The organism is Bradyrhizobium sp. UFLA05-125, from assembly GCF_059803515.1.
In genome coordinates this window covers 1-57,671 of record NZ_JBANBJ010000021.1, presented here as the reverse complement: position 1 = coordinate 57,671, position 57,671 = coordinate 1, and the positions used below count along the sequence as shown (strand labels likewise).

Here is a 57,671-nt window from a genome sequence, read left to right as displayed (position 1 = left end):
CGCCAGCATCTGGCGCGGATAGTTCCATTCGTAGAGCGCGGCGGACGCGTCGATGCCTTCGTAACATTGCAGGCGGATCAGCCGGCGCCCGAGCACGGCGGCGATCGCTTTCGCCGCCTCGGTCTTGCCGACACCCGGCGCGCCTTCGAGCAGCAACGGCTTGCCGAGCGCGAGGCCCAGATAGGCCGCGGTCGCGAGCCCTTCGTCGGCGAGGTAATAGGCCGCGCGCAGCGCCTTCTCCAGCGCCTCCGGGCCATCGATGCCGACGATGTTGCTGCGGACCGCCATGGCAAACCTCAGCGCCGCGCCTGCGGCCGCGCGCCGCCCTGGGCCTTGATCGCGCGCAGCACCTTTTCAGGCGTGATCGGCAAATCGTCGATACGCACACCGACGGCGTTGAAAATCGCGTTGGCGACGGCCGGCAGCACCGGATTGGCGCACATCTCGCCGGGGCCCTTGGCACCGAAGGGTCCGTCGGGAGCAGGGCGCTCCAGCACGGCGATGTCGTGCGGGCAAATATCGCCTGGTCCGGGCATCAGATATTCGACGAAGTCGCGCGGTCCATGCACGGGATCGGGATAATAGGGCTCCGGCGTCTCGTAGAGCGCGTGGCTGACGCCCATCCAGGCGCCGCCGACGAGCTGCTGCTCGACAAGCCGCGGGTTGAGTGCGCGGCCAAGCTCATAGGCCGAATCCATGCGCACCATGGCGACGTCGCCGGTTTCGTCATCGACCTCGACCTCGGCGACGAGGCAGGCATGGGCGTAGCAGGTCGCCGGCGACATCTCGCCGGTCTCCGGATTGACGTCTGACAGCGGCACCAGAAAGATACCGCGGCCGGAGATGGTCTTGCCCTGCTTGAACTGCGCGGCGATCGCGACGTCCTTCGTCGAGATCGAGCGGTGCGGCGCGCCCTTGACGTGGATGTTGCCGCGCCCGTCGGTTTCCAGGTCAGCCGCGTTGACCTCGAGTTCTTCGGCGGCCGCCTCCATCATCACGCCGCGTGCCTCGCGGGCAGCGGCCATCACGGCATTGCCGACGCGGTGCGTGCCGCGCGAGGCGAACGAGCCCATGCAATGCGGGCCAGTGTCGGAATCGGCCGTGTCGACATAGACGTCTTCGACGGGCACGCCGAGCGTCTCCGCGCAGATCTGCCGCGTGACCGACTTCATGCCCTGGCCGAGATCGATCGAAGACAGCGCCACCGTGAACTTGCCGCTCGGATTGGAATGAACCAGCGCCTGGCTTGGATCGCCGCCGAGGTTCATGCCGATCGGATAGTTGATCGACGCCATGCCGCGTCCGCGATGCCTGGTCATCTAGCGCCTCCTGGTGCCGAAGACGGAGGAGAAACGGGTTGCGCCATGCGAGGGCGCTGTGGGCCGTGGTGATGGCGGCGACGGTGATGGTGGCGGCGGCGGCTCACGCAGTGGCTCGCGGGTGACAGAAGGCGGCAGCCGGTCATAGCTCGTGCGCTGCTGCGCCGGGGCGGCTGGCCGCGCGCGAGAATCCGCCGGCGTCGGCGGAATGACAGCGCGACTGCCGCCACCGTCCCTGCGCGAGGAGGCTCGCCTGAACTCCTCGCGGATCGGCCATTTGGCCTTTTCGGCCGCGACCTGGACGCATTCGATCAGCGCGGTATTCTTCGCCTCGCGTCGATGCGCCTTCATGTCGCCGTCGCGATAGGCGTTGAGGATGCGGAACTCCATCGGGTCCATGCCGACGAGATTTGCGAGCTTGTCCATCTGGCATTCGATGGCAAAGTCCATCGCGGTGACGCCGAAGCCGCGCATCGCCGTCGCCGGGGTGCGGTTGGTGAAGACGCAGTAGACGTCGCCATAGACGTTGGGGATGGTGTAGGGCCCCGGCAAATGCGCGGCGCATTTGACCGCGGCGTAGCTCGACAGCCGCGTATAGGCGCCGCTGTCGAAATAGGCGCGGATTTTTCGCGCGACGATGCGGCCGTCGCGCATCACGCCATCCTTGATGTAGATGCGCTCGGCGCCGCGCGGCGGACCGTATTGCATCTCCTCCTCACGCCCGAACACGTAGCGCACGGGGCGCCCGGTCAGCATGGCGCCGAGGATGGCGAGCGGTTCAGTCAACGTATCCACCTTGCCGCCAAAGCCGCCGCCGACGGTGCCGCCGATGAAGTGGAAGGTGTTGGAGGGCACGTCCAAGATCTTGGCGCAGGTATCGACCGAGAAGAACAGCGCCTGGGTCGAGGTATAGACGACGTAGCGGCCGTTGGTGTCGGGCGCCGCGATCGCGCCGTTGGTCTCGGTCGGCGCATGCTCGATCGGTGACATCTGGTAGCGCTGTTCCAGCACGTGATCGGCGGTGGCAAGCGCCGCGTCCGCATCGCCGAAGCGCAGCTTCTGGTGGTCGTAGACATCGTGGTAGGTGAAAGTGTTCTTGGGATAAGTCTCGTTGACGACGGGCGCGCCTGGCTTCAGCGCGTCCTCGACGTCGAAGACGGCTGGCAGCGGCTCGTAGTCGATGCGCACCTTGGCGATCGCCTCAAAAGCCTCGCGCTCGCTGTCGGCAACGATGGCGAGGATCGGCTCGCCCTTGTAGCGGACCTTGTCGACCGCAAGCGACGGCTCGTCGTCCTTGCCGAAATTGATCAAGCTGAGCAGCGTATTGAGATTGCGCGGCACGTCGGCGCCGTGGATGATCCGGCGCACGCCCGGTGAGCGCTCGGCGTCGGCTGTATCGATACGGCGCAGCCGCGCATGGGAATGGGCCGAGCGGACGACCTTCAGATGCAGCATGCCTTGCAGCTTGTGATCGCCGAAATAGGTCGAGGTGCCCGTGACGTGGCCGAGCATGTCCTGGCGCTGCGTGCCCTTGCCGATCTCCTTGAGATTGTCGTCGCGCTCGTCGGCGAAGATGTCTTTGCGCAATTCCAGCATGGCAAATGTCCTCAGGCGCTGGCCCGGCCGCCTGAGGCGGCGAGGATGGCGTTGATGATCGGCTCGTAGCCGGTGCAGCGGCAGATGTTTCCGGAGATCGCTTCCACGATCTCGGCGCGGCTCGGCTGAGGATTGCGGTCGAGCAGAGCTTTTGCGGCCATGAGCATGCCCGGCGTGCAGTAGCCGCATTGGGCCGCGAAATTGTCGGCGAAGGCGCGCTGGAGCGGATGCAGGCTCGGGCCCTGCTTCAAGCTGTCGAGCGTCTCGACGGAGCGGCCGGCGACGGTCTCCGCAAGCGTCAGGCAGGAGAGATGAAGCTCGCCGTCCACAAGCACGCTGCACGTGCCGCAGCCGCCCTGGCCACAGCCGAATTTCGGCGTCATGTCGCCGATCAGTTCGCGCAGCGCGACCAGCAGATTGGTGCCGCCATCGACGAAAATGGCGACCTCGCGGCCGTTGTGACGAAATTGCAGGGGAGTCTTGGACATGCGGTCTATTCCTCACCCGAGAGAAGACGTCGCAGATGCACGCCGACGATCTCGCGGCGATACCAGGCGCCGCCGAGCGCATTGTCGGACGGTGATGTCCCTTCGCTTGCGGCGGAGGCCGCGGCTGCGATGGTGGCAGCGTCGAGCGAGCGCCCCTCCATCGCGCGCTCGGCGGCGCGCGCGCGGATCTGCGTCGGTGCCATCGATCCCAGCGCGATCCGCGCGCCGGCAACGCGGCCACCGCTGACCGGCAAATGCGCCGCGAGCGTGATGACCGAGCCACCCTTGGGCTTGATGCGGGCGATCTTGCGATAGCGGAAGGCCTCCGCGCTCGCGGGCCGCGTGCAGGAAACCGACAGCACCAGCGTGCCAGCCTGCCGCTCGCGCGATTGCAGGAATTCCTCGATCGGGATGTCGCGCGCGCCAAAACCACCTTGCACGGCGACGGTGGCATCGAGCGCGAGCAGGGCGACCGTGAAATCGCCATAGGGATTGGGCGCGAATAGATTGCCGCCGACCGTCCCCATGTTGCGCACCGCAGGCCCGCCGATCGAGCGGGCGGGAGCGTGCAGGAAGGCAAGGTCGCGCTCCGCCAGAATCCTCCCAAAGGTCACGCCGGCGCCGATCGTGATGCGCGGGCCAGATGCGTCGATCCGCGCCAGCGCCTGGTCCTTGGCGCGAACGACGGTGGAGATCGAGACGTCTCCCTCATTCAATGCGCGCATCACGAGCGTGCCGCCGCCAAGATAGCGCGCGCTGCGGTCCGACGAGAGGGCCGCGGCTGCTTCGCTGGAACTTGTAAATGTCTTCACCGTCACAGACATGATTACGCGGCCTCCTTCAAATGCCGGCGGATGGCCTCGAAGCCGGCCTGGTAAATGTCTTCCGCGACCATGTGCGTAATGCGGGCCGCGTCGTCGGGCTTCGTGGTGAAGCGGGATTCCCAATGCCAGAAGGTACGGTCGCCGTCGGTGACCGGCAGCAGACGGACATGGGCCACGTAGTTGAACATGGGAATGGGGGTATCGAGGAGGCAGTAACTAAAAGTCTGTTCGAGATCGGAGAGCGCCAGCAATTGCTCGCGCAGCTCCGAGCCGTCCTTCAGCTTGAACCGTCTGATGCAGCCGATCTTGTCGGAGGGATGCGCGCGCTCGATCGTGGAGGTCGCGACCGCTGGATGCCATCGGTCATGGCCGTTGAAATCGCGCAGCACGGCCCATGCGGCGCCTGTCGGCGCGTCGAGGATCGTGCTCTTGACGATGTGCGGCACGGTGCTCAGCCTCCGAACACGCGCTTGAGCGCATCGAAACCGCCCTGGAACACGCCGCCGCCAATGTTGTTGACGAGCTCTGTCTCCCGCTCCGGCGCGCAGTCGAATTCGGCGGTCCACTCCATAAAGGTCTGGTCGCCGTCGGTGACCGGCGTGAGCCGCAGCGTCGCGACATAGTTCTCTACGCCCATTGGGGATTCCAGGATCGAATAAGTGCAGAACATGTCGTAGTCGGAGAGGCCGAGCAGCTTTTCGCGGATGCGGTCGCCGTTGCGAAGGCGAAAATCCCGGACGCAGCCGATCTTGTCGGAGGGTTCACCGCCCTCGATGCGGCTCTCGGCGATGGCCGGGTGCCAGTTCGGCATGCCATTGAAGTCGCGCACCCGCGCCCAGACGCGATCGTTGCGTGCATTGACGACGGTTGAGACGTAGACGCGGGCCATGGTCTAGACCTCAGCTCTTCTTCCGCGGGCCGCGCTCGGCCGGCGGGCCAGTTTCGGCGGAAGGTGCAGAGGAGGTGGCCGGTTTGTCGCCGCCGCCTCCGCCACTCTTGCGGGCGGAATCCTTGATGCCCTGCATGTCGCGGGCTTCGCGGATCAGGCCCGGCATCTTTGCGAGGCTGCCGCCTTCGACGCCGATGTCGGACAGAATGGAGTCGATGAGAGGCGCCTGGACGCGGTAGCGCAGCGCCGAGTCGATCACCTCGTCGGTGGCGCTGCGACCGCCATTGCCGCCACCATGGCCGTTGCCATTGAGGCCGTCGACCTGGAGGATGCGGATGCCCTCGATCTTCTCCATCGGCTTGACGCTCTCGCGCACGATGCCTTCGATCCGATCGAGCAGTTTGCGACGGAACAGCGAGTAGCGGGCCTGATCCGTCAGCACGTTCTCGGCCTCGTTCAGCATCCGCTGTGCCTCGGCTTCGACGGCCGCGCGGACACGCTCGGCCTCGGCGGCAATGCGAGTCTCCTCGGCCTGCTTCTCGGCGAGCAGCACCTCGACGGTCTTGCGCCGCTTGGCGATCTCGCTCTCTCGGGCCGTGACGACGCGTTCCGCCGCTTCGGTCGCCCGCATGCGGGCCTCCTCGGCGGCGGCGCGCGCGGCCGACTCTTCCAGAGACTTCTGATGGATGGCGATCGCCTTCTCCATCAGGACCGTCTCGACTTCCTTCTCGCGGTTCACTTCGAGCTTCCGCAGCTCGCGCTCGCGGCCGATGCGCGCCTCATCCAGGCCGCGGTCGGACGCGATACGGGCACGCTCGACTTCCTCGCGGGAAGCGATCTCGGCTTCCTGCAGGGATTGGACGCGAGCGACCTCGAGCTGCTCGATCGCGCGGCGGCGCTCGATACGGGTGGCTTCCAGCGCCTGCTCGCGCGAGACATCCGTGGTCTCGACCTCCTTGCGCGCGACGATCTCGGCCTGCCTGACCTGGCGGTCGGCGTCGATGCGCTCGGACTTCTTGGTGGACAGCGCAATGACGCGATCCTCATCCGCAATCTCGATCGCCTTCTTCTGCTCGATGTTGAGCACCTCGCGCTTCTTCGAGGAGGTGATCCGCTCGGCTTCGAGCGCGAGGTCGACGCCGATGCGCTGGCGCTCTATGGCATCGCGCCGCTTCAGTTCGGCCGCCTCCAATATGCCGGTCCGCTCGATTTCGAGCGCGCGAGTCTCGCGCTCGGCCTGGATGCGCTCGGCGGCAACCGCTTTTTCCTGCGCGATGCGTGCGGCCTCGATCGCCTCGCGGGAGGCGATGTCGGCTTCCTCGACAGTGCGGTTGCGGGCGATCTCGAGAGACCGGACGCGCTCCTCCTGGGCGATGCGGGCCGCTTCCGTCGCCTCGCGCGCGGTGACGCCGGCGATATCCAAGGTCTGGTTACGATCGATCTCCAACTGCCTCGTGTTCTGCTCGGCCGCAATGCGCTCGGCGGCCAGCGTCCGTTCGCGGGCGATGCGAGCGGCTTCGACCGCGCGCTGCGCCTCGATCTCAGCCTCCTGGATGGTGCGCACCTGCTGGATCTCCAGCGCACGGGTGCGCTCGTCGGAGGAAATGCGCTCGACATTCACAATCATAGTCTGGGCGATACGGGCCTTTTCAGTGGCCTCACGTGCCGTGATCTCGGCCTCATCGACGGCGCGGGTACGCTCGATCTCGCGGCGCCTTGTCTCTTCCTCGTTGGCAATGCGGGCGTCGGTCACCACACGATCCTGCTGGATGCGGGCTTTCTCGATCGCCTCACGCGCGGCGATCTCGGCTTCCTCGACGGTACGCATCCGTTCGATCTCGCGTTGGCGCACCTCACGTTCGGAAGCGATGCGCGTCGTATCGATCGAGCGCTGGTTGGCGATCCGTGTCCTCTCGACCTCCTCGCGGGCGAGCAGCTCCTTCTCTTCGATGGTCCGGGTCCGCTCGATCTCCTTCTGACGGGTCTCGCGCTCGGAGGCGATGCGGGCCTCGGCGATGGCCTGATCGTTGGCGATGCGGGCCTTCTCTATGGCTTCGCGTGCTGAGATCTGGGCCTGCTCGGCCTCGGTCTCACGCAGCGCGCGCTCGCGGGCGACCTCGGTGCGCTGAAGCGCGCGGCGCATCTCGATGTCGCGCTCCTGCTCGAGGCGGGCCGTTTCACTCTCGCGCTCGATCTCGAGCGCCTGCCGCTCGGCTTCCAAATTGCGGGAGCGGATCTTGATCATCGAGTCCTGCTCGATGTCGTTGCGCAGCTTGCGCTTGGCCTCGATGTCCTCCATCAGCCGCGTCAGGCCCTCGGCGTCGAAGCGGTTCGAGGGGTTGAAGAATTCGAGGTCAGTCTGGTCGAGATCGGTGATCGCAACCGACTCGAGTTCGAGACCGTTCTGGGCGAGGGCTTCCGCGGCATTGGTCTTGACGCGCGCGACGTAGTCGCCGCGCCGCTCGTGCATCTCCTCCATGGTCATCTCGGAAGCAACCGAGCGGATCGCGGAGATGAACTTGCCGGCCAGCAGTGCGTGGAGCTGCTCCGGCTCCATGGTGCGGCGGCCGAGCGTAGCGGCCGCGATCGAGACGGCTTCGCGGGTCGGCTGCACGCGGACGTAGAAGTCGGCCTCGATGTCGACGCGCATGCGGTCACGGGTGATCACGGCGTCCTGCCGGGAACGCAGGATGCCCATCGGCAGCACGTTCATGTTGACCGGCGTGTAGTCGTGGATGAAAGGCAGCACGAATGCACCGCCATTTATGACCACGCGTTCACCGAGGAAGCCGGTCCGGACGAACGAGACCTCCTTGGACGAGCGATGGTACAGCCAGTTCACGATGTAGACGCCAACCACGATCACGATGACCGCGACGATCAGCCAGAGGATCAATTCACCGACTAAAATCCCCGACATCTTTCCCTCCCTCGAACGTGTCGGCGTTAGCGCGCGCCGATCGCCTTGAATTTGCGAACCTGGTCCGTCAGCGCCCGCTCCACGGGCAGGCGCTCCATCGAGGAGGCTCCGTAGAAGCCGTGGCAGTGGCGGGTATGCTTCATGATGAAATCCGCATCTGCGGGGTCCGCGATCGGACCGCCATGGGCGAGCACCAGAATGTCCGGGTTGACGCTGAGCGCGGCGGAGGCCCAGGTGTCGATACGCGCCGGGCAATCGGCAAGCTTCGGCGCGGTCTGCGCGCCGATCGTGCCGCCGGTCGTGAGTCCCAGGTGACAGACGATGATGTCGGCGCCAGCGATCGCCATCGCTGCGGCTTCCTTCTCGCTGAAGACGTAAGGCGTCGTCAGCATGTCCTTCTCGCGCGCCTTGGCGATCATGTCGATCTCCAGCGCGTAGGACATGCCGGTCTCCTCCAGATTGGCGCGGAAGACCCCGTCGATCAGCCCGACAGTCGGAAAGTTTTGCACGCCTGCAAAGCCGAGTGTCTTGAGCTGGTCGAGGAACGCATCCATGTCGCGGAACGGATCGGTGCCGTTGACACCGGCGAGCACCGGCGTCTTGCTGACCACGGGCAGCACTTCGCTCGCCATTTCCAACACGATGGCGTTGGCATCGCCGTAAGCCATGAGGCCGGCGAGCGAGCCGCGCCCGGCCATCCGATAGCGGCCGGAATTGTAGATGACGATGAGATCGACGCCGCCGGCCTCTTCGCACTTGGCGGAGAGACCCGTACCGGCGCCGCCGCCGACGATGGGCTCGCCGCGCTTTGCCATCTCGCGAAATCGCTTCAGCAGTGCAGCCCGTTCAAACCTGGCCATCGGTCACCTCACCATTCTCCGGCGCGCCCCGGTGCGTCCGAACAGGGTCTTGAATGCACTGACGACCGTGGAGGCGAACTCGGGATCGTTGATGTTGTTCTTGACGCGGACGAGCTGGCGATTGCTGGTCTGCCGCACCGTGCGTTCGAGCGCACGAAACAGCGCGGCATCGGCCTCGGGGTCCCAGAACGGCCGTCCATGCGCATCGAGGGCGGAGACGCCGCCGTCGGGGACATAGAACCGCACCGGCCCGTCCATCTGATTGAGCCGCTCGCCGATCCATCGTCCCATACGCTCGTTCTCGTCCACCGTGGTCCGCATCAAGGTGACCTGCGGATTGTGGACGTGGAATTTGCGGCCGCGATAGCGCTCGGGGATGGTGTCGGGCGCGCCGAAATTGACCATGTCGAGCGCGCCCACGGAGCCGACATAAGGTACGCGGCTGCGGATGATCGCGCCGAAGCGATCTTCGGTCGCCGGAAATACCCCGCCCATCAGGAGATCGCAGACCTCCGTCGTCGTCAGATCGATGACGCCGGCGAGCTGGCCAGACTCGACCAGCTTCTCCATCGAGCGTCCGCCGACGCCAGTAGCGTGGAACACGAGGCATTCGAAATCATCGCGCAGATCGGCCGCGATCTTTTGCACTGCCGGGGTGGTCACGCCGAACATGGTGATGCCGATCGCTGGCAGGCTTGCGCTCGCGGCGCGCTCGTTGGCCTCGCGCTGGTCGAGGCGCGCCTTGACCATGCCGGCAAGCGCGTTGGCCCCGTTGGCGAGCACGGCGCGCGAGATCGAGTTGAGGCCCTGCACGTCGGTGACCGAATACATCATGGTGATATCGGCCGGCCCGACATAGGGGCCGACGTCGCCGGAGGCGACCGAGGAGATGATCAGCTTCGGGACGCCGATGGGAAGGGCACGCATGCCGGGTGCAACGAGCGAGGCCGCGCCCGAGCCGCCGGCTGAGATGACGCCAGCGACGTTGCCTTGGCGGCGGAGCCAGTTGGCGAATGCATCGGCCATCGCGGTCACGGCAACACCGCGGTCGGGACCAAACACGGCCGACCCGCCGCGTCCGTGATTCAGGGCGATCTCCTGCGCGGAGACGTCGCAGCTCGTGTGTCTGCCACTGGTCGAGACGTCGACGAGCCGCGTGCGCAGGCCATTTTCCGCGATGATGTCACGGATGAAGCGCAGCTCGGTGCCTTTGGTGTCGAGCGTGCCGACGACGAGCACGACGGGCGGACCCGAGGTTTGCGCCGCGCCGGGTTCGCGCTTGCGTCGCGCCGACTCGTCCAGCCGTGCCACTTGCGTCGAGAGCGTGCGCGCCGCGGCCTCGATGCGCGCGATCGGCACCGGCTGCGACCAGCGCGTCGGCGGCGTCGGGTTGGAGATGTAGATGCGGATCGGGCCGCTCGGTCGCGTGGGCTGCGGCGCAACTTTTGTCTCAGAACCTGCCGCGGGGATATCGATCTCGGGCCCAAGCTCGGCATGAAGCCCAACACCGAGCAGGCGCTGCTGCAAATCGCGGTCGGCGGCAAGGCGAACCGAATCGATGATGCGATTGATCCGGCCGTTGACCATGATTGCGACGTTGCGCGAGATCGCGGTGGCAACGCCGATATTCTGCTCGATCACGAGCACCGACATGTCGCCGTCCTCGCCGAGCCGCAGCAGCATGTCCTCGACCTGGGCGACGATGACGGGCGCAAGGCCCTCGGTCGGCTCGTCCATGATGAGGAGCTGCGGGTTGGTGAGAAGGGCGCGCGAGATCGCAAGCATTTGCTGCTCGCCCCCGGAAAGCTGGCCGCCGCCGTGGCCCTTGCGCTCGGCGAGCCGCGGAAACGTGTCGTAGATGCGTTCGACGGTCCAGGCGCCACTGCGGATGCCGCCGGCAAGCCGCAGATGCTCGTCCACGCTGAGCGACCGCCAGAGCCGGCGTCCCTGCGGGACATAGCCGACGCCGAGACGCGCGATATGCGCCGGCGGGCGCCGCGTGATGTCTTCGCCGCGAATGCGAATCGAGCCGCTGCTCACCCGCACAAGCCCCATGATCGCCTTGCACAGCGTGGTCTTGCCCATGCCGTTCCGACCGACCACGGAGAAAACGCCCGCATCGAGCGCGAGGTCGACGCCTTGCAGCGCGTGCGAATGGCCGTAATAGACGTCGAGACCCTTCACCTCGAGCGCGGCCGCGGAGCGACGGACCTCATTCATGGCCGCCTCCGAGATAAAGCTCCTGGACCTCGGGGTCGGACTGGATCTCCTGCGGCAGGCCCTCCTTGAAGATGCGGCCGTTGTGCATCATCGTGACGCTCTCGACGACGCGCAGCGCCACGTCCATGTCGTGCTCAATGATGATGTAGCCGATATGAGCAGGTAGGGACGTCAGGATCTCGATCAGCTCCAGCCGCTCGGCGGGCGAAAGACCTGCGGCCGGCTCGTCGAACAGCACGAACCGCGGCGCGCCTGCGAGCGCCAGCGCGATCTCCAGCTGGCGCTGCTGGCCGTGCGCGAGCTCGGCGACACGCTGATCCCTGACGTTCGTCAGATGCACCGCCTGCACGAGATTGTCTGCGGCATGTATCAGCGCGTCGTTCTGCCCCGGCCGCAGGAGCGAAAAGCGCCCGCGCGAGACGCCGCGACAGGCGAGGTAGACATTGTCCTGCACGGTGAGGCCGGGGAACAGGGCTGAGATCTGGTAGGTCCGCCTCAGGCCGCGGCGGATACGCTCATAGGGCGGGAAGTGCGTGATGTCCTCGCCGAAGAAGCGGATGGTGCCGGAGGAGGGCGGGAAGTCGCCGGTGATGCAGTTGAACAGCGTCGTCTTGCCCGCGCCGTTGGAGCCGAGCACGGCGCGCCGCTCGCCGGGGCGAACGGTGATGGTGACATCGGTGAGTGCAGCCAGCGCGCCGAACAGCCGTGTCACGCCGCGCAGCTCGAGCGCGGCGCCGGCGCCGACGGCCGAGAGGCGATGGGCGACGCTATCCATGACCGGATCCTTGGGCAGATCCTTGGGCAGATCCTTGGACCGATCTTTGGCCGCTGCGCCCGATTGGGCGCGTCGGGGTGGTGCGCTGGCGCCAGCGCTGCCAGAGCCCGATGACGCCATCCGAAGACCAGAACACGATGGCGAGGAAGCCGAGCCCGATCAGCAGCCGGAAACGGTTGCCGTCGAGCCCGATCTTGACCAGGAAGTCGAGCGCGAAGGTGCGCAGCAGTACGAAAATCAGCGCGCCGATGTAGGGGCCGATAGGCCGCGTGATGCCGCCGACGATCGCAATAATGAGAATGTCGATGCAGGCGCCAACGCTGACCGAGCCGGGCGAGATCTGCCGGTAGTTCCAGACCTGCAACACGCCCGCGAGCGCCGCGACGAAGGACGCAAACGCGTAGGCCGCGACGCGATGGGCATTGACGTTGAAGCCGAGTGCGGCCATGCGGCGCGGATTGTCGCGCACGCCCTGCAAGGCAAGGCCGAACGGCGCGCGCGAGATGTATTCGACCGCGAAGTAGCAGAGCGCGGCGACACTGAGCACGACGTAGTAGAAGGGAATATCGGCGCGCCAGTTGACGCCCCAGAAGCGCGGTGTGCCGACGTTGTTGATGCCGGTGTGGCCGTTGAAGATAGCCCAGTTCTGGTTGGTGAAATAGTAGAAGGCCGCGCCGATCGCGAGCGTGATCATGATGGTGTAGATGCCCTCGGTCCTCACCGCGAGCGCACCGCCGAGCGTGCCGAAGGCCGTGGCGAGCGCGAGAGCCATGGGAACTGCGAGCCACCATGGCCAGCCCAGGCTGATATTGGCGTTGTCGCTGGTGCCGAACACGGCGACCATGTAGGCGGCAAAGCCGGCCACAGTGAGCTGCATCAGGCTGACCATGCCGCCATAGCCGGCGAGGAACATCAGGCTCAGCGCGATGGTGCCAAGGATCAGCGTCGTCGCAAAGATCTCGATCAGGAAGAAGCCGTTGGCGATCAGCGGCATGATCAAAAGGATGATCGCGACGATCCAGGCGGCGGGATTGTCGATCTCGGGCCATCCTCGCAGCGCGGGCCGCTGCGCGCCGGAGGCGGTGCGAACGGGGACGCGTGCGTCGTGGGTGACCGACATGTCAGCGCCTCGCCAGCAGGCCTTGCGGCCGGAGCGCCAGCACCAGCACCATGATCAGGAAGGTCACGACGATCGCATAGGTCGGGATGTAGACCGAGCCGAGCTGCTCGGCGAGGCCGATGATCAGCGCGCCGAGCGCCGCGCCGGGGATCGAGCCCATCCCGCCGACGATCACGACCACGAGCGAGGCGAGCAGGAAGCGGATGTCCTCACCGGGCGATAGCGATTGAAACGTGCCGCCGACGACGCCGGCAATGCCGGCGAGCCCGGCGCCGAGCGCAAAGACCAGCACGAACACGACCTGGATGCGTACACCGGTCGCGGCCAGGATGTCGCGGTCATCGACCCCGGCGCGGATGATCATCCCGATCCGCGTGCGGTTGAGCGCCAGCCACATCGCGATGCCGATCACCACGGACGCGGCGAAGATCACGAGCCGCACCAGGGGGTAGCGCAGATAGACCGGCTCGCCCGAGGATTTGAGTGCCGTGATCAGCGGCAGCTCGACGGGACCGATCAGCCAGCTCGGGGTCTGGATCTGGTAGAAGTCGCCACCGGCGGCCCATAGCATGAGATCGGCGAACACGATCGAGAGCCCGATCGTCACCATCGTCTGGCGCAGGTCCTGGCCCTCCATGCGGCGGAAGACGATCACCTGGAGCAGGATGCCGACCAGCGCTGTCAGGATGAAGGCGACGATGAAGCTGAGGATCCACGAGCCGGTCGAGGCGCTGATGGCGTAGCCGACATAGCCGCCGAACAGATAGAGCGAGCCGTGCGCGAGATTGACGTTGCGCATCAGGCCGAAGATTAGGGTGAAGCCGCTTGCGACCAGGAAGTAGAGACCGCCGAGCGTAATGCCGTTGAAGACGGCGTTGAGGAACACCCGCTTGCGGCCGATCGCCTCTTCCAGTCCCGGCGGCCAGACCGCGAAGATCAGCCACAGCGCAAGCGCAATCGCGATGATGACGATCAGCGCCCAGGCGGGATGGCGTTCGACGAAGCGGGTCATGGCAGCCGCTCCACCGCGGAGGCGCCGCGCCGACGATCATCCCGATGCAGGTCAGACAGCCCTGAGCAGGCTGCGTACCACGCCATGGACGTGCATCTCCCTGGGCTCGCGTTCCTCTTTCGGGATCGCGTTCCGCGTATCCTAGCGAGGACACAAGGAGAGTGTTTGATCGAGAGTATCTTTTCGCGCGCGGCTTTACGCGCGCAAAACCTTGGCGGCGCGGCGATAATCGGTCGGCGCCATGCCGACATTGGCAGCGAAGAAGCGGGTGAAACCGCTCTGCGAGGAGAAGCCGAGATCGAAGCCGATATCGGCGATCGGCGCTTCGCTCGCGACCAGCGCCTCCAGCGCCTGCTCCATGATCAGCGTGTTGAGATAGAGATGCGGGGTCACGCCGGTCTGGGTGCGGAACAGGCGGTAGAAATGCGGCCTCGACAGGCCGGATTCACGCGCGATGGTGTCGAGCTCCATCTCGGCGCCCGGGCTTTCCGACATCAGCCTGATGCATTTGCGCACGCGGAAGTCGGTGACGGCGCCGGCCGCGCGGGCGTCGCGCGTGATTTCGGCCTGCTGCCAGCTTTCGTCGTAGCAAATGTCGATCAGCCGCCTGAGTTCGGAGTCGAGGCTCGAGAGCGAGGGGGCGCCGCACACCAGCGCTGCGGTCCTTCGGATGTGCTTGTCGAGCGCCGGCGTGCGCTTGAATTGGGTGCGGCCAAAACGCAGCCGGTCCGCGCCGGGTGCATCGGGCGCGAACCACTCCGCGTTGACGTAGAGCACGAAGAAGATCGCGCCGGCGTCGAGATCGGAGGGCAGGAAGTTGTGCGGTTCCCAGGGATTGACGGCGACGACGGAAGTTTCATTGAGCTGGAAGCGTCCGTCGCAAACATCGATGCACGCGGGCATGCCGCCGACATGAAATATCAGATGACCCTCGCGATGCGCGTGGATGTTGAAAGGGCGGTTCAACTGATAGACCGTCGCCCGACCAAACCGGCCGTGGAAGACGGCGAGCGCCCGGCTCATGCCATCCCCTCCCGATGTTGTCTTGTTTTGCCGTTAGCGTTCAACAACCGGGGAGAGATTGCAAGGGCGGTGAGATCCGCGCCTCGCAAATCGCTCCCCGGTCGCCGCAGTTGCGAACGTGATTGCGTCAGTACTTCTTACATTCTGGCACTGTACGGCTCGGCAATCCGATCTTGGCAAATACCGCCGGATCGTAGCCGAGGGTCTGGTTCACGTTCGGGATCACCTTCACGACCTTCGAGAACAGCGCGCCCTTGCCGTCATCGACGACCTCGGTCACGAAGTTGGTGCCGATCGCCTGGCGGTTGGAGTCGAGCTTGATCTTGCCGTTCGGCGCATCGAGCTCGATCTTTGCCAGCGCAGCCTTGTACTTCGACTGATTGTCGCTGAGGTCGCCGTTGACCTGGCGCAGCGCGAGGATCAGCGCCATGGTCGAGCCGTAATAGTTGGTCGCGAGCAGCGACGGGCTCGGGAAGCGCTTGTTAGGCGGGAAGGCGTCCTGATAGTCCTTCACGAACTTCTGCCAGCCCGGATCCTCCCAGGTGTCGGCCTGGCCGCTCGCCGCCAGCGTTCCGATCAGCGCGTTCTTGGCGTTGCCCTTGGAGGACAGGATGGTCTGGTCGATCATGATCGAGCCGCCCATCAGGTGCGCCTTGCCGCCGGCCTGCTGGTACTGGTTGAGGAAGTTGACGGCGTCGGCGCCGCCCAGGCCCAGATAGATCGCGTCGACATCGTCAGGCAGCGCGGCGATCACCGAGGCAAAGTCCTTGGTACCGAGCGGCACCCACTGCCGATTGGTGACCTGTCCGCCCATGCCGCAGAATTCGAGCACGAGGCCGAACACCTGCGTGTAGATGAAGGAATAGTCTTCGCCGACCGTCGCGATCTTGCGATAGCCCTTGTTCTCATAGGCATATTTGCCGAGGCCCACCTGCCACTGTGCGCCGTCCATGTTGTAGCGGAAGAAATTCGGCGCGGGATCGACATAGGTCGTTTCCTGCGCGCCCGAGGCCGCGTTGATGAACGTCAGCTCGGGATGGGTTTTGGCGAAATTCTTCACCGCGATGCCTTCGTCGCCGGACAGCGGCGAGAGCAGGATCTGCACCTTGTCCTGCTCGATCAGCTTGCGCACCGCACGCACGGCGGAGTCGGGTGTTGCGTCGGTCGAGGCGATGACGAATTCGAGTTCCTTGTCGCCGACTTTCTTGCCGAGCACGTTGAGCGCCGTCTGGAAGCCGCGGATGCCGTCCTCGCCGAGCACAGTGTAGGTGCCTTCGAGGGTTGCGGTGACGCCGACCTTGATCTTCTCCTGAGCCATTGCTGCGCCCGAAAGCAACAGGCTGCTCAGCGCGATAAGTCCCACACTGCCTTTCAACATTGCTCTCCTCCCTGTGTCGTCATTATTCATCGTCATTATTCATTCGCCGGAAGCTCGTTGGCACGAGGCACACGGTTCTTGAGTGAAGGCTAACCGAACTCGGATGCAGCGCACGCGTCGGAGCCATGCGTGGCTTAACGGGCAGTCTCATTTTGAATGTTGCGTCGCAAATGGTTCCGCGGTGCAATAGGCGAGGGCGCCCGGCGCGGTTGCATCGTATGCTGCCAGTGGCGGAGCGGCCGCAAATGGTGTTTTTGGTGCTGGCGAGCGGCGCGCCTCTCGTGCCGTCTGCGCGTGACAACGAATGAGAAAAGGACCGATGCAATGAAGTCGGAAACGGCCAGGATGACACTGACGGCGAAGGATGTCTTGCCGGAGGACGGGACGCGCGGCACGCTGGTTGGCCGCGTCTGGTTGCCGCAGGTCAATGGTCCCGCCGTGGTCGCGGTGCGCAGCGACGGCGTGTTCGACGTCACTGCGCGGTTTGCAACCGTCAGCGCGCTGTGCGAGGAGGCCGATCCGGCAAAGGCGGTGCGCGAGACCAGGGGCGAGCGGATCGGCGATCTCGAAGCGATCGCAGCCAACACGCCGCCCGATCAACGCGACCGGCAAAAGCCCTGGCTGCTGGCGCCGGTCGATCTCCAAACCCTGAAGGCCGCCGGCGTGACCTTTGCCGTCTCCATGCTCGAGCGCGTGATCGAGGAGCGGGCAAAGGGCAATCCGGCATCGGCCGAAGCGATCCGGAAAGAGGTGACGCGGCTCATTGGCGACGATCTGTCGAAGCTCAAGCCCGGCTCGGACGGGGCGATGCGGCTGAAGCAGGTGCTGATCGAGCAGAACGCCTGGAGCCAGTATCTCGAAGTCGGCATCGGCCCCGATGCGGAAGTCTTCACCAAGGCGCCGGTGCTATCGTCGGTCGGCGCCGGCATGGATGCCGGGCTGCATCCGAAATCGACCTGGAACAATCCCGAGCCGGAGCTGGTGCTGTTCGTCTCGAGCCGCGGCAAGATCGTCGGCGGTGCGCTCGGCAATGACGTGAACCTGCGCGACTTCGAGGGACGCTCGGCGCTGCTGTTGTCGAAGGCCAAGGACAACAACGCCTCCTGCGCCATCGGCCCGCTGCTGCGGCTGTTCGACGACACCTTCTCCCTCGATGACGCACGCAAGCTGGACATCAGCCTCAACGTCAAGGGGCAGGATGGTTTTGTGCTCAACGGCCATTCCTCGATCAGCAAGATCAGCCGCGATCCCACCGATCTCGTCGCGCAGACGATCGGCACCGTGCATCAATATCCTGACGGCTTCGTGCTGTTCCTCGGCACGATGTTCGCGCCGGTCGAGGATCGCGATGCGCCGGGGCAGGGGTTCACCCACAAGCCCGACGACATCGTCACGATCGCAGCCCCCGAGCTCGGCAAGCTCACCAACCGCATGCGCGCAAGCGACGCGTGCGAGCCCTGGAGCTTCGGCATCGGTGCGCTCATGAAGAACCTTGCTCAGCGGAAGCTGCTGTAACGCCCCGGGTGCCAGCATCGGGTAAGATGACGTGCGAAGCCGGTGCTGGCCTTGCCTCCGCAAAAAATGTCGAAAACAACCCCATGCAAAGTAGGGCCGCGGGGTGCGAGGCAGCGTGCCAGCGTCAAAATCTCGGGATCAGTCATATAGTCAAATAATATGACTATACACGGTTGGGCTTCCGTGAAATGGTGCCTCCCGCCGCCCAGAGGGGCGGTCTAGCAGGTGCCATGATACCGATTGGCATCCGAGATAAACATTTTTGGGAGACACGCCTGATGACCCTCAAAGCCCTCTTTGCGGCCAGCGCCACCGCCGCACTGCTGCTTTCGCTGCCGGCCAATGCCGGCCAGCTCACCATCGGTTTTTCGCAGATCGGATCGGAATCCGGATGGCGCGCCGCGGAGACCTCGGTCTCCAAGCAGGAAGCGGCCAAGCGCCAGGTCAACCTGAAGATTGCCGACGCGCAGCAGAAGCAGGAGAACCAGATCAAGGCGATCCGGTCCTTCATCGCGCAGAACGTGGACGCGATCTTCCTCGCGCCGGTCGTCTCGACCGGATGGGACGCGGTGCTGAAGGAGGCCAAGGAAGCCAAGATCCCGGTCGTGCTGCTCGACCGCGACATCGATCCCTCGGGCAAGGACCTCTATCTCACCGCGGTCACCTCGGACAGCGTGCACGAAGGTGAGGTTGCCGGCGAGTGGCTCGCCAAGACGGTCGGCGAGAAGGCCTGCAACGTCGTCGAATTGCAGGGCACGGTCGGCGCCAGCGTCGCCACCAACCGCAAGAAGGGCTTTGACTCCGTCGTCGCCAAGCATCCGAACCTGAAGGTGGTGCGTAGCCAGACCGGCGACTTCACCCGCGCCAAGGGCAAGGAAGTGATGGAGAGCTTCATCAAGGCCGAAGGCGGCGGCAAGTCGATCTGCGCGGTCTATGCGCATAATGACGACATGATGGTCGGCGCGATCCAGGCCATGAAGGAAGCCGGCCTCAAGCCCGGCAAGGACGTCCTGACCGTCTCGATCGACGCGGTTCCCGACATCTTCAAGGCGATGGCCGCAGGCGAAGCCAATGCCACGGTGGAGCTGACGCCGAACATGGCCGGGCCGGCGCTCGACGTCATCGCCGCCTTCAAGGACAAGGGCACCGTTCCACCGAAGTGGATCCAGACGGAATCGAAGCTCTACACCGCCTCCGACGATCCGCAGAAGGTCTATGACAGCAAGAAGGGCCTCGGTTACTGAGCCCTATCGTGCGCCACTGTGGCGGGCGAGCATGATCCGGAAAAGTGTGTAGCGGTTTTCCGACAAGATCATGCTCAAACCAGTCGCTCCAGTGGCGCACCCCCCTTCGAAACTGCTAAGCGTGGTGAATTGGCTGGACGTCCGCAACCCCACAAGCGGACGCCGGCGGGAGTGACGTCGCAATGGAGACCGGCCCGGATTCTGCCCCTTGTCTGCTGGAGGTGCGCGGGATCAGCAAGAGTTTTGGCGCTGTGCATGCGTTGCAGGACGTTGATTTCACGCTTCGTGCCGGCGAGATCCATGCCCTGCTCGGTGAGAACGGCGCCGGCAAGTCCACGCTGATCAAGGTGGTCACCGGCGTATTCCCGCGCGATGCCGGAATCGTTCGGCTCGGTGGCGTCGAGGTCGCGCCACGATCGTCGAAGGCGGCGCTGCAAGCTGGTATTGCCACCGTCTACCAGGAAGTAAATCTGCTGCCCAATCTGTCGGTGGCGCAGAATCTTTTTCTCGACCGGCAACCGATGCGCTTCGGCATCGTCCGCGAAGGCGAGATGCGGCGGCGCGCAAAGGCGCTGCTCGCCGAGTTCGGCCTCGACATTGACGTGGCGGCGCCGCTCGGCAACTACTCCGTCGCGATCCAGCACGTCACCGCGATCGCACGCGCCGTCGACCTGTCGGCGCGGGTTCTCATTCTCGACGAGCCGACCGCGAGCCTCGACCGCCACGAGGTCGAGATTCTCTTCAAGATCATGCGACAGCTTGCCGGCCGCGGCATTGGCATCGTCTTCGTCAGCCACTTCCTCGACCAGGTCTACGAAATCTCCGACCGCATCACCGTCCTGCGCAACGGCCGCCTGGTCGGCGAGCGCGAGACCGCATCGCTGTCGCGCCTCGAACTCATCCGCATGATGCTCGGTCGCGAGCTTGCGGAGACCACTAGCGCACGCTCGGCTGCGAGCGAGCATCAGGCGCGTGAGATCTGCGCGAGCTTCGAAAACTACGGGAAGGCTGGCTACGTCGCGCCATTCAATCTCGAACTGCGCCATGGCGAGGTCGTAGGTCTTGCCGGTCTCCTGGGCTCGGGGAGGACCGAGACGGCGCGGCTGGTGTTCGGCGCCGAGCGTTCCGATCAGGGCCAGGTGAAAGTGGAGGGCGCGCCAGTGCGGCTGCAAACCCCGCGCGACGGCGTCCGCTACGGTTTTGGCTACTGCCCGGAGGAGCGCAAGACCGAAGGCATCGTCGCCGAGCTCACGGTGCGTGAGAACATCGTGCTCGCGCTCCAGGCCAAGCGCGGCCTTTACCTGCCACTGTCGCGCCGCGAGCAGGATGAGATCGCTGCGCGCTTCATAAAACTGCTCGACATCCGTCCGCCTGACCCCGAGCGCCCGGTCGGCCTTTTGTCCGGCGGCAATCAGCAGAAGGTGCTGCTGGCGCGCTGGCTCGCGACCTCGCCGCGGCTCCTCGTACTGGACGAGCCGACCCGTGGCATCGACGTCGGCGCGCATGCCGAGATCATCCGCCTGATCCGCGAGCTCTGCGACGACGGCCTCGCGCTGCTCGTGATCTCCTCCGAGCTCGACGAGATCGTCACCTATTCGGATCGTGTCGTCGTGCTGCGCGATCGCGTCCATGTCGAGGAGTTGCAGGGCGAGGCGATCGACGTCTCCAATATTTTGGCGGCGATCGCCGCCGACGGCAGCGCTGTCGCGCAGGAGGGCAGGCCATGACCGCTCTTCTGCCGCGCCGAGGCCTTGCCCAGATATTTGCGCTGATCGTCATCCTGGCGGTCGACCGCGCAGTCTCGCCACAATTTTTCGATCTGCGCCTTCAGGACGGGCGACTGTTCGGCAGCATGATCGACGTGCTCAATCGCGGCACGCCGGTGGCGCTGCTCTCGCTCGGCATGGTGCTTGTGATCGCCACGCGCGGCATCGATCTGTCGGTCGGTGCGGTCATGGCGATCTCGGGCGCGATCGCCGCGAGCCTAGCTGATAGCCACGGCCTGCCGGTGGTGCTGGCCGCTGCGCTCGGTGCGGGCCTTGTCTGCGGCCTCTGGAACGGCTTCCTCGTCAGCATCCTCGGCATGCAGCCGATCGTCGCGACGCTGATCCTGATGGTCGCCGGCCGTGGCATCGCCCAGCTCATCACCGAGGGGCGCATCGTGACCTTCACCTCGCCCGATCTGGTCTGGCTCGGCAACGGCGCCATCCTTGGCGTTCCCGTGCCGGTCGCGATTGCCGTGGGGATGCTGATCCTCACCGGCGCCGTGGTGCGCGGCTCTGCGCTCGGGCTCCTGATCGAGGCGACCGGCGGCAATGCGCGCGCGAGCGAGCTCGCCGGCGTCGGCACGCGCGCCATGATTTTGGCCGTCTATGTCTGGTGCGGCGTGTGCGCGGCGCTCGCCGGCGTGATCGCCGCAGCCGACATCATGGGGGCTGATGCCAACAATGCCGGCCTTTGGCTCGAGCTCGATGCGATCCTGGCCGTCGTCATTGGCGGAACCTCGTTGTTCGGCGGCCGCTTCAGCCTCTTGCTCGCCGTGCTCGGCGCGCTCATCATCCAGACGATGAACACGGGCATTCTCTTGTCGGGCTATCCCCCGGAATTCAACCTCCTGGTCAAGGCCGTGGTGGTGCTGGCGGTGCTGCTGTTGCAATCGCCGAAGCTGACCGGTATGGCCGGCATCGTGGCGCGTATCCGGGGGACGAAAGCATGAAAGGCCTGCCGCCCGTCCTCATTACGGCCATCGTGCTCGTCGCGGGCTTCGTGCTCTGCGCGCTGCAATTTTCCAACATTGCCTCGACCCGCGTGGTCTGCAATCTCCTCACCGACAACGCCTTCCTCGGCATCGTCGCGACCGGCATGACCTTCGTGATCATCTCGGGCGGAATCGACCTGTCGGTCGGCTCGGTGATCGGCTTTACCACCGTGTTCGTCGCGCTCGCGATCGAGCGCTGGGGCATGCCGCCGCTGGTCGCCTTCGTGGCGATCCTGGCGCTGTCCGCGGCCTTCGGCGCGGCGATTGGCGCCGTCATCCATCTGTTCGACCTGCCGCCGTTCATCGTCACGCTGGCCGGCATGTTCCTCGCGCGTGGCGCGAGCTTCCTGCTCTCGACGGAATCGGTGCCGATCACGGCGCCGATCTATTCGACGGTCTCGGACTTTGCGCTGCGACTGCCGGGAGGTGGACGACTGACGGCGGTTGCAATCATCATGCTGGTCATCGTGATCGGTGGCGCGCTGCTGCTGCAGCTCACCCGCTTCGGCGCCAACGTCTATGCGCTCGGTGGCAGCCGGGTCACGGCGAGCCTGATGGGTGTTGCCGTCGGCAAAATGACGATCCGCATCTACATGCTGTCGAGCCTGCTCGCAGGCATCGCCGGCATCGTCTTTTCCTTCTACACCGGCGCCGGCTATTCGCTCTCCGCCGTCGGCGTCGAGCTCGACACCATCGCTGCGGTGGTGATCGGCGGCACGCTGCTCACGGGCGGGCAGGGCTCGGTGGTCGGAACGTTCCTCGGCGTCCTCATTCAGGGCCTGATCCAGACCTACATCAATTTCGACGGGACACTGTCGAGCTGGTGGACCAAGATCGCGACCGGCGTTCTGCTGTTCGCCTTCATCGCTCTCCAGCAAGTCATGATCGCGATCGCGCGCCGGCCGACCGTGAGACCCGCGGGAGCCACGCCATGACCTCGCGCATCGTCGTCATCCCGACGCGGCGGGCCCATTCCAACCATGCGGAAGTGTCCCGCTCGATCGGCGTCGACATCATTGCCGGCCGCTATGCCGAAGGTACGCGGCTGCCTGGTGATGCCGAGCTGACCTCGATGTTCGGTGTCTCGCGGCCGGTGCTGCGCGAGAGCGTGAAGACGCTCGTGGCAAAAGGTCTGCTCACCACCAAGGCGCGGGTCGGCACCGTCGTGCGCGAGCGCGGCGCCTGGAACATGTTCGACGCCGACGTGCTGGCCTGGCATCTCGACGCCGGCATCGACAAACGCTTCCTCAACGACCTCGCCGAGATCCGTCTCGCGGTCGAGCCGCGCGCAGCGATGCTCGCGGCTGCGCGGCGCTCGGAGGAGGACCTCGCTGAGCTCAGGCGCAGCATGGATCGCATGCGGCGCGAAGCATCCGATTCCGCCGCCTTCGCCGATGCGGACCTCGCCTTGCACGTTGCGGTCGCGCGGGCGTCGGGCAATCTGTTCATGCGCTCGATCGGCCATGTCATTGAAGCTGCCTTGCGAGCGTCCTTCCTGCTCAGCGCGCCGGTCGAGGTCGAGGATCGCGACACGGTGCTGCTCTGGCACCAGAAGATCGTCGATTCGATCGCGGCAGGCGACGTCGAGGCCGCCTCGGCCGCCATGGTCTTCGTCATCCACAATGGCATGAGCCGTCATGAAGGCACGGTGATCGAGACGGCGCCGGCTCAGGCGACGTCATCGGCGCAATCTGGAGAATAAAAGTGACTGAACTTCGCATCGCCATCGTCGGCTTCGGCAAGATCGCGCGAGACCAGCACGTCGCCGCGATCGCGGCAACACCGGGCACAAGCCTTGTCGCCATCGCGAGCCGCAATGCCTCGCTGCCGGACCTGCCGCATTTCGCCAGCATCGAGGAGCTGCTGGCAAAGGGCCCGCCGATCGATGCGGTATCGCTGTGCACGCCACCGCAGGTGCGGCGCGCGCAGGCCGTCGCGGCGCTTGCCGCCGGAAAGCATGTCATGTTGGAGAAGCCACCGGGCCTCAGCCTCGGCGAGCTCGATCCGCTGGTCATGAAGGCTAAAGATGCGAAGCGGACGCTGTTTGCGACCTGGCATTCGCGCTTTGCCCCCGCCGTCGAGCCGGCGCGGCAATGGCTCGCCGCGCGCCGGATCAACTCCGTCCACATAAGCTGGAAGGAAGACGTCCGCGTCTGGCATCCGGGGCAGGGCTGGATCTGGGAGCCGGGCGGGCTCGGCGTATTCGATCCCGGCATCAATGCGCTCTCGATCCTGACCCGCATCCTGCCGCGCCAGGTGTTCGTGACGGCGGCGGACTTGTCGTTCCCAGCCAATCGCGACGCGCCGATTGCGGCGAATTTGGCACTCACCGACGCAGGCGGCCTGCCGATCACGGCCGAGTTCGACTTCCGACAGACCGGACCGCAGAGCTGGGACATCGTAGCCGAGACCGATCAGGGCCGGATGACGCTGTCGGGCGGCGGCGCCCGCATGGCGGTCGACGGCAAAGCCCTTGCGGAAGAGCCGGAAGCCGAATATCGCGGGCTCTACCGGCGTTTCGTCGAGCTTGCGGCGACGGGGGAGAGCGATGTCGACCTGACGCCGTTCCGTCTCGTCGCCGACGCCTTCATGCTCGGCAAACGCAACGTCGTCGAACCGTTCGTGGAATGATCATGGCAGTCAGCAGCATCACAAAGGACGTCTTCGGAACGCTGCCGGATGGCCGTGCCGTCGAGCGCGTGGTGCTGCGTGGGCAGGGCGGTTTCGAAGCGCGCATCATCACTCATGGTGCGGTAATTCAGGCGCTGATCGCCCCGGATGCCAAGGGCGCTACCGACGACGTCGTGCTCGGCTATGACGACTTCGCCGGTTATCTCGCTGAACGGAAGTTTTTCGGTGCAACCGTCGGCCGCTACGCCAACCGTATCGCGGACGCGCGCTTCGTGCTCGATGGCGAGACTGTGCAACTCGCCGCCAACAACGGCCCGAACGCGCTGCACGGGGGCCTGGACGGCTTTGACCGCAAGCTCTGGCAGATCGCCGACCTCTCTGACGGCGCGGAGCCTGCGCTCACGCTCACTTACACGAGCGAGCACGGTGAGGAAGGTTACCCCGGCCGGCTCGACGTTCGTCTCAGCTATCGCGTGACCGGACCTGCGGAGCTGTCGGTCAGCATGGAGGCGAGGAGCGATCGTCCGACGATCGTCAATCTCACCAATCACAGCTTCTTCAATCTGGAAGGGGCGACGTCGGGGACGCCGATCCTCGACCACAAGCTCATGGTCGCCGCTGATCATTTCCTGGCGATCGATCCGACCGCGATCCCGCTGGCGGGGCCGCCGCACGCGGTTGCCGGCACGCCATTCGACTTCCGGACGCCGACCGCGGTCGGTGCGCGGATCCGTCAGAGCGATCAGCAATTGCGCAACGGCAAGGGCTACGATCACACGTTCTGCCTTCCGCTTGACGGCAGCTTGCGTCTTGCTGCGCGTGTGGAGGCGCCGCGCTCGGGGCGCGTCATGGAGCTGTTCACGGACCAGCCGGGCTTGCAGGTCTATTCCGGCAACTACCTCGACGGCTCGGTGGCGGGCAAGGGCGGCCGGTTGTATAGGCAGTCCGACGCGCTGTGCCTCGAGCCGCACATCTGGCCGAATTCGCCGAACCGGCCGGATTTCCCGAGCCCGCGTCTTGCACCCGGCAGCGTTTACAAGCACCGCACCGTGTATCGCTTTGGGGTGAGCTCGCCATGACCGAGCAGGTGCCGACCTCTGTCCTGTGCGCCGAGCATTGCCATCTCGGCGAGGGGCCGACCTATGACGTCGCCACCGATACCGCCTGGTGGTTCGACATCCGGGAAGGCCGCCTTTACGAGGCTCATCTCGGGACTGGCAATATCCGCGTCCACGCCCTCGGCCGGATGGCGAGCGCGCTCGGCCGCATCGATGCCGAGCGGCAGCTGATCGTGGCCGAGGACGGCCTCTACATCCGCAGGCTAGCTGACGGCACGATGACGCTCTATCGCCCGCTGGAAGACAACAACCCGGCGACGCGGTCGAACGACGCGCGCGTGCATCAATCCGGAACGTTCTGGATCGGCACCATGGGCCGCAAGGCGGAAGCGGGCGCCGGCGCGATCTACGCGCTCCACCGCGGCAAGATCTCGATGCTGTTTCCCGGCATCAGCATTCCGAACTCGATCTGCTTCTCGCCGGACGGCGCCATCGGATATTTCGCCGACACTGCGCGGCACGTGCTCTATCGCGTTTCGCTCAATCCGGCGACGGGATTGCCGCGCGGCGAGCCGGAGGTGCTGGTGCGCCACACCGGCGTCGGCGGTCTCGACGGCTCGGTGGTCGATGCCGACGGATTGATCTGGAACGCACGCTGGGGCGGCGCCTGCGTCGACATCTATAGTCCGGAAGGCGAGCGCTTGCGCTCGCTGGCAGTGCCGGCGCTGCAGTCGAGCTGTCCCGCCTTCATCGGGCCCGATCTGTCACGCCTCCTTGTCACCTCGGCGTGGCAGGATATGGATACGGCGGCACGCGCCGCCGATCCGCAAGCCGGCTGCACCTTCATCCTCGAGGCTGCCGCGCGCGGTCGCGCGGAGCCCGACGTCAAGCTTGAATAGGAGATCCAAAGCATCACACAACACACCGAGTTCTCACTGCAACGACAACGTTCTTACACCTGAGGGAGTGAAGTATGCTGAAACTGAAGACGACCGTTCTCGCGCTCGCATTCGCGGGCGCCGCCGCGATGGCCTCATCGGCCCCGGCATTGGCCCAGGACAAGCCGACCGTTGGTATCTCGATGCCGACGAAATCATCGGCGCGCTGGATCGATGACGGCAACAACATGGTCAAGGTGCTGAAGGAGCGCGGTTACAACACCGACCTGCAATACGCCGAGGACGACATTCCGAACCAGCTCTCGCAGGTCGAGAACATGGTGACGAAGGGTGCCAAGGCGCTCGTGATCGCCGCAATCGACGGCACCACGCTCTCCGACGTGCTCAAGCAGGCCAAGGCCAAGGGCATCACCGTCATCGCTTATGACCGCCTGATCCGCGGCACGCCGAACGTCGACTACTACGCGACCTTCGACAACTTCCAGGTTGGCGTCTTGCAGGCGCAGTCGATCGAGAAGGGACTGGGCCTGAAGGAAGGCAAGGGTCCGTTCAACATCGAGCTGTTCGGCGGCTCGCCCGACGACAACAACGCCTACTTCTTCTACAACGGCGCGATGTCGGTGCTGCAGCCTTACATCGACAGCAAGAAGCTCGTCGTCGTGTCCGGCCAGATGGGCATGGACAAGGTCGCGACCTTGCGCTGGGACGGCGCTACCGCGCAGGCCCGCATGGACAACCTGCTCAGCGCCTACTACGGCAACAAGAAGGTCAACGCGGTGCTGTCGCCGTATGACGGTCTCTCGATCGGCATCATCTCGTCGCTGAAGGGCGTGGGCTACGGCAGTGCCGACCAGCCGATGCCGATCATCAGCGGCCAGGACGCCGAGGTGCCCTCGATCAAGGCGATGCTGCGCGGCGACCAGTACTCGACCATCTTCAAGGACACCCGCGACCTTGCCAAGGTGACCGCCGATATGGTCGACGCGGCGCTGGCCGGCAAGCAGGTCACGGTGAATGACACCAAGACCTATGAGAACGGCTCCAAGACCGTGCCGTCCTACCTGCTGAAGCCGGTCGTGGTCTACAAGGACAATTGGGAGAAGGTCCTGGTTGACAGCGGCTACTACAAGAAGGCGCAATTCCAGTAAGGTGCGCGCCTCCTCCCTCTCCCCGCTTGCGGGGAGAGGGTTGGGGTGAGGGGCAGTCTCCACGAGGGTGGGGATAGATGGTGTCGCGGAGACTCCCCCTCACCCGAAATCCGCGCTAAGCGCGCATTTCGACTTCTCCCCGCGAGCGGGGAGAGGTGAGCTAACGACGGGACACGAAGCCATGACGGCAATGTTGGAAATGCGCGGCGTCAGCAAGAGCTTTGCGGGCGTGCAGGCACTGCGCGACGTCAATTTCTCGGTTCAGGCCGGGGAGATCCATGCCCTGGTCGGCGAAAACGGCGCCGGAAAATCCACCCTGATGAAGGTGTTGAGCGGGGTCTACCCCCACGGCAGCTACGAAGGAACCATCGTATTCGAGGGCGAGGAGCGCCGCTTCCGCGACATCAATGATTCCGAGGCGCTCGGCATCATCATCATCCATCAGGAGTTGGCGCTGATCCCGCTGATGTCGATTGCGGAGAATATCTTTCTCTCGCATCCGCCTTCACAGCTCGGCGTCATCGACCGAGACGAGGTCTACCGCCGGACCCGGGAACTCCTGGCCCAGGTCGGTCTGAAGGAGTCGCCGGATACGCTGATCACCGATCTCGGCGTCGGCAAGCAGCAGCTGGTCGAGATCGCCAAGGCGCTCTCCAAGCGCGTGCGGATGCTGATCCTGGATGAGCCGACCGCCAGCCTCAACGAGGCCGACAGCGCCGCGCTGCTCGAGCGCCTGATGAAATTTCGTGAGCAGGGCATCGGCTCGGTCCTGATCTCCCACAAGCTGAACGAAGTCGCCAAGGTCGCCGACCACATCACGGTGCTGCGCGACGGACGCACCGTGGATGGCATCGACTGCCGGAGCGAGCAGGTCCAGGAGGACCGCATCATCCGCAGCATGGTCAACCGCGATCTCGCCCACCGATTCCCCGAGCGGAGCGCCAAGATCGGCGAGCCGGTCCTGAAGGTCGAGAACTGGTCGGTCTACCATCCGATCCATCCCGACCGGCAGGTCATCAAGAACATCAATTTCGGTGTGCGGCGCGGCGAGGTCGTCGGGATCGCCGGGCTGATGGGGGCAGGGCGCACCGAATTCGCCATGAGCCTGTTCGGCCGCTCCTGGGGCACCAATATCACCGGCCACATCCGGCTCGAGGGTAACGAGATCGTCCTGCCGAACGTGGCGGCGGCGATCGATGCCGGCCTCGCCTATGTCACCGAGGACCGCAAGCAGCTCGGCCTGATCCTGGCCGACGACGTCCGCAAGAATATTACGCTGGCCAGCCTCGACCAGGTCGCCCCCGGCAAGGTGATCGACGACATTGCCGAGCTGAAGGTGGCAAGCGACTACCGCAACCGGATGCGCATCCGCTGCTCCGACGTCTACCAGGAGACCGGCCAGCTCTCGGGCGGCAACCAGCAGAAGGTCGTGCTGTCGAAATGGCTGATGACCGACCCCAAGGTTTTGATCCTGGACGAGCCGACGAGGGGTATCGACGTCGGTGCCAAATATGAGATTTACTGTATCATCAACGAGCTGGCGGAGGCCGGTCGGGGCGTGGTGGTGATCTCGTCGGAAATGCCGGAACTGCTCGGCATCTGCGACCGCATCTGCGTCATGAACGACGGCGCTTTCGTCGGCGAGTTCGCCGGCCATGAGGCGACGCAAGAGAAGATCATGCGCGCCATCATGCGCAATGAGAGAAGCAACGGGAACGGCGTGCCTGAGGCCGCGGAGATGGGAGGAATGCAGCCATGACCGACAAGACGGTTTCGCTGCCCGAGGAGCGCCGGCACGCTGGCTTCATCAAGAACAATTTGCGCAACTACGGCATGCTGATGTCGCTGATTGCGATCATGCTGTTCTTCCAGATCATGACCGGCGGCACGCTGCTGCAGCCGCTCAATCTCACCAATCTGGTGCTGCAGAACAGCTACATCGTCATCATGGCGCTGGGCATGCTGCTCGTGATCGTCACCGGGCATATCGATCTCTCGGTCGGCTCGGTAGCCGGGTTCGTCGGCGCCGTGGCCGCGCTGCTGATGGTGAGCTATCATGTCGACTACACGGTCGCCTTCATCGCGTGCCTGCTGGTGGGCGCGGCGATCGGCGCCGCGCAGGGCTACTGGGTCGCCTATTTCAAGATTCCGTCCTTCATCGTGACGCTGGCCGGCATGCTCGTGTTCAAGGGCCTTGCGCTCGCGGTGTTGCAGGGCCAATCGCTCGGACCGTTCCCGTCGACCTTCCAGAAATTGTCCTCGGGCTTCATTCCGGAGTTCCTGCCTGAGGCCGGCACGCTGCATCCGACCTCGATGCTGATCGGCGCCGTGCTGGCCCTCGGACTGGTCTATGCTGGCGCGAAGAACCGTTCGCGCGAGCAGTCGCACGGCATCGAGGTCGAGCCCTACGCGTTCTTCCTCGGAAAGAACGTCGTGCTCGCCTGTGCGGTGCTCTATTTCACCTATCTGATTGCGACCTATCGCGGCCTGCCTAACGTGCTCGTGATCATGAGCGCCCTCATCGCGCTGTACGGCTTCGTCACCCGCCGAACCGTGATCGGCCGCCAGATCTATGCCGTCGGCGGTAACGCCAAGGCGGCCAGCCTGTCGGGCATCAAGACCGAGCGGCTGACCTTCTTCACCTTCGTCAACATGGGTGTGCTGGCTGCGCTCGCCGGTCTCGTCTTCGCCGCGCGGCTCAACACCGCAACGCCGAAGGCGGGCCTTGGCTTCGAGCTCGACGTCATCGCCGCGTGCTTCATCGGCGGCGCGTCGGCCTATGGCGGCGTGGGGCGCGTCGGCGGTGCCGTGGTCGGCGCCATGATCATGGGCGTGATGAACAACGGCATGTCCATCCTCGGCATCGGCATCGACTACCAGCAGGTCATCAAGGGCCTGGTGCTGCTCGGTGCGGTCTGCATCGACGTGTACAACCAGCGGCGGTAGCCAATTCGACGGTACCTTAGGGTAGGCAAAGGCGCGCGAGCGCCGTGCCCACCGTATTCTCTCTACATCGCGCAGAAGTGGTGGGCACGCTTCGCTTTGCCCACCCTACATTTTCGTCTATTTCGTGGGCACGTGCTCGTGCGACACTGTTGGCTATTTCAGGCTGATCGGATCGAGAACATGCTTCATCTTCTCTCTCGCGAAGCGGCTCTGGATTCAGGACCCGCTTCGTCGAAGGTGGCAATCGAGCTTTCCCGGACTGGGGCAAACGCGGGTTGCGGCGCCGACAATTCCTGGCAATACATCCGATCGATCTTCTGCTGCATGAGCGCATAGCAGTCGCATGCGGCCCTCTCCAGCCGCGCCCGGTGGATCTCTACGAAGCCGCGCCGGTCGGACGGGATGGCGCCCGCCTCGCGAAGCTTGCTCATCGTCAAAGTGACGGTCGTCCGCCGCACCCCGAGCAATTGTGCAAGCGCCTCCTGCGTCACGGGAAGAAGATCATCGGGAACGCGGTCGTGCAGTTGCAGCAGCCACCGCGCCATGCGGCCATCGACGCGATGCAGCGCGTTGCAGGCGGCGACGTGCTGGAGCTGTAACAACAGCGCGCGGGCGTGCACCTGCACGACATGCCTGATGGCCGCGCTCCGCGCGCAGGCAGCCCGGAACTTCGCGGCGGATATCAGCGATGCCGTGCCCGCCAGGCGTGCAGTCGCTGTGACGGATGAATGCGACGGACCGAGTACGGAGAACGAGGCCAAAGCACCTTCCCGTCCCATCAACGTGGTTGCGACCGTTTGCCCGTCCGGCATATCGAGCATGAAGGCGATCGCGCCGCTGTGGGGAAAATAAACCGGGTCGAGTTCGTCGCCCGACCGCACCAGGACGGCATCGGCTTCGAACGAGACCTTCTGGAAGTGGGGCGTGAGCAAGCCCAGATCCTCGGGCGGCAACGCCGCCAGAAGCCGATTCCCAATGCCGGTGCGGTGAACGGTCACGATGCCTCTCGGTGAACGAGCAACCCAGGAACGACGCTGGCTAGCATCCATGAAAGTGAGTTCGTGTCAACGCGGCGCGCGCCGGCAAGGTCGGTTTTACATGCGCGGCAGTCCGGAAGCGGAACACACGGAGTGGTCGAGGCAAAGCCAACCAACAACGCAGCGTGCAACATTTCGATTCCAAAAAATTAAATTATCCGAAATTGAAGCGACGAATGGAATCTATCGAAACAGAGCGATTGCCGGAGATCAAGCACGGGGAATTGCGGATGCGGAACCGGCATCCTACTGCGTCGTGAACAGCACCACCGCGATCGCGACCGAACAGACAGATCGCAGATACGGTCGCCGCCGTCGACAGCACGCCCATCCGCCGGAGCTCCGCGGCGAACAGGATGATGATGGGGGTTGCGGTCATCAGCCCGGCTACTACACCCGCATCGGTGCGGCGGTGCGCCATGCCACGGCCGGGCTCGCGCGCCAGCCGCACCGCAAGAAGCTGCTGCTCGTTCTCACCGACGGCAAGCCGAACGATGTCGATCACTACGAGGGACGCTTTGCGATCGAGGACACCCGCAAATCCCTGCAGGAGGCGCGCCGCCTCGGCACCGCGGTGTTTGGCGTCACGGTCGATGCGACGGCGCCATCCTATTTTCCGACCCTGTTCGGGCGCGGCGGTTACGCGATCGTCGGCAACATTCGCCGGCTGCCTGCGGTGCCGCCGGCAATCTACCGGCAGGTAGTCCAATAAGGACAGAAAGGCCGCAAGCAGCGGTGCGTCAGTGCTATTGGCCCTATGGAGGCAGGTAATCTCGTCAGGAAACGTTGATCTAGCGCAAGGCGCACGCCGATCGTGACGGCGCATCGTCTGCAATGGGCAGGAAAACCGTGGAGCCAATCCATGAACCAGATGAGTTTGAGAAAATTTGCAATAGCGACCTCGACCTTCGCGTGCGCGGCATTGCTCTCCTTCAGCTGGTCTGAGCAACGCGGCGTTTCGCTATCGATCGATAGTGCCCAGGCGCGAGTCGGTCGTCCGTTGACGCCGGTGAGCGTTGCGGGCGTTGCACGCCGGCAAAACCGGCGGGCTGCGTACCAGTACGACTCGGCCGGCATTGCGGGCCCGATGGCGGTTAACTACGCCGGCCTTGCAGGCGCGGCTGGCACGGCAACCGTCGCCGCCACCCAACCTTGGGGCTGGGGTGGTACTGGCTACTATGGCGGCCGGCCCTACGTCGGTAGCGGGGCTTTGGCAGCCAATGCCTATTATGCGGGGGGCGCCATCCAGACCAGTCCGTTCTACCTGCAAAGGGCTTATCCTGCGAATGGCCCTTGGTATGGCGTTGATGGATGGGCTGGCTACAAGGCGCGCTATGGAATCGTCTGTGATCCAGGCAGCCTGATCAAAGGCGATGACGGCCTGATGCATGTCTGTCAGTAGGCCATCCGCGAGGCGACACGGGGCGGCTTACGGGCCGCCCTTTCCGTGCCGCGCTGATGAGCGCCGGTCGCAAATAAAAAGCGGCGCCAGGGTGCTCAACCGGGAAAGAAAACTCCAATGCCGGATCCAGTAGAAGTCATTGAGGCAGCCATTCGCTCTGCTTTTGTCAGCTACCCGAAGGAAGACGATCCCGATTGGAGGAGCCCATCCTGGATCAAGCCGGCGGAATGTTCGCACTTGACCAAAGTGATCATGAGCGAACTGGACTCGAACGGCTTCAGGATCGAGAAGAAGGCGGGGTGAGTCGTACAAACGTGCCGGCCGACTCATCGACCGGGACTGCACGTCGGAGACAATGTCGTCGGTGTGGACCGTTGGTCTGCCGGCTTAAGACTTTTGCCAGAGGCTGCCGTATTAGCGGCGACGTAGGCGCATTGCGCTGCGAGCACCAACTAAAGATCAGCCAGATACGATAGAGCGACGATCAACACTGCTGTTCCCAGAAGGATTGCAAGGCCCGTCCATCTCTCGAAGGTCTTGGAGTGAATGGGACGCCTGGGTTCATCGTTAGGATCGAAAAGCACGACAAATTTTCGTCGCTGTTGGCGCGACGCAGGTATGGAGCGTTGCGCCGCTGCATCGCGTCCCGTTGATCTGGATCAACAGGGCTGGAGCGGAACCCCGCATGCCCGCTCATTCGGCGCGAACATGCGGTAGCCGGACGACGAGTTTTTCTCTTTCGCTCAAACTACTTTTGGGGAGCTGTGCTGCCCGTCGTCGGGGGAGTGTCACCCCTTCTTGCGTCGCGCCGGTCTTCGCGGTCGTCGCGCCGGTCCTGGCGGTCTTCGCGCCGGTCTTCGCGGCGCTCCATGCCCGGGGTTTGAGCCTCGGCTCTTGGCAGCCGCGGCTCCGGTCACAATTCTAGCGGGATCAGATGCGGCTACGTGCACACCCGTAGCTTCTCCTCCGAGCAATCCGATCATGATCGTCGCTGCAGCCATGACGACGAGTGCCGCAGGCACGGCGGGGGCCATGTGACGCAGGCGCTCGCGGCCATCGTCATTGCGGCAATGTTGCATCTGACGAAGCCGAGCTATCTGCGCGAATTGTTCGTCCGAAGCCGCTGGTCGTTTGCAAACACCCTGATTGTCATCGCCGGCGAACTGACGTTGGGGGTGCTCCAGGGCATCGCCCTGGGCGTCGTGCTTTCGTTGCTGACGTTGATCTATCTGACCAGTCATCCAAAGGGGGACGAGCTCGGTCAACTTCCAGGCGCTGAGGCCTATCGCAGTGTGCAGCGGCATCCCGAGGCCGCAACATTTCCGGGACTGCTGATTTGGCGAGTGGGCGGTGACCTCTTCTTCGCGAGCATCGGCCACATGAGTGCGGCTTTGAAGGTGTCACTGGCCGAGCGGCCAGACGTGAAGCGCGTGCTTCTGGACTTCGCTGCGGTCAATTTTATCGACGTCAGCGCAGGGGACGAGCTGTCAGGCCTGATCAAGGAGCTAAAGACGACGGGCGTCACCGTTGCTTTTGCCCGGGTGCGGGATGCCGTACGAGACGATATGAGGCGCGCTGGGATCGAAGCGGTCGTGGGACCGAACGCTTTTCATGAACGGACGACGGATGGCGTGCGCGCCTGGCAACAACAGCAAGGCGGCTCGTAAGTTGTTTGCCAGTCAGGACACTCATCACGTTCACGATCTCGCTGATCGTGCGGCCAGACATCGGACTTCTTGGGTATCCCTGAAAGACGCTGCGATAGCTCGACATGGAACACACAAGACAGATCTTCGATCTCGCGGCCCCCTTTGCCGGCCACGCGGTACACATCGTCTCGCCTGACGCGCGGATAGCTGCCGGCAAGGCGCTGCGCGACAAGATTCCACGCGAGCAGCACGGGCGATGGAACGGCGTCAAGGGACGAGCAAACCCGATCGACCTTCTGCACAGGTCGGATGCCGGCCGCGTGAAGAAGCTGATTCCGATTCGGTACGGCCGAATGCTGCAATCTCCTTTTGCTTTCTATCGCGGCGCCGCGGGTATCATGGCCGCCGACTTGGCGCGAACGCCGACCACCGGATTGAAAGTGCAAGCCTGTGGTGATTGCCATCTTCTGAATTTTGGCGGATTCGCCACCCCCGAACGCAACGTCATCTTCGACATCAATGACTTCGATGAGACCTCGCCCGGGTCCTGGGAGTGGGACGTCAAGCGGCTTGTCGCATCGATCGTGCTCGCTGCAAGATCGAACGGATTGTCTGATGCCAGAGCCCGCGACTGCGCCGTCAGTTGTGCGCGCATGTATCGCGAACACATGCGCAAGTTCTCCAGGATGGATCCGCTACAGGTCTGGTATGCGGAAATTAATGCCACGGACTTTATCGGCTCCCTGCCCAAGGCCCTGCAGAGAAACGTCAAGAAGCGAATCGCGAAAGCCGTGGCTCACACGGGTTCTGAATTTGATTTCCCGAAGCTTGCTGGTTCCGTGGGTGGACAAATCCGCATCACCGACCAGCCACCGCTCATCTTCCATCCGCAGAGCACCACGACCGACGGTGCAGCGACACCACTCGACGAACTTTTTCGTAGCTACCGGGACTCGTTGTCGCCCGACCGACGGGGGCTTCTCGATCGTTATCGGCTCGTCGACGTTGCGATCAAATTGTCGGCGTCGGCAGCGTCGGCCGGAGGTGCTGGATCGCCCTGATGATGTCGGAGGGAAACGATGCACTCTTTCTACAATTCAAAGAGGCGGTACAGTCGGTGCTCGAGCCTTACGCCGGGAGATGCCCATACGGTCATCACGGACAGCGTGTCGTAATGGGACAGCGCTTGATGCAGCCAGCATCGGACATTTTCCTTGGCTGGACGACTGCTCCCAATGGCCGCCATTTCTATGTGCGGCAGCTACACGATGCCAAGATCAAGCCTTTGGTCGAGACATTCGACGCCGGAATGTTGGACGTCTATGCGCAAGCTTGTGGTTGGGTGCTGGCCCGCGCCCATGCGAAGGCCAGCGAAATATCCGCGACGATCAGCGGATATCTCGGCTCTTCGAGCGACGCGTTCGATACTGCCATGGGAAAGTTTGCGTTGGCCTATGCGGATCAGGCCGAACAAGATCATGCCGCGCTCAAGGCTGCAGTACGAAAGGGGTTGATTGCCGCCAGTTCCGGATAGCCATGAACGGGCACCTGCAAACGACCCAGCTAAAAAGAAAACCAGGCTTTGGCAACGACCGTTGCACCGCACCAGTTCGATACCAAGCCACTCGGGTTGGTAATGGGGTCAATACGACCACCTGGCCGCGCGTTTGGATCCCCAGTATAGACGAAGCAGTTTTCCTTCGAGAGATTGGTATCGTAGTAGCGTAAATCGAGGTTGAAGGCCTTGCGGGTGAAGGTCACGCCTGCATGCCAATTGAGATAGGCAGGTAATGGGAAGCTCCCGAGTTGCGGAGCCTGGTTGCCGAACCAAAAGTAGCCGGCAGCAGTCGTGAACGATACGGTCAGGTCCTTTGGGAGCAGACGAGTTGGCACGTCGTAGCCCACCCCGGCAGCCACATACTGACTCCAGGCGCCCGTGTTCGAGACATTCGGAGAATAGGCGTAGCCGGCGGCGATACGGAACGACTCGCCGATGCTTCTATCGCCGCGGATAGCCGCCTCCCAATAATTGATGCCATTCGTCACGCCGGGAAACTTCTCTCCGGGATAGGCGAAGTAGGTCACGCCGAGATCAAAGTCGATATTTGCAATCTTCGGGCGGACGCCGGCTGACATGGTGAACTCGGCGACTGGTTCGGTCGGCAGCTTGACGGTAGCCATTGTAGCGCCGGCGTATACCGAGCTGAACCTTGCTTCAAAGGCGGCGCCGGCCGCAGGCTGGCGAGCGGTCATCGTCGTCCCGCGATAAATGTAGTCAGATGCAACCCCCGCGCGGGCGCTGACTTCGAGTTCGCTCGAAGGCTCGCTCACAGGCGCAGCGCCCTTCGTTTCGGCCGCTGACCAGCCGCGATTGCCGAGCCCGATCGCGCTGCCCGGGCTGCTCTCGGGGGCTTCGGCGCGCACCAAACCGCCGGTCATCGGCGCAAGCCACAAGCCAACGAATGCAGCAATCGAGGCTAGGCTTACCTGCCACAGTGCTATGGCGCCTCTCTTTCGCATTGTTAGCTATCCTCCAAGCACTATCGTGATGCCGACCAATGCACCACCAAAGGCTACCATCAGAAGGCCTGCCGCCCAGGGCCGAAGTCCGCTGCGATAGCCGAATACGTAACCACAGCAGAAAAGCATCGTGATGGCGACAGCGTAGGAGACGCGCAGTGCCAGTTTGGCGTCGCTCAGGAATATGAACGGGATGACAACCGGGAAGGTTGAAGCGAAGCTCAGCAAGCAAAGACCCAGTGCGCCGATCCAGTCCCGCTCCACGAGCTTCGGGCGCTCGCGCGGCTCAGGCAATTGCTGCAACCGTCGGCGCATCAATTCCAGTTCCTCCAGACGCAACAGCGACGCCAACTCGGGCGGCAGCGCGTCGGCGACGATGCGTCGCGCCGTTTCGGAATCCGGTGCGCGCTGTATTGCGCGCAGTGTCAGGATATTGCCGCCCCGGTCATTGATGCGAGCCAACAGATAAAGACCGCCGTCAACGATGCCCCAAGCCAGGTTGCAGCCGAGCGCACCGATCAGCATCGTTTGGATCTTGATGTTGCCCGACGTCGCGACACCGAGGCTGCAGATAAAGGTGAGAGCCATGATGAGGCCGAACAAGGTCTCGGAGATCCGCTCCATCGGATCCAGCACACGCCAAAATGGAAAATCTGAAATCGCTGACATCAAATCAAATGCCCCTTGGCCATTCTTTCCGTCGATCCGGCACGCTCAGCGTGTGACGGCTAGTGGTCGTCGGCCGCGTCTTGAAGCGAGCGCACGCCGAGTGCGGCAACGAGGCCCGTCAGCAATACGCCGGAGAAGGCGATCGCTATTGCAATCATCCGCGAGGCAATGCGCTTTGGGGCCACATCCCCGTAACCAACTGTTAGAGCGGTCACGAACGTGAAATAGATCGTCTCGCTCACCGACCAGCGCTCGAGGAAACCGATCACGGCGCCGAGTGCCAGTTGGAAACCGATCAGCCCTGACACGACCGGCCATATGACCTGCAAATGTTTCCAAAGATGCCGAAAGAAGCGCTGTCTCACCTCCGCATTTGTTGCCATGTTTTGCCTCAACACTCTTCGAAGTCCTGATGCATCGGTTGGACACGCGCCCGGAATTCCATATTCTCGTAAGGGGCTTGTCATCCGACGTCGAAAGTGGCTCCTGCATCGACACGAAGTTGCCGCCCTAGTCCTCTCCGGCCATCGTGGAGCCTTGCCCTTGGGTCTGATCGTGCTCGCAACGAACTGAACCAGGTGCGGCTAACCGCACCTTTGACATTGATCTGAATCAACGGCCCCGGACGCTGACCTGATTCGATATTGATCGATGTCAATCGATGGCAGGCGATCTGGCGCGGCATTTTCGCGCGGATAACCAGTCAGTGACGCTTACGCAACCGTTTTCCGGGCCGCACATGGAAGATCCTTTCCTCAACTACTTCGCGCTCGGCTTGCTGTTCTTCGTCATCATCGTGCTGGTCTACGGCATCATCGCGATCCACGATATTCCGGCACGCATCGCCAAGGCGCGCCATCACCCGCACGAAGATGCCATTCATGCTGCCGGTTGGATCAGCCTGTTCATGCTGCATGTGCTGTGGCCATTCCTCTGGATTTGGGCGATGGCCTACAAGCCGGACCGTGGCTGGGGCTTCAGTGACAAGCCGGGCGAGCCGTCGTCTCGCGTTGAGGCTGTGGCTGAGCTGGAGGCTTTGAAGCGCCGGGTCGGCGAGGTCGAGGCCAAGCTTGAGGCCAAAGAGCGCCTCGCTCGTTTCGAAGACCAGGCGCCCGCCCGATCGGACCTGGCGGAGCTCGCCGAAAGATTGGTCGAAAGCAGTACTGCCGCGGGCGCGCCGGTGGCAGGGAGCCAGGCCGCGCAGCGATAGACGCCATCCGCTCGGGACAGGAGGCCGCTGATGGAAATCTTGCTCACCCTGACCTACGTGGCACTTTGCTATGCCATCTTCAAGCTGTTCAGGATTCCAGTCAATCAGTGGACGCTTGCAACAGCAGCCCTCGGCGGCATTTTCGGCCTTTCGCTGCTGTTCATAACGATGGCCTACAACCATCCGTTTTCCACCAATGCGCGCATTTACTTCAGCGTTACGCCAATATTGCCGGGCGTTCGGGGCCGCGTGATCGAAGTGCCGGTGGAGAATAAGACCAATCAGCACCTCGAAGCCGGCGAAGTTCTCTTCAAAATCGATCCCAAGCCGTACGAGTACGCTGTCGCGGAAAAGCGGGCGGGACTCGCCGACGCGGAGGCCAGTGTTGCTGAGCTCAAGGCATCCGTCGATCAGGCGACGGCGTCGGCCGAGAAATCCAGGGCAGAAGCGGACCTTGCGCAGACCAACTACGAGCGACAGAAGGAGTTGTTCGACAAGAACGTCGTAGCCCAGGCGACCCTCGACACGGCGACGCGCAACCGTGATGCGGCAAACCAGGCACTGGCCGCGGCCGTTGCTGCACAAGATCGGGCACGACAGGCCTATGGCGCGACAGTCGACGGTGAACACTCGGCCGTTGTCCGTTTACGCAATGAACTGGCGGAGGCTGAGTACCATCTCAGCGAGACCACCGTGACGGCGCCCACCAGCGGATTTGTCACCGAAGTCTCGCTGCGGCCAGGCATGTTTGTCGGCGCGACGACAGTCCGTCCCGTCATGATCTTCGTGAACGATACCCAGGCAGACCGGGCTTTGGCTGCCGCGTTCCAACAGAACGCACTGCAGCGGGTCAAGGCGGGCGATGAAGCCGAAGTTCTGTTCAAGGGCATACCCGGCCGGGTCTTCAAGGCCAAGGTCCGCCTTGTGATCGATGCCATTGCGGCCGGGCAGCTTCAGGCCACAGGTGCGCTGCAGGAGATTCGCGGTGTGTTGCCCGGAGACCGGGCCTTGGCAGTCCTCGACATCACCGAAGACATGTCCAGCTACCAGGTCCCGCTTGGCTCATCAGGCGAAGCCGCCATCTACACCGAGCACGTCCACGAACTGTCCTTGCTGCGGAAGATCCTGCTGCGGATGCGAAGCTGGCAGAACTACGCTTTCTTCGAAGCCGAATAGAATTGGTGCTCGCGATGGGCATGAAGTCGTGCACAGACAATCTTTCAAAAATTGCAGGCCTCCGCAGGTGGAGATTGATGCCGCTTATGGCGTTAAATGACCGTCAAGGATGAGCATGGGTGCCGTCAAGCTGCCGATCTGGCTTCGTATCGTCGTGGTCCTGGCTCTGGTCCTGCTGGCAACCGGCGCAAGCTGGTTTGCATACCGCTGGTACGTAAAGCCGGTGACGCTGACGATCGCGGTCGGGTCGCTGGACGGCGACGCTCCAAAGATCGTATCGGCGCTGGCAAGCCGGCTTGTCGTTAACAACGCGCCGGTGCGGCTCAAGGTGGTGGAGACCACCGGACCGATCGAATCCGCGGCGGCGTTCTCCTCGGGCAAGACGGACCTTGCCGTCGTTCGCGGCGATGTTGGTGACTTGTCGCAGGCGCAGGCCATCGTCGTTCTGGCCCAGGCCGTGGCGGTGCTCGTTGCGCCTCCAGGCTCTGCCATCACGGACATGGCCGGCCTGAAACGCTCGACGGTGGGGGTGGTCGGTAGCGACACCAATCAGAAGCTCGTCGACGTGTTGAGAAGGACGTATGACCTTGACCGCGCCAACGTTGCATTCAAGGGCGTTACGCTCGATCAGGTCCGCCGGGCGCTCGAAACCAAGGAGATACGTGCCGTCCTGTTCGTGATGCCGCTGAGCGACAAATACCTGTCGCTGGTGCGCGGGCTATTCCCTCAGAACGCCAAGACCGCCCCGGTTCTGATTCCGATCGAGAGCGCAGGAGCGATTGCCGAGAAGGAGCGTGCTTACGAGAGCTTCGACATCCCCAAGGGCACGTTGCGCGGATCCCCTCCCGTTCCCGAAGATGACGTGACCACGCTCCAGACAGCCTTCTATCTCGTCGGCAAGAAGAGTCTCGACAACGATATGATTGCGGGTTTCACGCAAGCCATCACGACGGCTCGCAGGGACCTTCTGGCTGAATTGCCGATTCTGGCGCAGTTCAAGGCGCCCGATACCGATGCCGGCGCATTTCTTCCCGTTCATGCAGGTGCAGCGGAGTTCTACAACGGCAATCAGCTCACGTTCCTGGACAAGTGGAGCAACGCCATCTTCCTGGCACCGATGGCGCTTGGCGCGCTCGTCACGGTTCTCGCCGCGGCCTGGCGGTTTCTCCGATCCGGGGAGTTGAAGCCGAGGGAGCCGGCGCTCGATACGCTCTATGGATTGGGGCAACGGATAAGGCACGCTGGAAGTGCCTCCGAATTGCTGGAGATCGAAACTCAGATCGACGACGTCTTGCGCGCGCAACGCGCCAGGACGGACGACGACGAACAAGCCCTGGATGCTGCAACCCTGAATGTTGCGGCCCATCGTCTCGAGAATCTGATTCATGATCGCCGGGCGGCGCTTGCCGCCGCCGGTTCGGAGGCGGCGCACAAAACAGTACCGTGATGCGTCCGGGATTTGAGGGGCGGGGCTTGCCAAGCGTCCGTCGTCAGGCAGCCATGCCGCGAGCTATTGCCCAGCCCGTGAGTATATGATCGAATGCCTCGATGGACGCAACCAGGCCCGACCTGATCATCTTCGACTGCGATGGCGTGCTCGTCGACAGCGAGCTCTTGAGCTGCCGCTGCCTCTCCGAGGTGCTGTCGGAATTCGGGATCGCGCTCAGCGAGCAGCAGGCGCTCGAGCTGTTCCTCGGGCGTAGCACGAAGGCGATCGAGCAGCATTATCGAGATCTGGGACAGGTTGTGCCGGACGGCTTCCTGCCTCGCTTGAAGTCGAGGGTGCTGGCCACCTTCGCAGGCGCATTGCAGCCGATCCCCGGGATCGGCGCGGTGGTATCGGAGTTGAACAGGCCGTTTTGCGTCGCCTCGTCGAGCGACATCGACCGCGTCTCGCTTTCGCTCGATGTCACCGGCCTCAAGCCGCATTTCGGCGACCGGCTCTACACGGCGCAGATGGTGAGACACGGCAAGCCGGCGCCCGACCTCTTCCTCTATGCCGCTGAAAAGATGCGCACCGATCCGGCACGCACGCTCGTGATCGAGGATAGCGTCAGCGGCGTGCAGGCGGCCAAGGCCGCCGGTATGACGGTTTGGGGATTTGTCGGCGGCAGCCATTATCGCGCCCGCGACGGCCGCGCTATATTGGCCGCCGCCGGAGCCGATCGGGTCTTCGCGCAGATGACCGATTTCTGGAAGGACGCGTGACGCCGGCCATGGCGATGGAGAACGAAAAATCCAGGCTCGACGATGCCGCGCGCGCCGGCTGGCTCTACTTCATTGCCGGTCACACGCAGGACGAGATCGCCAAAATGCTCCAGGTTTCGCGTGCCTCGGCCCAGCGACTGGTCTCGCTGTGCCTCGCCGAACGCCTGATCACCTTTCGCCTCGAGCATCCCATTGCCGCCTGCATGGAACTGGCGGCGCGGCTGAAGCAGCGTTTTGAGCTTGCCCATTGCGAGGTCGTGCCGGCCGATCCCGCAGCGCCGCAGGCAACCGCTGGAATTGCCGAGCGTTGCGCCAATCTCCTGGACTCGACGCTGCGTTCCGAGACGCCGGTCATCGTCGCGCTCGGGACGGGGCGCGCGGTGCGAGCGGCGGTCGAGCGCGTCACCCCGATCGAGCGGCCGAATCACCAGATCGTCTCGCTGGTCGGCAACATCTCGGCCGACGGTTCGGCGAGCTTCTACGACACCGTCGGGCGCTTGGCCGACCGTACCGGGGCGCGACACTATCCGATGCCGCTGCCGTTCCTGATGTCCTCGGAGGACGAGCGCAACAAGATGGGTCGGATCGAGCCGATCGCGAAGGTGAAGGCGATCGCGACCAAGGCCGACCTGCGGCTCGTCGGCATCGGCCAGATGGACCAGAAGGCGCAGGTCCACGTCGACGGCTTCGTCACCCGCGACGAGTTGTTCGAGATGATGCGGCTCGGGGCCATCGGCGAGATCACCGGCTGGGCCTATGATGCCAAGGGCCGCCTGCTCAAGGGCGGTACCAACAAGCGCCTCACCAGTATCCCGCCCGAAGTGCCGGTCAAGACCACGACGATCGGGGCGGCGGTCGGCGCCGCGAAAGTGCCGGCGATCGCGGCCGCGCTGAATGGACACCTGATCAACGGCTTGATCACGGATGAGGCGACCGCGCGCGCGATCCTCGAACGCTGAACTCCGCGGCCGCAGCGCATCTCCACCAGCATCTCTCTTGCACTGCACCACCCTGAATTGAGGGGAGGGCGCACGCGCCTGCTTGACAAAGCTCCGGCCTTGAGTTGAACATACGCCCAACGCGTGGGCATATGCTCAAAACGCGAGTATAGGGAGGTCACCGTGAAAAAAGTCCTAGGCGCCGTCTGCGGCGTGTCTGCACTGCTGTTTTCCGTCCCCTCGATGGCCGAAACGACCCTGACGATCGCCACCGTCAACAACAGTGACATGATCCGCATGCAGGGACTGACCAGCGAATTCACCGCGAAGAACCCCGATATCAACGTGAAGTGGGTGACGCTCGAGGAGAACGTGCTGCGCCAGCGCGTCACCACCGACATCGCCACCAAGGGCGGGCAGTTCGACGTCCTCACCATCGGCACCTACGAGGTTCCGATCTGGGCCAAGAAGGGCTGGCTGGTGCCGCTCGCCAATCTCGGCGCCGACTACGACGTCGCCGACCTCTTGCCGAAAATCAAGGACGCGGTCTCCGTCGACGGCAAGCTCTACGCAGCGCCGTTCTACGGCGAGAGCTCGATGGTGATGTACCGCACCGATCTGTTCGAGAAGGCCGGCCTGAAGATGCCGGAAAGCCCGACCTGGGATTTCGTGATCGATGCGGCCAAGAAGCTCACCGACAAGAATGCCGGCGTGTACGGCATCTGCCTGCGCGGCAAGGCCGGCTGGGGCGAGAACATGGCATTCCTCACCGCCATGTCCAACTCCTACGGCGCGCGCTGGTTCGACGAGAAGTGGGAGCCGCAGTTCAACTCGCCGGAATGGAAGACGACGCTGACGACCTATGTCAATCTCATGAAGGAAGCCGGCCCTCCCGGCGCGAGCTCGAACGGCTTCAACGAGAACCTGGCGCTGTTCAACGCCGGCAAGTGCGCGATGTGGATCGACGCGACGGTTGCGGCATCCATGGTCTCCAATCCAAAGGAATCGAAGGTCGCCGACAAGGTCGGCTTTGCGCTGGCGCCGAACACCGGGCTCGGCAAGAACGCAAACTGGCTGTGGGCCTGGAGTCTCGCAATCCCCGCTGGTTCGAAGAAGACGGACGCGGCCGAGAAGTTCATCGCCTGGGCGACGAGCAAGGACTACACCAAGCTCGTGGCCTCCAAGGAGGGGTGGGCCAACGTGCCGCCGGGCACGCGGACCTCGCTCTACCAGAACCCTGAGTATCTGAAGGTCGCGCCGTTCGCGAAGCTGACGCTCGCCTCGATCGACGCGGCGGACCCGAACAAGCCGACCGTGAAGCCCGTGCCTTATGTCGGCGTGCAATATGCCGCGATCCCCGAGTTCCAGGGCCTCGGCACGCAGGTAGGGCAGCAATTCTCAGCCGCACTTTCTGGATCGACCACAGTCGATGCCGCGCTTTCGGCGGCCCAATCCTCGACCGAGCGCGAAATGAAGCGCGCCGGCTATATCAAGTAGGACCAAGGCTCACCCTCCTGAGAGCCTAAACTGCGGCCATCCGCCAGACGGGATGGATGGCCGCCTTCTTCCCCGAAGAGGAGAAGAGAGCATGGCAACCAAGCAGACGCAGTATCTTGCGCGGTCGCTCCTGGCCCCGGCCGTCGGGCTGCTGTTCATCTGGATGATCGTCCCGCTCGCGCTGACGCTCTATTTCTCGACGCTGCACTACAGCCTGCTCGATCCCGGCTCCGAAGCGTTCGTCGGTCTGGAAAACTTCCGCTACTTTCTCACCGATCCGGCCTTTCTCGCCTCGCTCCAGAACACGCTGGTGCTGGTCGGCTCGGTGCTGCTGCTGACTATACTGCTCGGCATTCCCCTGGCGCTCCTGCTCGACCAACCCGTGATTGGCCGCAACATCGTGCGGCTGATGGTGATCGCACCGTTCTTCGTGATGCCGACGGTGAGCGCGCTGGTCTGGAAGAACCTGTTGATGCATCCAGTTTCCGGGCTGTTTGCCTGGCTTGCAAAATTGTTCGGGCTGACGCCGATCGACTGGTTCAACGACGTGCCGATGTTCGCCATCATTCTGATCGTCGCGTGGCAATGGCTGCCGTTCGCGACCCTCATCCTCCTGACCGCGCTGCAATCGCTCGACGAGGAGCAGAAAGAGGCCGCCGAGATGGACGGCGCGAGCGGGGTTTCGACGTTCATCTACATCACGCTGCCGCATCTCGCACGTCCGATCACCGTGGTGGTCCTGATCGAGACCATCTTCCTGCTCACGGTGTTTGCGGAGATCTTCGTCACCACCGGCGGCGGACCGGGCCTGCAAACCACCAACATCGCCTTCCTGATCTATTCGCAGGCGCTGATCCAGTTCGACGTCGGCAGCGCATCCGCAGGCGGCCTCGTCGCGGTGGTGATCGCGAACATCGTCGCCTTCTTCCTCGTTCGCATCGTCGGCCGCAATCTGGAGGCTTGAGACCATGGCACGGATCGCAACGACGCAGCGGATCGCGGTCTCGACGGCAGCCGCCTGGCTTTGCGGTTTCCTGATCTTCTTTCCTATTCTCTGGATGGTCCTCGCCAGCTTCAAGACCGAGCTGGAGGCCTTCGCCATTCCGCCTTCATTCCTGTTCTTCCACTGGACTCTCGAAAATTACGTGACGGTGCAGGAGCGCAGCGACTACCTCCACCATGCACTGAACTCGATCATCATCGCCGGCGGCTCGACGCTGATCGCGCTGTTGATCGCCATTCCTGCCGCGTGGTCGATGGCGTTCTCGCCCACAAAGCGCACCAAGGACATCCTGCTCTGGATGCTTTCGACCAAGATGATGCCGCCGGTCGGCGTGCTCGTGCCGATTTACCTGATCTACAAGACTGTCGGCCTGCTCGATTCACGCATCGGCCTCATCTTCATCCTGTGCCTCGGCAATTTGCCGATCGTGATCTGGATGCTCTTCACCTATTTCAAGGAGATTCCGCGCGACATCCTGGAAGCGGCGCGCATGGACGGCGCCACCGTCGGCCGCGAGCTCGTCTATGTCCTGACGCCGATGGCAATCCCCGGCCTGGCGTCGACCTTGCTGCTCAACCTGATCCTCGCCTGGAACGAGGCGTTCTGGACGCTCAACCTGTCGACATCAGAGGCTGCGCCGCTGACGGTGTTCATCGCGTCCTATTCGAGTCCCGAAGGATTGTTTTGGGCAAAATTGTCGGCAGCCTCCACGCTGGCAATCGCTCCTATTCTCGTCCTCGGTTGGTTCAGCCAGAAGCAGCTCGTCCGCGGGCTCACCTTTGGCGCGGTCAAGTAGCGAAAGGGCTGTCGCATCATGGGTCAAATCACACTTCAAGGCGTGCAGAAAGCCTTCGGGCCCGTGCACATTATCAAGGGCGCCGATCTCGATATTGCGGACGGCTCCTTCGTGGTGTTCGTCGGTCCGTCCGGCTGCGGCAAGACCACGCTCTTGCGGTTGATCGCCGGGCTCGAAGACGTGACGGATGGACGGATCCTGATCGACGGCAAGAACGTGGTCGCCGTTCCGCCCGCCAAGCGCGGCCTGTCCATGGTGTTCCAATCCTACGCGCTGTACCCTCATATGAGCGTGCGCGGCAATATCGGCTTTGGGCTCAAGATGGCGGGCCTCGCAAAGGACGAGATCGACCGCAAGGTCGAGGCGGCGGCCGCGACCCTCAACCTCACGCCCTATCTCGAGCGCAAGCCGCGCGAGCTGTCCGGCGGCCAGCGCCAGCGCGTGGCGATCGGCCGCGCGATCGTCCGCGAACCCAAGGCGTTCCTGTTCGACGAGCCGCTGTCGAACCTTGACGCCGCGCTGCGGGTGCAGATGCGGATCGAGGTGACGCGCCTCCAGAAGCAGCTCGGCACCACCGCGATCTACGTCACCCATGACCAGGTCGAGGCCATGACGATGGCCGACAAGATCGTCGTGCTCAATGGCGGCAAGATCGAGCAATACGGCTCACCGCTCGAGCTCTATGAAAAGCCCGCCAACCTGTTCGTCGCGGGCTTCATCGGCTCGCCCAAGATGAATTTCGTCACCGGCGAGCCCGCTCTTCAGCGCGGTGCGATCACGATCGGCGTGCGGCCCGAGCATTTGAAGATCGAGCGCGATGGTGGAGGCGGCTGGCCGGGCACGATTGCGGTCGCCGAGCATCTGGGCAGCGACACTTTTCTTTATGTCGACGCCGGCCAGCTCGGCATGCTGACTGCACGCTATATCGGCGAGTTGAGCCTGCATGCCGGCGACCGTGTGTCGCTGGTGCCCGAACCTGCGCGCATTCACCGCTTCAACGAGGGCGGCAACGCGATCCGGGGCTGACAAGCTGGGCGAACAAGAAACGGGAAAAGCAACATGTACCTGGAAAAATTCAAGCTGAACGGCAAGAGCGCGATCATCACCGGCGGCGGGCAGGGAATCGGGCTCGCCTGTGCCGAGGCGCTGGCGGAGGCCGGCGCCAAGGTGATCATCGCCGACCGCGACGGCAAGGTTGCCCAGGCCGCCCAGGCTGGCCTCAAGGCCAAGGGCTACGATACCGAGACCGTCGTCATGGATGTGACCGACACCAGGCGCGTCGCCGACGTCGCGAACGAACTCGTCGCCCGTCACGGCAAGGTCGATATTCTCGTCAACAATGCCGGCATTGCCCGCAGCGAGACGCCGGCGGAGACCGTGACGGACGAGCACTGGCTCAACGTCATCGACGTCAATCTCAATGGGACGTTCTGGTGTTGCCGCGAATTCGGCAAGCACATGCTGAAGGCGAAAGCGGGAACCATCGTCAACGTCGGCTCGATGTCGGGCTTCATCGTCAACAAGCCGCAGGAGCAATCCTTTTACAACGCCTCCAAGGCCGCGGTGCACCATCTAACCAAGTCGCTGGCCGCGGAATGGGGCGCGCGTGGCATCCGCGTCAACGCTGTCGCCCCGACCTATATCGAAACGCCGCTGAACGCCTTCGTGAAGAGCAATCCAAAAATGTACGACGCCTGGATTGGTGGAACTCCGATGGCGCGGATGGGACAGGTCGAGGAGATCGCCTCGGTCGTGCTGTTCCTGAGCTCCGAGGCCGCGAGCCTGATGACGGGCAGCATCGTGCTAGTGGATGGCGGTTACACTTGCTGGTAGGCTCCTCGTCAAAATTGACGGGAGCGACAATGCCGCAGGCGTATATCGGTGTCGATGTCGGGACGACCAGCACGCGGGCAGGGGTTTTCGACGAGGCGGGTAATCTGCTGGCGACTGCGCGGCATCCGATTCGGATCTGGCACGAGGCCGGCGATATCGTCGAGCAGTCGTCGTCGGACATCTGGGACGCTTGCGCGAAATCCGTCCGCGCAGCCATGGCTGAGGCGGGGATTGCGCCTGATACCGTGCGAGGCATCGGGTTCGATGCCACCTGCTCGCTGGTGGTGCTCGGCGAGGACGGCGAGCCGGTCACGGTCAGCGCCTCCGGCGACAGCCAGCGCAACGTCATCGTCTGGATGGATCATCGCGCCACGACCGAGGCGCGTCTGATCAATGAGACGCAGGACGATGTGCTGCGCTACGTCGGCGGCTCGATCTCGCCCGAGATGGAGATGCCGAAGCTCTTGTGGCTGAAGCGACATCTGCGCCAGAGTTTTGAGGCCGCCGGCCATTTCTTCGACCTTGCGGACTATCTGACGTGGCGCGCGACCGGATCGCTTCAGCGCTCGACCTGCACGGTGACCTGCAAATGGAACTATCTGGCGCATGATGGCGGCGGCTGGAGCGCGCCGTTCTTTCAGCGCATAGGGCTGTCGGACTTCGTTGCCGAAAAATATGCCCGGATCGGCACCGAGATCGTCGCGCCCGGCACGCGGCTCGGCGCCGGCCTGACGCGGGCGGCGGCGGCCGATCTGGGGTTGAGTGCAGGCACGCCGGTCGGCGCATCGCTGATCGATGCCCATGCCGGCGGCATCGGCGCAATCGGCGGACGCGACAGCTCGGGCGGCACCGCAGACGTCTGCGACCGCCTCGCCTACATCATGGGGACATCCGCCTGCATCATGGCGACGACCAGGGAACCATGCTTCGTTCCCGGCGTGTGGGGACCCTATTACTCCGGCATGGTGCCGAACTTCTGGTTGAACGAGGGTGGGCAGTCGGCAGCGGGAGCCGCGATCGACCATCTTTTACGGTCGCATGCGGGATATGCCGAGGCGAGCACGGCTGCACGCAAGGACGGGCTCGATATCATCGACTTTCTGGAAAAGCGCATCATCGCGCGCGCGGGCGATGTGAGCCGTGCCGCGCTGCTGGCGCGCGACATTCACGTTCTGCCGGAGTTCATCGGCAACCGCTCGCCTTACGCCGATCCCGATACGCGCGCGGTGATTGCGGGCCTCGACCTTGACACCGACATCGGCGCGATGGAGCGCCTGTTCGTCGCCGGCCTCTGCGGTCTTGCCTATGGACTTGCCGAGGTGATCGAGGCCTTTGCCGCGCAGGGTGTTCACTCCAGCATCATGATCATGGGAGGCGGGGCGAGCCGCAGCCCGCTGGTGCGGCAGATCATGGCGGATACCACGGGCCTGACCGTTGCGCTGCCGCAGACCAGGGAGCCAGTGCTGCTCGGTGCCGCGATGCTCGGTGCCGTCGCCGGCGGCGCCTTTGCCTCGATCGGCGAGACCATGGCAAAAATGTCCGCGCTCGGCCGCCTCACCGAGCCGACGGCGCCGGGCATGGCCGAGTTTCACGGCCGCAAGCGGAAGGCCTATAAGATGCTGCGGGATGTCGATCGCGGCAGCCGCGAAGCGATGGCCGGCTTCGAGCTGACGCTGCCGGGATAAGGGCAAGATAGGGTAGGGGTGATGCTGCTCAGTTGTGGCGATGCGCTGATCGATTTCGTGCCAACGCACGCAGCCGACGGCCGCGAGGCCGTGATGCCCGCGGTTGGCGGCTCCTGTCTCAACGTCGCGATCGGCATGGCGCGGCTGGGCGCGCCGACCGGTTTCGTCGGCGGCCTCTCGAACGACATGTTCGGGCAGATGATCGCGGCCCATGCCGAAGCCTCAGACGTCGAGCTCCGCTACGCCACGCGCAGCGATCACCAGACCACGCTCGCTTTCGTGCGTATCGTAGCCGGCGAGTCGCATTATGCCTTCTACGACGCCGAAACCGCGACGCGGAACTGGACCTATCGGCGCGGGGCTATCCCCTTCGAGACCATCGAAGCGGTGCATGTCGGCTCCACCACGCTGGTCAACGACACCGGTGCGGCCGAGACGAAGGCGCTGATCGCAGACGCCAGAGCGTCCTCGACGATCTCGTTCGATCCGAACTGCCGGCCCAACCTCGTCAAGGACAAGCCGTCCTACGTTGCGCGCATGGGCGAGTTCGCGGCGAGCGCCGATATCGTCCGCATGTCCGACGTCGACTTCACCTATCTCTACGGTGACGAGCCGTACCAGCAGAAGGCCGATGCGTTGCTTGGGCAAGGCGCGAGCCTCGTCGTCATCACCCGCGGCATCGACGGCGCCGTCGCCTGGCACAAGACGGCGGGTAAGATCGAGGTCGCCGCCCCCAAAGTGACGGTTGCCGACACGATCGGTGCCGGTGACAGCTTTCAGGCGGCACTGCTCTTCGCCCTTTACAAGCAGGAGCGCCTTCGACGGCAGCTGCTCGAGGACATCGGTGCCGATGATCTGCGCCGCGCGCTGTCCTTCGCGGCCAATTGTGCCGGCTTCACCTGCACCCGCCCCGGCGCCGATCCGCCGCGCCTGAGCGAGATCAACTGGCGCTGGTAGCGCACCCGCGCTGGCATTCAAGAATGTCCCACGGGACTGCGGCCATGCGCGGGCGGAAATGGACAGCGCCGCTTGAGGCTGCCAAGTTCGTGGCAACACCACGCGAGCCCGTCCCGACATGAGCGAAGACCTCTGTTTTCTATCGGCCGTTGAACTGCGCGGACGCATCAGCCGTAAGGAGATATCTCCCGTCGAGGTCACGCACGCCGTGCTCGCCCGCGCCGAAGCTTTGCAGCCGACATTGAACTGTTTCATCACGCTATGCGCCGACGAAGCGCTGGTCCAGGCGCGCGAGGCAGAGCGCAAGGTGATGGCGAATGAGCCGCTCGGGCTGCTTCACGGCATTCCGGTTACCATCAAGGACATCGTCAACACCAAGGGCGTGAAAACCACCTTCGGCGCCGTTCCCTACAAGGACAATGTGCCGGAGGAGGACGCCGTGGCGGTGGCGCGGCTGCGCGCCCATGGTGCGATCCTGATCGGCAAGACCACGACGCCGGAATTCGGCTCGAAATGCCTGACCGACTCGCCGCTGTTCGGCCGCACCCGCAACGCCTGGAGTGCGGAGCGCTCCTCCGGCGGCTCCAGCGGCGGAGCCGCGGTGGCGGTTGCGAGCGGCATCGCGCCGCTGGCGATCGCAACCGATGGCGGGGGTTCCACCCGGATCCCCGCAGCCTGCAACGGCGTCGTCGGACTGAAGCAGAGCAACGGCGTGATCCCGCACAGCCAGGCGCAGGATGCTTTCGGCAACCAGACCTATGTCACGCCGACCACGCGGACAGTCGCGGATACCGCGCTGATGATGCAGGCGATGGCCGGGGAGGATGCCTGCGATCCCTGGTCGATCGGCCTTCCCGCGCCTGATTTCGTTGGCAGCGCCGTGCCGCGCGGCGATCTGCGCGGACAGAAGATCATGTACTGCCTGTCGCCGCCCGGGCGTCCGGTCTCGGCTGATGTCGCCAGTGCCTTCAAGGAAAGCCTCGATCGGCTCGCAGGCCTCGGCGCGGAGCTGGAAGAATTTTCGGGCGAGGGGTTTGACATCGAGCCGATCTGGCGCGCGATCAACCACACCGTCTGGCGGACGCGCTTCTCCAAGCTCGCGGCTGACCACAAGGACGAACTGAGCGAGGCGTTCCTCAAGCAGCTCGCGCTCGCCACGAAGGTGAGCGGCGTCGACTACCAGGAGGCGATGTTCGCACGGACGGCGTTATTCCGCCGCGTGCAATCGCTGCTCGCGCGCGGCCATCTGCTGGCAATGCCGACCCTGACCCGGACGGCATTGCCGATCGATCAGGATCTGTTCGGTACCATCGAGATTGACGGCAACAGTTTTGACAGCGTCCGGCCGCACTGGTTCCCCTGGACCATGCTGTTCAACATGACCGGCCACCCCGCGATCAGCCTGCCATGCGGCTTCGGCCGGGACGGGCTGCCGATCGGTCTTCAACTCGTCGGTCGCTTCCGCGACGATGCCGGGCTGTTGCGTGTGAGCGCGATGTTCGAAACCTCGCACGATCTCTCGTGCCGCCGTCCCGGCTGAGATGAGATACATGCACCAAGGCACTTGCACCAAGGCACTTGCGTCGGGCGCCCGGACATGTTGATCGTGCCCAGGGACGTCTTGAATTCCTGAGCCTGAACCCGAGAGCGCATGAGCGTATTTGTCCTAAGGCGGCTTGTGACCTTGCTGGCGACGCTGGTCGGTGCGTCCCTGATCATTTTCCTGGTCCTGGATGCGCTTCCGGGCAACGCCGCGCAGATGCTCATGGGCGCCGATGCTTCGCCGGATGCGGTGCGGGCCCTGACCATCAAGCTCGGCCTCGATCAACCGCTGACCGTGCGCTACCTGCAATGGATCAAGGGCATGGCGGTGGGCGACCTCGGCAACAGCTATGTCTACGGCACGCCCGTCGCCGGTCTCATCGCCGAGCGGCTCTGGTTGACCATTCCGCTGGCGATCATGTCCATGCTGATCACGGTCACGCTCGCGCTCGCCGCCGGCATCTACACGGCCGCCAATCACAACAGGCTCGGCGATGTCGGCGTGATGTCGCTGACCCAGGTCGGCATCGCGCTGCCGAACTTCTGGTTCGCGATTCTGCTGATCCTGCTGTTCTCGGTGAAACTGCAATGGCTCTCGGCCGGCGGCTTTGCCGGCTGGGACGACGGCATCTGGCCCGGCGTCAAGTCGCTGCTGCTGCCGGCCATCTCGCTCGCCGTGGTGCAGGCCGCGATCCTGGCCCGCGTCACGCGCTCGGCGGTGCTGGAGGTGCTGCGCGAAGATTTCGTCCGCACTGCGCGCGCCAAGGGGCTGGGCAAGCGCGAGGTGCTGTGGAGCCACGTGCTGCGCAACGCGATGATCCCGGTGATGACCGTGATGGGTCTGCAATTCGCAAATCTCCTGGCCGGCACCATCGTGATCGAGAACGTCTTTTATCTGCCCGGCCTCGGCCGGTTGATCTTCCAGTCGATCGCCAATCGCGACCTGATCGTTGTGCGCAACTGCGTGATGCTGCTTGCGGCCATGGTCGTCATCGTCAATTTCATGGTCGATGTGCTCTATGCCTTCATCGATCCCCGTATCAAGGTCCACGACCTGTGAGTGATCCCCTGACTGCTGCCGTCGGTCTGCCGACGACCTCAGCGCCGTCGCGGCCCGCGGCCGGATTCTGGCGCCGCGCGCTGCGTCATCGCAGCTTCGTGCTGGGCGGCGTGCTGGTTCTTCTGGTGATCGGCTCGGCGCTGCTGTCGCTGGTGTGGACGCCGTGGTCGGCTTACGACATCGACATCGCCTCGAAGCTCAAGCCGCCGTCGTTCTCGCACTGGCTCGGCACCGACTCCTTCGGCCGCGATATCGTCTCCCTGCTGCTGGTCGGGGCGCGCTCGACCATCCTGGTCGGCATCATCGCGGTCGGCATCGGGCTGACGTTCGGTGTCTGCCTCGGACTGATCGCCGCCGCGCGCAAGGGCTGGACGGAAGAGTTCATCATGCGCATGAGCGATTTCACCTTCGCCTTTCCGGCCGTGCTGTCGGCAATCATGCTCGCTGCGGTGGTCGGTCCCGGCATGCTGACCTCCATCACCGCGATCGGCATCTTCCAGATCCCGATCTTTGTCCGCGTTACCCGCGGCTCGGCCAACGCGATCTGGGCGCGCGAGTTCGTGCTGGCTGCACGCGCATCGGGGAAGGGGGCTTTTCGCATCACCATCGAGCACGTACTGCCGAACATCCTGTCGATCCTGATCGTGCAGGCGACGATCCAGTTCGCGCTCGCGATCCTGGCCGAAGCCGCGCTGTCCTATCTCGGGCTCGGCACGCAGCCGCCGCAGCCGTCCTGGGGCCGCATGCTCAACGACGCTCAGACGCTGCTATTTCAGTCGCCGATGCTTGCGGTCTATCCGGGTGCGGCGATCGCGGTCGCCGTTCTCGGCCTCAATCTTCTCGGCGACGGATTGCGCGATCTGCTCGATCCCCGTCTGGCGCGGGAGCGGTGACGATGGGCAATCCCGCAAACGCGCTGCTGATCGACGTCGACAATCTCGGCGTCCGTCTCAACACCAGCCGTGGCCCGGCGCAGGCCGTTCGCGGCATCAGCTTTTCCCTGAGGCGCGGCGAGACGCTGGGCCTAGTCGGCGAATCCGGCTGCGGCAAGTCGGTCACCGCGCTCGCGCTGATGGGCCTGTTGCCCGATAGCGCCGTCGTCGGCGGCAGCGTTCGCCTCGATGGTCGCGAGCTCGTAAGACTGTCCGATGCGGATTACTGCAAGCTGCGGGGCAACCGCATCAGCATGATCTTCCAGGAGCCGATGACCGCGCTCAATCCGATGCACACGATCGGGCATCAGGTCGCCGAGCCGCTCCGGCGCCACAAGAATTATTCTGCGGCGCAGGCGCGCGCCGAGGCGATTGCCTTGCTCGATCGCGTCGGGCTCCCGGACGCGGCAAAGCGCGTCGATGCCTATCCGCACCAGTTCTCCGGCGGCCAGCGCCAGCGCGTCACCATCGCAATGGCGCTCGCCTGCGAGCCGGACCTGTTGATCGCGGACGAGCCGACCACGGCGCTCGACGTCACCATCCAGGGTCAGATCCTCGACCTCATCGCCGATCTCGTCGAAGAGCGCGGCATGTCGATGATCCTGATCTCGCACGATCTCGGCGTCATCGCCGAGAACGTCGAGCGCATGATGGTGATGTATGGCGGCACCGTTGTCGAGAGCGGGCCGACCGACGAGGTGTTCAGACGCATGGGTCATCCCTATACGCAAGGCTTGTTCCGGGCTCGGCCGCAGCTCGGCGCGCGGAAGGGGACACGGCTGAAGACCATCACCGGCACGGTGCCGGAGCTCGCTGATCTGCCGTCCGGCTGTACGTTTGCCGATCGTTGCCCGCTGGTGATCGATGGTTGTCGTGCCGCGCTTCCGCCGATGGTGGAGGTCGGGCCGGGCCATGGCGTCCGCTGCATCAGGACGGATGTGTCGATGGCTGATCGCGTTGGGACGGTGTCCGCATGACCGCCACCTCGCAACCGCTTCTCGACGTGAACGACCTCGTGCAGCGCTATACGCTGCCGCGCGAAAGCCTGTTTCGTCCGCCGGGTCAGGTGCTGGCGCTCAACGGCGTGAGCGTACGGATCGAGGCGGGGAAGAGCCTGGGCGTGGTCGGCGAATCCGGCTCGGGCAAGTCGACCTTTGCCCGCGTGGTGATGGCGCTGGAGCGGCCGACATCGGGGCGGGTCGAGCTGCTCGGCCGCGAACTCAATCAATTGCCCGCAGATGAACTCCGCCGCGCGCGGCGCGATTTTCAGATGGTGTTTCAGGATCCGTACGGATCGCTCGATCCGCGCCAGACCATCGCGCGGATCGTCGCCGAGCCGCTCACGGCGCTGGAGCGGACCGATCGCGCGACGCTGCGCGCGCGAGTCTCTGCGGTGCTGAGGCAGGTCGGCCTGCGCGATGCGGACCTGGACAAATATCCGCACGAATTCTCCGGCGGCCAGCGCCAGCGCATCGCGATCGCGCGAGCGCTGATCACCCAACCAAAGCTGATCGTCGCCGACGAACCGGTCTCCGCACTCGACGTCTCCGTGCAGGCGCAGGTCCTGAACCTGATGCAGGACCTCCAGGAACAATTTGGCCTGAGCTACATCCTGATCAGCCACGATCTCGCGGTCGTGGACTATCTCTGCGACGAGGTCGCGGTGATGTATTTGGGGCGGATCGTCGAGCAGGGCAGGCCGGAGGACCTGTTCGAGCATTGCGCCCATCCCTATACGCGCGCGCTGCTGGAGGCGGTGCCGCGCGCTCGCGCCGGGCGTGTGCGCCGGCGCCGCGGCGCGCAGGCGATCGCCTCGCAATCATCGGCTGCGACCGGATGCCCCTACATTTCCCGCTGTCCGCTCGCCGACCAGCATTGCCGCGAAGACGCCCCTGCGCTACGCAAGACCGGAGAGGCGCATCTTGCGGCCTGCCACAAGGCCGAAGAGGTGATGGCGCTGCCGGCTTTGGCCGAACAGGTCGGTTAGCGTCAGGCTGCGGATTGGCATAGATTGAACGGGTCAACGGCCGGGGAGAGAAAATATGTTCAAGAAACTCATCATCGTCGCGGTAGCGGCCGCGTTCGCCGCGGCATCGCTGCCGGCTCTGGCGCAGGGCAAGAAGGACAGCGTCGTCATGGGCATGACGTTGGAGCCGCCGGGGCTCGATCCCACCAACGCAGCCGCGGCGGCGATTGCCGAAGTCACGCTCTACAACATCTTTGAGACCCTGACCAAGATCAACGAGGACGGCTCGACCTCGCCGCTGCTGGCCGAGAGCTGGACTGCGTCGCCCGATCTGAAGACCTATACGTTCAAGCTGCGCAAGGGCGTGAAATTCCAGAATGGCGAGCCGTTCGATTCCGCGGCGGTGAAGTTCTCGTTCGAGCGCAATGCCGCAGCCAACTCGACCAACAAGGACAAGAGCCTGTTCCAGAGCTTCGAGAAGGTCGACGCGCCGGACGCCGACACGGTCGTGGTCGCAATGAAATATTCCGAGCCGAACCTTCCGTTCCTGCTCGGGCAGGCGAGCGCCTCGATCGTCGAGCCGAAGAGCGCGCCGACCAACGTCACCCAGCCGGTCGGCACCGGGCCGTACCAGCTCGGTGCGTGGGTCAAGGGTTCCTCGATCACGCTCAACAAGTGGGCCGACTACCGCAATGCCTCGGCGATCAAGCTCTCCAAGGTCACGATCCGCTTCATCGGTGATCCCGCCGCGCAGATTGCAGCCCTGCTGTCCGGTGACGTCGACGCGTTTCCGCGCGTCACGACTCGCGGCGTCGCTCAGTTCAAGTCCGATCCGCGCTTCACAGTGCTTGTCGGCGGCTCCAAGGCCAAGACCATCGTCGCCATCAACGAGAAGAAGAAGCCGCTCGACGACGTGCGCGTTCGCCGCGCCATACTCGCCGCGATCGATCGTAAGGCGATGATCGAGG

General features: G+C 64.1%; 52 protein-coding genes and 2 pseudogenes (1 of these 54 running past the window's edge). 35 read left to right on the top strand and 19 right to left on the bottom strand.

The window, feature by feature from the left end:
- The 15 genes from SO156_RS19995 to SO156_RS19925 all read right to left on the bottom strand — a co-directional run.
- Positions 1-288, bottom strand: the 5' portion of a protein-coding gene (locus SO156_RS19995; protein WP_498535980.1) for an AAA family ATPase. It extends 594 nt beyond the left edge of the window; only the first 288 of its 882 coding nucleotides appear in the window; its start codon is at positions 286-288; its stop codon lies beyond the left edge, outside the window.
- A gap of 8 nt (positions 289-296) precedes the next feature.
- Positions 297-1,319, bottom strand: coding sequence for a xanthine dehydrogenase family protein molybdopterin-binding subunit (locus SO156_RS19990; protein ID WP_458146404.1), 1,023 nt, complete (start codon positions 1,317-1,319; stop codon positions 297-299).
- Entirely contained in the window at positions 1,320-2,915 is a 1,596-nt protein-coding gene (locus SO156_RS19985) for a xanthine dehydrogenase family protein molybdopterin-binding subunit (RefSeq protein ID WP_498535979.1), read from the bottom strand.
- 11 nt (positions 2,916-2,926) lie between these two features.
- Positions 2,927-3,403 (bottom strand): (2Fe-2S)-binding protein, encoded by a 477-nt coding sequence (locus SO156_RS19980; RefSeq protein ID WP_458146406.1) that lies wholly within the window; start codon positions 3,401-3,403, stop codon positions 2,927-2,929.
- Positions 3,404-3,408: 5 nt separating this feature from the next.
- The gene (locus SO156_RS19975) at positions 3,409-4,227 is read right to left on the bottom strand and encodes an FAD binding domain-containing protein (RefSeq protein WP_498535978.1); all 819 of its coding nucleotides are present in this window, start codon (positions 4,225-4,227) and stop codon (positions 3,409-3,411) included.
- Positions 4,228-4,229: 2 nt separating this feature from the next.
- Positions 4,230-4,673 carry an SRPBCC family protein gene (locus SO156_RS19970; RefSeq protein WP_458146408.1) on the bottom strand — a complete coding sequence of 148 codons (444 nt, stop codon included), beginning with the start codon at positions 4,671-4,673 and terminating at the stop codon, positions 4,230-4,232.
- A gap of 5 nt (positions 4,674-4,678) precedes the next feature.
- Positions 4,679-5,116, bottom strand: a complete 438-nt coding sequence (locus SO156_RS19965; protein WP_157331006.1) for an SRPBCC family protein — start codon at positions 5,114-5,116, stop codon at positions 4,679-4,681.
- A gap of 10 nt (positions 5,117-5,126) precedes the next feature.
- A complete protein-coding gene (locus SO156_RS19960; RefSeq protein WP_458146409.1) occupies positions 5,127-8,036 on the bottom strand; it encodes a flotillin family protein in 2,910 nt (969 codons plus the stop codon).
- Between the two features lie 26 nt (positions 8,037-8,062).
- Positions 8,063-8,896: a phosphoenolpyruvate hydrolase family protein gene (locus tag SO156_RS19955; protein WP_458146410.1), complete on the bottom strand. Its 834-nt coding sequence runs from the start codon at positions 8,894-8,896 to the stop codon at positions 8,063-8,065.
- Positions 8,897-8,899: 3 nt separating this feature from the next.
- On the bottom strand, positions 8,900-11,116 hold the full coding sequence (locus SO156_RS19950; RefSeq protein WP_498535977.1) for an ABC transporter permease: 2,217 nt from the start codon (positions 11,114-11,116) through the stop codon (positions 8,900-8,902).
- Positions 11,109-11,891 carry an ABC transporter ATP-binding protein gene (locus tag SO156_RS19945; RefSeq protein WP_458146412.1) on the bottom strand — a complete coding sequence of 261 codons (783 nt, stop codon included), beginning with the start codon at positions 11,889-11,891 and terminating at the stop codon, positions 11,109-11,111. Before SO156_RS19945 ends, SO156_RS19950 begins: the two co-directional genes overlap by 8 nt.
- Entirely contained in the window at positions 11,884-13,011 is a 1,128-nt protein-coding gene (locus SO156_RS19940; protein ID WP_498535976.1) for a branched-chain amino acid ABC transporter permease, read from the bottom strand. The genes SO156_RS19945 and SO156_RS19940 overlap by 8 nt, the downstream gene beginning before the upstream one ends.
- A gap of 1 nt (position 13,012) precedes the next feature.
- Positions 13,013-14,023, bottom strand: coding sequence for a branched-chain amino acid ABC transporter permease (locus tag SO156_RS19935; protein ID WP_498535975.1), 1,011 nt, complete (start codon positions 14,021-14,023; stop codon positions 13,013-13,015).
- Between the two features lie 195 nt (positions 14,024-14,218).
- Entirely contained in the window at positions 14,219-15,046 is an 828-nt protein-coding gene (locus SO156_RS19930; protein WP_458146415.1) for a helix-turn-helix domain-containing protein, read from the bottom strand.
- Between the two features lie 127 nt (positions 15,047-15,173).
- Positions 15,174-16,424, bottom strand: a complete 1,251-nt coding sequence (locus tag SO156_RS19925) for an ABC transporter substrate-binding protein (protein WP_498535974.1) — start codon at positions 16,422-16,424, stop codon at positions 15,174-15,176.
- 324 nt (positions 16,425-16,748) lie between these two features.
- Here SO156_RS19925 and SO156_RS19920 point away from each other — a divergent pair, with 324 nt between their 5' ends.
- The 12 genes from SO156_RS19920 (at position 16,749) to mmsB (ending at position 30,623) form a co-directional block, all read left to right on the top strand.
- A complete protein-coding gene (locus SO156_RS19920) occupies positions 16,749-17,939 on the top strand; it encodes a fumarylacetoacetate hydrolase family protein (protein ID WP_498535973.1) in 1,191 nt (396 codons plus the stop codon).
- Between the two features lie 278 nt (positions 17,940-18,217).
- A complete protein-coding gene (gene ytfQ / locus SO156_RS19915) occupies positions 18,218-19,183 on the top strand; it encodes a galactofuranose ABC transporter, galactofuranose-binding protein YtfQ (protein ID WP_498535972.1) in 966 nt (321 codons plus the stop codon).
- A 182-nt stretch (positions 19,184-19,365) separates the two neighbouring features.
- Positions 19,366-20,910, top strand: coding sequence for a sugar ABC transporter ATP-binding protein (locus tag SO156_RS19910; RefSeq protein ID WP_458146419.1), 1,545 nt, complete (start codon positions 19,366-19,368; stop codon positions 20,908-20,910).
- A complete protein-coding gene (locus tag SO156_RS19905; RefSeq protein WP_458146420.1) occupies positions 20,907-21,899 on the top strand; it encodes an ABC transporter permease in 993 nt (330 codons plus the stop codon). Before SO156_RS19910 ends, SO156_RS19905 begins: the two co-directional genes overlap by 4 nt.
- The gene (gene yjfF, locus SO156_RS19900) at positions 21,896-22,876 is read left to right on the top strand and encodes a galactofuranose ABC transporter, permease protein YjfF (RefSeq protein ID WP_498535971.1); all 981 of its coding nucleotides are present in this window, start codon (positions 21,896-21,898) and stop codon (positions 22,874-22,876) included. Before SO156_RS19905 ends, yjfF begins: the two co-directional genes overlap by 4 nt.
- Complete coding sequence (locus tag SO156_RS19895; RefSeq protein ID WP_458146422.1) at positions 22,873-23,643, top strand: FadR/GntR family transcriptional regulator; 771 nt, start codon at positions 22,873-22,875, stop codon at positions 23,641-23,643. The genes yjfF and SO156_RS19895 overlap by 4 nt, the downstream gene beginning before the upstream one ends.
- 2 nt (positions 23,644-23,645) lie before the next feature.
- On the top strand, positions 23,646-24,572 hold the full coding sequence (locus SO156_RS19890) for a Gfo/Idh/MocA family protein (protein WP_458146423.1): 927 nt from the start codon (positions 23,646-23,648) through the stop codon (positions 24,570-24,572).
- Positions 24,573-24,574: 2 nt separating this feature from the next.
- Positions 24,575-25,651 carry an aldose epimerase family protein gene (locus SO156_RS19885; protein WP_498535970.1) on the top strand — a complete coding sequence of 359 codons (1,077 nt, stop codon included), beginning with the start codon at positions 24,575-24,577 and terminating at the stop codon, positions 25,649-25,651.
- Positions 25,648-26,529, top strand: coding sequence for an SMP-30/gluconolactonase/LRE family protein (locus tag SO156_RS19880; RefSeq protein ID WP_498535969.1), 882 nt, complete (start codon positions 25,648-25,650; stop codon positions 26,527-26,529). The genes SO156_RS19885 and SO156_RS19880 overlap by 4 nt, the downstream gene beginning before the upstream one ends.
- Before the next feature lie 74 nt (positions 26,530-26,603).
- Positions 26,604-27,677: a multiple monosaccharide ABC transporter substrate-binding protein gene (chvE, locus tag SO156_RS19875; RefSeq protein ID WP_458146426.1), complete on the top strand. Its 1,074-nt coding sequence runs from the start codon at positions 26,604-26,606 to the stop codon at positions 27,675-27,677.
- Between the two features lie 181 nt (positions 27,678-27,858).
- Positions 27,859-29,436, top strand: a complete 1,578-nt coding sequence (mmsA, locus tag SO156_RS19870) for a multiple monosaccharide ABC transporter ATP-binding protein (protein WP_458146427.1) — start codon at positions 27,859-27,861, stop codon at positions 29,434-29,436.
- On the top strand, positions 29,433-30,623 hold the full coding sequence (gene mmsB / locus SO156_RS19865; protein WP_498535968.1) for a multiple monosaccharide ABC transporter permease: 1,191 nt from the start codon (positions 29,433-29,435) through the stop codon (positions 30,621-30,623). The genes mmsA and mmsB overlap by 4 nt, the downstream gene beginning before the upstream one ends.
- Positions 30,624-30,808: 185 nt before the next feature.
- On the opposite strand, the gene SO156_RS19860 is transcribed toward mmsB, so the two are convergent.
- Positions 30,809-31,621: a Crp/Fnr family transcriptional regulator gene (locus SO156_RS19860; RefSeq protein WP_458146429.1), complete on the bottom strand. Its 813-nt coding sequence runs from the start codon at positions 31,619-31,621 to the stop codon at positions 30,809-30,811.
- 418 nt (positions 31,622-32,039) lie between these two features.
- Here SO156_RS19860 and SO156_RS19855 point away from each other — a divergent pair.
- The 5 genes and pseudogenes from SO156_RS19855 to SO156_RS19835 form a co-directional block, all read left to right on the top strand.
- Positions 32,040-32,372 (top strand): annotated as a pseudogene (locus tag SO156_RS19855) (VWA domain-containing protein); the annotation flags it as partial.
- Between the two features lie 150 nt (positions 32,373-32,522).
- A complete protein-coding gene (locus tag SO156_RS19850; RefSeq protein WP_498535967.1) occupies positions 32,523-33,062 on the top strand; it encodes a hypothetical protein in 540 nt (179 codons plus the stop codon).
- A 117-nt stretch (positions 33,063-33,179) separates the two neighbouring features.
- Positions 33,180-33,365 (top strand): hypothetical protein, encoded by a 186-nt coding sequence (locus tag SO156_RS19845; protein WP_498535966.1) that lies wholly within the window; start codon positions 33,180-33,182, stop codon positions 33,363-33,365.
- A gap of 731 nt (positions 33,366-34,096) precedes the next feature.
- Positions 34,097-34,729 carry an STAS domain-containing protein gene (locus tag SO156_RS19840; RefSeq protein ID WP_498535965.1) on the top strand — a complete coding sequence of 211 codons (633 nt, stop codon included), beginning with the start codon at positions 34,097-34,099 and terminating at the stop codon, positions 34,727-34,729.
- A 104-nt stretch (positions 34,730-34,833) separates the two neighbouring features.
- A pseudogene (locus SO156_RS19835) lies at positions 34,834-36,245 on the top strand (DUF2252 domain-containing protein).
- 29 nt (positions 36,246-36,274) lie between these two features.
- Here the strand turns inward: SO156_RS19835 and SO156_RS19830 are convergent.
- The 3 genes from SO156_RS19830 to SO156_RS19820 all read right to left on the bottom strand — a co-directional run bounded on the left by SO156_RS19830 (position 36,275) and on the right by SO156_RS19820 (position 38,283).
- On the bottom strand, positions 36,275-37,150 hold the full coding sequence (locus SO156_RS19830) for a TorF family putative porin (RefSeq protein ID WP_498535964.1): 876 nt from the start codon (positions 37,148-37,150) through the stop codon (positions 36,275-36,277).
- A gap of 87 nt (positions 37,151-37,237) precedes the next feature.
- Positions 37,238-37,900 carry a VIT1/CCC1 transporter family protein gene (locus SO156_RS19825; RefSeq protein ID WP_498535963.1) on the bottom strand — a complete coding sequence of 221 codons (663 nt, stop codon included), beginning with the start codon at positions 37,898-37,900 and terminating at the stop codon, positions 37,238-37,240.
- A 59-nt stretch (positions 37,901-37,959) separates the two neighbouring features.
- Positions 37,960-38,283, bottom strand: coding sequence for a potassium channel family protein (locus SO156_RS19820; RefSeq protein WP_498535962.1), 324 nt, complete (start codon positions 38,281-38,283; stop codon positions 37,960-37,962).
- Between the two features lie 278 nt (positions 38,284-38,561).
- On the opposite strand from SO156_RS19820, the gene SO156_RS19815 reads away from it, so the two are divergent.
- From SO156_RS19815 to SO156_RS19730, 18 genes are all read left to right on the top strand, one after another.
- Positions 38,562-39,110, top strand: coding sequence for a DUF3302 domain-containing protein (locus SO156_RS19815; RefSeq protein WP_498535961.1), 549 nt, complete (start codon positions 38,562-38,564; stop codon positions 39,108-39,110).
- A 30-nt stretch (positions 39,111-39,140) separates the two neighbouring features.
- Positions 39,141-40,286, top strand: a complete 1,146-nt coding sequence (locus SO156_RS19810; protein ID WP_498535960.1) for an HlyD family secretion protein — start codon at positions 39,141-39,143, stop codon at positions 40,284-40,286.
- A gap of 115 nt (positions 40,287-40,401) precedes the next feature.
- Positions 40,402-41,733, top strand: a complete 1,332-nt coding sequence (locus tag SO156_RS19805) for a TAXI family TRAP transporter solute-binding subunit (protein WP_498536022.1) — start codon at positions 40,402-40,404, stop codon at positions 41,731-41,733.
- Between the two features lie 101 nt (positions 41,734-41,834).
- Positions 41,835-42,494 carry an HAD family hydrolase gene (locus SO156_RS19800; RefSeq protein WP_458146442.1) on the top strand — a complete coding sequence of 220 codons (660 nt, stop codon included), beginning with the start codon at positions 41,835-41,837 and terminating at the stop codon, positions 42,492-42,494.
- Positions 42,495-42,502: 8 nt separating this feature from the next.
- Entirely contained in the window at positions 42,503-43,453 is a 951-nt protein-coding gene (locus SO156_RS19795) for a sugar-binding transcriptional regulator (RefSeq protein ID WP_458146467.1), read from the top strand.
- 222 nt (positions 43,454-43,675) lie between these two features.
- Positions 43,676-44,929 carry an ABC transporter substrate-binding protein gene (locus SO156_RS19790; RefSeq protein WP_458146468.1) on the top strand — a complete coding sequence of 418 codons (1,254 nt, stop codon included), beginning with the start codon at positions 43,676-43,678 and terminating at the stop codon, positions 44,927-44,929.
- Between the two features lie 91 nt (positions 44,930-45,020).
- Positions 45,021-45,893, top strand: coding sequence for a carbohydrate ABC transporter permease (locus tag SO156_RS19785; protein WP_458146443.1), 873 nt, complete (start codon positions 45,021-45,023; stop codon positions 45,891-45,893).
- A gap of 4 nt (positions 45,894-45,897) precedes the next feature.
- Entirely contained in the window at positions 45,898-46,728 is an 831-nt protein-coding gene (locus tag SO156_RS19780; protein WP_498535959.1) for a carbohydrate ABC transporter permease, read from the top strand.
- Positions 46,729-46,746: 18 nt separating this feature from the next.
- Positions 46,747-47,754, top strand: coding sequence for an ABC transporter ATP-binding protein (locus SO156_RS19775; protein ID WP_458146445.1), 1,008 nt, complete (start codon positions 46,747-46,749; stop codon positions 47,752-47,754).
- Between the two features lie 33 nt (positions 47,755-47,787).
- Positions 47,788-48,561, top strand: a complete 774-nt coding sequence (locus SO156_RS19770) for an SDR family NAD(P)-dependent oxidoreductase (RefSeq protein ID WP_458146446.1) — start codon at positions 47,788-47,790, stop codon at positions 48,559-48,561.
- A gap of 29 nt (positions 48,562-48,590) precedes the next feature.
- Positions 48,591-50,246, top strand: a complete 1,656-nt coding sequence (locus SO156_RS19765; RefSeq protein WP_498535958.1) for an FGGY-family carbohydrate kinase — start codon at positions 48,591-48,593, stop codon at positions 50,244-50,246.
- A 21-nt stretch (positions 50,247-50,267) separates the two neighbouring features.
- A complete protein-coding gene (locus SO156_RS19760; RefSeq protein ID WP_458146448.1) occupies positions 50,268-51,203 on the top strand; it encodes a carbohydrate kinase family protein in 936 nt (311 codons plus the stop codon).
- Between the two features lie 118 nt (positions 51,204-51,321).
- Positions 51,322-52,743 carry an amidase gene (locus SO156_RS19755; RefSeq protein ID WP_498535957.1) on the top strand — a complete coding sequence of 474 codons (1,422 nt, stop codon included), beginning with the start codon at positions 51,322-51,324 and terminating at the stop codon, positions 52,741-52,743.
- A 111-nt stretch (positions 52,744-52,854) separates the two neighbouring features.
- Positions 52,855-53,805 (top strand): ABC transporter permease, encoded by a 951-nt coding sequence (locus SO156_RS19750; protein ID WP_458146450.1) that lies wholly within the window; start codon positions 52,855-52,857, stop codon positions 53,803-53,805.
- Positions 53,802-54,698, top strand: coding sequence for an ABC transporter permease (locus tag SO156_RS19745; RefSeq protein WP_498535956.1), 897 nt, complete (start codon positions 53,802-53,804; stop codon positions 54,696-54,698). Before SO156_RS19750 ends, SO156_RS19745 begins: the two co-directional genes overlap by 4 nt.
- 2 nt (positions 54,699-54,700) lie before the next feature.
- Entirely contained in the window at positions 54,701-55,714 is a 1,014-nt protein-coding gene (locus SO156_RS19740; protein ID WP_458146452.1) for an ABC transporter ATP-binding protein, read from the top strand.
- Entirely contained in the window at positions 55,711-56,724 is a 1,014-nt protein-coding gene (locus SO156_RS19735) for an ABC transporter ATP-binding protein (protein WP_498535955.1), read from the top strand. Before SO156_RS19740 ends, SO156_RS19735 begins: the two co-directional genes overlap by 4 nt.
- Before the next feature lie 55 nt (positions 56,725-56,779).
- Positions 56,780-57,671: ABC transporter substrate-binding protein (locus SO156_RS19730; protein ID WP_498535954.1), on the top strand; the 892-nt coding region annotated here is incomplete at its 3' end.

Bases quoted from the DNA above. Each gene is read 5' to 3' on its own strand.
- SO156_RS19990 (WP_458146404.1), bottom strand. From the start codon at position 1,319: ATGACCAGGCATCGCGGACGCGGCATGGCGTCGATCAACTATCCGATC.
- SO156_RS19985 (WP_498535979.1), bottom strand. From the start codon at position 2,915: ATGCTGGAATTGCGCAAAGACATCTTCGCCGACGAGCGCGACGACAAT.
- SO156_RS19980 (WP_458146406.1), bottom strand. From the start codon at position 3,403: ATGTCCAAGACTCCCCTGCAATTTCGTCACAACGGCCGCGAGGTCGCC.
- SO156_RS19975 (WP_498535978.1), bottom strand. From the start codon at position 4,227: ATGTCTGTGACGGTGAAGACATTTACAAGTTCCAGCGAAGCAGCCGCG.
- SO156_RS19965 (WP_157331006.1), bottom strand. From the start codon at position 5,116: ATGGCCCGCGTCTACGTCTCAACCGTCGTCAATGCACGCAACGATCGC.
- SO156_RS19960 (WP_458146409.1), bottom strand. From the start codon at position 8,036: ATGTCGGGGATTTTAGTCGGTGAATTGATCCTCTGGCTGATCGTCGCG.
- SO156_RS19955 (WP_458146410.1), bottom strand. From the start codon at position 8,896: ATGGCCAGGTTTGAACGGGCTGCACTGCTGAAGCGATTTCGCGAGATG.
- SO156_RS19950 (WP_498535977.1), bottom strand. From the start codon at position 11,116: ATGAATGAGGTCCGTCGCTCCGCGGCCGCGCTCGAGGTGAAGGGTCTC.
- SO156_RS19945 (WP_458146412.1), bottom strand. From the start codon at position 11,891: ATGGATAGCGTCGCCCATCGCCTCTCGGCCGTCGGCGCCGGCGCCGCG.
- SO156_RS19940 (WP_498535976.1), bottom strand. From the start codon at position 13,011: ATGTCGGTCACCCACGACGCACGCGTCCCCGTTCGCACCGCCTCCGGC.
- SO156_RS19935 (WP_498535975.1), bottom strand. From the start codon at position 14,023: ATGACCCGCTTCGTCGAACGCCATCCCGCCTGGGCGCTGATCGTCATC.
- SO156_RS19930 (WP_458146415.1), bottom strand. From the start codon at position 15,046: ATGAGCCGGGCGCTCGCCGTCTTCCACGGCCGGTTTGGTCGGGCGACG.
- SO156_RS19925 (WP_498535974.1), bottom strand. From the start codon at position 16,424: ATGTTGAAAGGCAGTGTGGGACTTATCGCGCTGAGCAGCCTGTTGCTT.
- SO156_RS19920 (WP_498535973.1), top strand. From the start codon at position 16,749: ATGAAGTCGGAAACGGCCAGGATGACACTGACGGCGAAGGATGTCTTG.
- ytfQ (WP_498535972.1), top strand. From the start codon at position 18,218: ATGACCCTCAAAGCCCTCTTTGCGGCCAGCGCCACCGCCGCACTGCTG.
- SO156_RS19910 (WP_458146419.1), top strand. From the start codon at position 19,366: ATGGAGACCGGCCCGGATTCTGCCCCTTGTCTGCTGGAGGTGCGCGGG.
- SO156_RS19905 (WP_458146420.1), top strand. From the start codon at position 20,907: ATGACCGCTCTTCTGCCGCGCCGAGGCCTTGCCCAGATATTTGCGCTG.
- yjfF (WP_498535971.1), top strand. From the start codon at position 21,896: ATGAAAGGCCTGCCGCCCGTCCTCATTACGGCCATCGTGCTCGTCGCG.
- SO156_RS19895 (WP_458146422.1), top strand. From the start codon at position 22,873: ATGACCTCGCGCATCGTCGTCATCCCGACGCGGCGGGCCCATTCCAAC.
- SO156_RS19885 (WP_498535970.1), top strand. From the start codon at position 24,575: ATGGCAGTCAGCAGCATCACAAAGGACGTCTTCGGAACGCTGCCGGAT.
- SO156_RS19880 (WP_498535969.1), top strand. From the start codon at position 25,648: ATGACCGAGCAGGTGCCGACCTCTGTCCTGTGCGCCGAGCATTGCCAT.
- chvE (WP_458146426.1), top strand. From the start codon at position 26,604: ATGCTGAAACTGAAGACGACCGTTCTCGCGCTCGCATTCGCGGGCGCC.
- mmsA (WP_458146427.1), top strand. From the start codon at position 27,859: ATGACGGCAATGTTGGAAATGCGCGGCGTCAGCAAGAGCTTTGCGGGC.
- mmsB (WP_498535968.1), top strand. From the start codon at position 29,433: ATGACCGACAAGACGGTTTCGCTGCCCGAGGAGCGCCGGCACGCTGGC.
- SO156_RS19850 (WP_498535967.1), top strand. From the start codon at position 32,523: ATGAACCAGATGAGTTTGAGAAAATTTGCAATAGCGACCTCGACCTTC.
- SO156_RS19845 (WP_498535966.1), top strand. From the start codon at position 33,180: ATGCCGGATCCAGTAGAAGTCATTGAGGCAGCCATTCGCTCTGCTTTT.
- SO156_RS19830 (WP_498535964.1), bottom strand. From the start codon at position 37,150: ATGACCGGCGGTTTGGTGCGCGCCGAAGCCCCCGAGAGCAGCCCGGGC.
- SO156_RS19825 (WP_498535963.1), bottom strand. From the start codon at position 37,900: ATGTCAGCGATTTCAGATTTTCCATTTTGGCGTGTGCTGGATCCGATG.
- SO156_RS19820 (WP_498535962.1), bottom strand. From the start codon at position 38,283: ATGGCAACAAATGCGGAGGTGAGACAGCGCTTCTTTCGGCATCTTTGG.
- SO156_RS19815 (WP_498535961.1), top strand. From the start codon at position 38,562: ATGGCAGGCGATCTGGCGCGGCATTTTCGCGCGGATAACCAGTCAGTG.
- SO156_RS19810 (WP_498535960.1), top strand. From the start codon at position 39,141: ATGGAAATCTTGCTCACCCTGACCTACGTGGCACTTTGCTATGCCATC.
- SO156_RS19805 (WP_498536022.1), top strand. From the start codon at position 40,402: ATGGGTGCCGTCAAGCTGCCGATCTGGCTTCGTATCGTCGTGGTCCTG.
- SO156_RS19800 (WP_458146442.1), top strand. From the start codon at position 41,835: ATGGACGCAACCAGGCCCGACCTGATCATCTTCGACTGCGATGGCGTG.
- SO156_RS19795 (WP_458146467.1), top strand. From the start codon at position 42,503: ATGGCGATGGAGAACGAAAAATCCAGGCTCGACGATGCCGCGCGCGCC.
- SO156_RS19790 (WP_458146468.1), top strand. From the start codon at position 43,676: ATGGCCGAAACGACCCTGACGATCGCCACCGTCAACAACAGTGACATG.
- SO156_RS19785 (WP_458146443.1), top strand. From the start codon at position 45,021: ATGGCAACCAAGCAGACGCAGTATCTTGCGCGGTCGCTCCTGGCCCCG.
- SO156_RS19780 (WP_498535959.1), top strand. From the start codon at position 45,898: ATGGCACGGATCGCAACGACGCAGCGGATCGCGGTCTCGACGGCAGCC.
- SO156_RS19775 (WP_458146445.1), top strand. From the start codon at position 46,747: ATGGGTCAAATCACACTTCAAGGCGTGCAGAAAGCCTTCGGGCCCGTG.
- SO156_RS19770 (WP_458146446.1), top strand. From the start codon at position 47,788: ATGTACCTGGAAAAATTCAAGCTGAACGGCAAGAGCGCGATCATCACC.
- SO156_RS19765 (WP_498535958.1), top strand. From the start codon at position 48,591: ATGCCGCAGGCGTATATCGGTGTCGATGTCGGGACGACCAGCACGCGG.
- SO156_RS19760 (WP_458146448.1), top strand. From the start codon at position 50,268: ATGCTGCTCAGTTGTGGCGATGCGCTGATCGATTTCGTGCCAACGCAC.
- SO156_RS19755 (WP_498535957.1), top strand. From the start codon at position 51,322: ATGAGCGAAGACCTCTGTTTTCTATCGGCCGTTGAACTGCGCGGACGC.
- SO156_RS19750 (WP_458146450.1), top strand. From the start codon at position 52,855: ATGAGCGTATTTGTCCTAAGGCGGCTTGTGACCTTGCTGGCGACGCTG.
- SO156_RS19740 (WP_458146452.1), top strand. From the start codon at position 54,701: ATGGGCAATCCCGCAAACGCGCTGCTGATCGACGTCGACAATCTCGGC.
- SO156_RS19735 (WP_498535955.1), top strand. From the start codon at position 55,711: ATGACCGCCACCTCGCAACCGCTTCTCGACGTGAACGACCTCGTGCAG.